At 56.7% G+C, this 57671-nt stretch carries 38 protein-coding genes, 3 tRNA genes, 1 pseudogene and 1 riboswitch (2 of these 43 running past the window's edge); of the genes and pseudogenes, 5 read left to right on the plus strand and 37 right to left on the minus strand.

The window, feature by feature from the left end; genetic code table 11:
- The 9 genes from pnp to Q1A74_RS11745 form a co-directional block, all read right to left on the minus strand.
- Positions 1 to 1077: the 5' portion of a polyribonucleotide nucleotidyltransferase gene (gene pnp, locus Q1A74_RS11705; RefSeq protein WP_299596020.1), read on the minus strand. The gene continues 1041 nt to the left of window position 1, outside the view; the window shows 1077 of its 2118 coding nt (coding positions 1-1077); it begins with the start codon at positions 1075 to 1077; the stop codon falls past the left edge of the window.
- A 230-nt stretch (positions 1078 to 1307) separates the two neighbouring features.
- A complete protein-coding gene (gene rpsO / locus Q1A74_RS11710; protein ID WP_299596022.1) occupies positions 1308 to 1577 on the minus strand; it encodes a 30S ribosomal protein S15 in 270 nt (89 codons plus the stop codon).
- 111 nt (positions 1578 to 1688) lie between these two features.
- Complete coding sequence (gene truB / locus Q1A74_RS11715; RefSeq protein WP_299596024.1) at positions 1689 to 2639, minus strand: tRNA pseudouridine(55) synthase TruB; 951 nt, start codon at positions 2637 to 2639, stop codon at positions 1689 to 1691.
- Positions 2639 to 3058: a 30S ribosome-binding factor RbfA gene (gene rbfA / locus Q1A74_RS11720; RefSeq protein ID WP_299596026.1), complete on the minus strand. Its 420-nt coding sequence runs from the start codon at positions 3056 to 3058 to the stop codon at positions 2639 to 2641. Before rbfA ends, truB begins: the two co-directional genes overlap by 1 nt.
- 103 nt (positions 3059 to 3161) lie before the next feature.
- Positions 3162 to 5987: a translation initiation factor IF-2 gene (gene infB, locus Q1A74_RS11725; RefSeq protein WP_299596028.1), complete on the minus strand. Its 2826-nt coding sequence runs from the start codon at positions 5985 to 5987 to the stop codon at positions 3162 to 3164.
- A 139-nt stretch (positions 5988 to 6126) separates the two neighbouring features.
- Entirely contained in the window at positions 6127 to 7629 is a 1503-nt protein-coding gene (nusA, locus tag Q1A74_RS11730; RefSeq protein ID WP_299596031.1) for a transcription termination factor NusA, read from the minus strand.
- A gap of 94 nt (positions 7630 to 7723) precedes the next feature.
- Positions 7724 to 8197, minus strand: a complete 474-nt coding sequence (gene rimP, locus Q1A74_RS11735; RefSeq protein ID WP_299596033.1) for a ribosome maturation factor RimP — start codon at positions 8195 to 8197, stop codon at positions 7724 to 7726.
- Positions 8198 to 8431: 234 nt separating this feature from the next.
- Positions 8432 to 8508 (minus strand) — tRNA-Met (locus Q1A74_RS11740).
- 44 nt (positions 8509 to 8552) lie between these two features.
- Positions 8553 to 8629 (minus strand) — tRNA-Met (locus tag Q1A74_RS11745).
- Between the two features lie 451 nt (positions 8630 to 9080).
- Between Q1A74_RS11745 and Q1A74_RS11750 the strand changes: the two genes are divergently transcribed.
- Genes Q1A74_RS11750 through Q1A74_RS11760 form a run of 3 tightly spaced genes read left to right on the plus strand, consistent with a single transcriptional unit; the run spans position 9081 to position 13412 of the window.
- Positions 9081 to 11186 (plus strand): TonB-dependent receptor, encoded by a 2106-nt coding sequence (locus tag Q1A74_RS11750; protein WP_299596035.1) that lies wholly within the window; start codon positions 9081 to 9083, stop codon positions 11184 to 11186.
- A gap of 8 nt (positions 11187 to 11194) precedes the next feature.
- Entirely contained in the window at positions 11195 to 12430 is a 1236-nt protein-coding gene (locus Q1A74_RS11755) for a PepSY domain-containing protein (RefSeq protein WP_299596036.1), read from the plus strand.
- A complete protein-coding gene (locus Q1A74_RS11760; RefSeq protein ID WP_299596038.1) occupies positions 12387 to 13412 on the plus strand; it encodes a zinc-binding alcohol dehydrogenase family protein in 1026 nt (341 codons plus the stop codon). Before Q1A74_RS11755 ends, Q1A74_RS11760 begins: the two co-directional genes overlap by 44 nt.
- Here the strand turns inward: Q1A74_RS11760 and Q1A74_RS11765 are convergent.
- From Q1A74_RS11765 to guaD, 20 genes are all read right to left on the minus strand, one after another.
- Positions 13409 to 18643: a flagellar motor protein MotB gene (locus tag Q1A74_RS11765; protein WP_299596040.1), complete on the minus strand. Its 5235-nt coding sequence runs from the start codon at positions 18641 to 18643 to the stop codon at positions 13409 to 13411. The two genes, Q1A74_RS11760 and Q1A74_RS11765, sit on opposite strands and share 4 nt — an antisense overlap.
- Positions 18643 to 29907 carry an isopeptide-forming domain-containing fimbrial protein gene (locus Q1A74_RS11770; protein ID WP_299596042.1) on the minus strand — a complete coding sequence of 3755 codons (11265 nt, stop codon included), beginning with the start codon at positions 29905 to 29907 and terminating at the stop codon, positions 18643 to 18645. The genes Q1A74_RS11765 and Q1A74_RS11770 overlap by 1 nt, the downstream gene beginning before the upstream one ends.
- A gap of 258 nt (positions 29908 to 30165) precedes the next feature.
- Positions 30166 to 31545, minus strand: a complete 1380-nt coding sequence (locus Q1A74_RS11775; RefSeq protein ID WP_299596044.1) for an AgmX/PglI C-terminal domain-containing protein — start codon at positions 31543 to 31545, stop codon at positions 30166 to 30168.
- A gap of 9 nt (positions 31546 to 31554) precedes the next feature.
- Positions 31555 to 32130 (minus strand): biopolymer transporter ExbD, encoded by a 576-nt coding sequence (locus Q1A74_RS11780; RefSeq protein ID WP_299596046.1) that lies wholly within the window; start codon positions 32128 to 32130, stop codon positions 31555 to 31557.
- Positions 32127 to 32750 carry a biopolymer transporter ExbD gene (locus Q1A74_RS11785; RefSeq protein WP_299596048.1) on the minus strand — a complete coding sequence of 208 codons (624 nt, stop codon included), beginning with the start codon at positions 32748 to 32750 and terminating at the stop codon, positions 32127 to 32129. The genes Q1A74_RS11780 and Q1A74_RS11785 overlap by 4 nt, the downstream gene beginning before the upstream one ends.
- The gene (locus Q1A74_RS11790; protein WP_299596050.1) at positions 32750 to 33541 is read right to left on the minus strand and encodes a MotA/TolQ/ExbB proton channel family protein; all 792 of its coding nucleotides are present in this window, start codon (positions 33539 to 33541) and stop codon (positions 32750 to 32752) included. The genes Q1A74_RS11785 and Q1A74_RS11790 overlap by 1 nt, the downstream gene beginning before the upstream one ends.
- Positions 33542 to 33628: 87 nt before the next feature.
- Positions 33629 to 33949 (minus strand): hypothetical protein, encoded by a 321-nt coding sequence (locus Q1A74_RS11795; protein ID WP_299596052.1) that lies wholly within the window; start codon positions 33947 to 33949, stop codon positions 33629 to 33631.
- The gene (locus Q1A74_RS11800) at positions 33949 to 34536 is read right to left on the minus strand and encodes a tetratricopeptide repeat protein (RefSeq protein WP_299596054.1); all 588 of its coding nucleotides are present in this window, start codon (positions 34534 to 34536) and stop codon (positions 33949 to 33951) included. Before Q1A74_RS11800 ends, Q1A74_RS11795 begins: the two co-directional genes overlap by 1 nt.
- Entirely contained in the window at positions 34533 to 37769 is a 3237-nt protein-coding gene (locus Q1A74_RS11805) for a tetratricopeptide repeat protein (RefSeq protein WP_299596056.1), read from the minus strand. The genes Q1A74_RS11800 and Q1A74_RS11805 overlap by 4 nt, the downstream gene beginning before the upstream one ends.
- The gene (locus Q1A74_RS11810; RefSeq protein WP_299596058.1) at positions 37759 to 39846 is read right to left on the minus strand and encodes a tetratricopeptide repeat protein; all 2088 of its coding nucleotides are present in this window, start codon (positions 39844 to 39846) and stop codon (positions 37759 to 37761) included. Before Q1A74_RS11810 ends, Q1A74_RS11805 begins: the two co-directional genes overlap by 11 nt.
- Positions 39847 to 39848: 2 nt before the next feature.
- Positions 39849 to 40367: a hypothetical protein gene (locus Q1A74_RS11815; RefSeq protein ID WP_299596060.1), complete on the minus strand. Its 519-nt coding sequence runs from the start codon at positions 40365 to 40367 to the stop codon at positions 39849 to 39851.
- 357 nt (positions 40368 to 40724) lie between these two features.
- Complete coding sequence (locus tag Q1A74_RS11820; RefSeq protein WP_299596062.1) at positions 40725 to 41207, minus strand: molybdenum cofactor biosynthesis protein MoaE; 483 nt, start codon at positions 41205 to 41207, stop codon at positions 40725 to 40727.
- Between the two features lies 1 nt (position 41208).
- The gene (moaD, locus tag Q1A74_RS11825; protein ID WP_299596064.1) at positions 41209 to 41457 is read right to left on the minus strand and encodes a molybdopterin converting factor subunit 1; all 249 of its coding nucleotides are present in this window, start codon (positions 41455 to 41457) and stop codon (positions 41209 to 41211) included.
- The gene (gene moaC, locus Q1A74_RS11830; RefSeq protein WP_299596066.1) at positions 41454 to 41945 is read right to left on the minus strand and encodes a cyclic pyranopterin monophosphate synthase MoaC; all 492 of its coding nucleotides are present in this window, start codon (positions 41943 to 41945) and stop codon (positions 41454 to 41456) included. The genes moaD and moaC overlap by 4 nt, the downstream gene beginning before the upstream one ends.
- A gap of 33 nt (positions 41946 to 41978) precedes the next feature.
- Positions 41979 to 42494: a molybdenum cofactor biosynthesis protein B gene (moaB, locus tag Q1A74_RS11835; RefSeq protein WP_299596068.1), complete on the minus strand. Its 516-nt coding sequence runs from the start codon at positions 42492 to 42494 to the stop codon at positions 41979 to 41981.
- Between the two features lie 204 nt (positions 42495 to 42698).
- The gene (gene moaA, locus Q1A74_RS11840) at positions 42699 to 43691 is read right to left on the minus strand and encodes a GTP 3',8-cyclase MoaA (protein WP_299596070.1); all 993 of its coding nucleotides are present in this window, start codon (positions 43689 to 43691) and stop codon (positions 42699 to 42701) included.
- Positions 43675 to 43814: riboswitch (molybdenum cofactor riboswitch) on the minus strand. Its footprint overlaps the gene before it by 17 nt.
- 43 nt (positions 43815 to 43857) lie before the next feature.
- Positions 43858 to 45333 carry a pyruvate kinase gene (gene pyk / locus Q1A74_RS11845; protein WP_299596072.1) on the minus strand — a complete coding sequence of 492 codons (1476 nt, stop codon included), beginning with the start codon at positions 45331 to 45333 and terminating at the stop codon, positions 43858 to 43860.
- 81 nt (positions 45334 to 45414) lie between these two features.
- Positions 45415 to 46719: a glycerate kinase gene (locus Q1A74_RS11850; protein WP_299596984.1), complete on the minus strand. Its 1305-nt coding sequence runs from the start codon at positions 46717 to 46719 to the stop codon at positions 45415 to 45417.
- Between the two features lie 126 nt (positions 46720 to 46845).
- Complete coding sequence (locus Q1A74_RS11855) at positions 46846 to 48162, minus strand: NCS2 family permease (protein ID WP_299596074.1); 1317 nt, start codon at positions 48160 to 48162, stop codon at positions 46846 to 46848.
- A gap of 51 nt (positions 48163 to 48213) precedes the next feature.
- Positions 48214 to 49581, minus strand: coding sequence for a guanine deaminase (gene guaD, locus Q1A74_RS11860; RefSeq protein WP_299596076.1), 1368 nt, complete (start codon positions 49579 to 49581; stop codon positions 48214 to 48216).
- Positions 49582 to 49705: 124 nt separating this feature from the next.
- Between guaD and Q1A74_RS11865 the strand changes: the two genes are divergently transcribed.
- Positions 49706 to 50425, plus strand: a complete 720-nt coding sequence (locus tag Q1A74_RS11865) for a YebC/PmpR family DNA-binding transcriptional regulator (RefSeq protein ID WP_299596078.1) — start codon at positions 49706 to 49708, stop codon at positions 50423 to 50425.
- 726 nt (positions 50426 to 51151) lie between these two features.
- Here Q1A74_RS11865 and Q1A74_RS11870 read toward each other — a convergent pair.
- On the minus strand, positions 51152 to 53353 hold the full coding sequence (locus Q1A74_RS11870) for a PKD domain-containing protein (RefSeq protein WP_299596080.1): 2202 nt from the start codon (positions 53351 to 53353) through the stop codon (positions 51152 to 51154).
- 15 nt (positions 53354 to 53368) lie between these two features.
- Between Q1A74_RS11870 and Q1A74_RS11875 the strand changes: the two genes are divergently transcribed.
- Positions 53369 to 53800: a hypothetical protein gene (locus Q1A74_RS11875; protein ID WP_299596082.1), complete on the plus strand. Its 432-nt coding sequence runs from the start codon at positions 53369 to 53371 to the stop codon at positions 53798 to 53800.
- An 80-nt stretch (positions 53801 to 53880) separates the two neighbouring features.
- Here Q1A74_RS11875 and Q1A74_RS18430 read toward each other — a convergent pair.
- The 7 genes and pseudogenes from Q1A74_RS18430 to tpiA all read right to left on the minus strand — a co-directional run.
- Positions 53881 to 54228, minus strand: a pseudogene (locus Q1A74_RS18430) (inovirus-type Gp2 protein); the annotation flags it as partial.
- 237 nt (positions 54229 to 54465) lie between these two features.
- On the minus strand, positions 54466 to 54678 hold the full coding sequence (locus Q1A74_RS11880) for an AlpA family transcriptional regulator (RefSeq protein ID WP_299596084.1): 213 nt from the start codon (positions 54676 to 54678) through the stop codon (positions 54466 to 54468).
- Positions 54679 to 54786: 108 nt separating this feature from the next.
- Positions 54787 to 55515, minus strand: a complete 729-nt coding sequence (locus tag Q1A74_RS11885) for a hypothetical protein (RefSeq protein ID WP_299596086.1) — start codon at positions 55513 to 55515, stop codon at positions 54787 to 54789.
- 42 nt (positions 55516 to 55557) lie between these two features.
- Complete coding sequence (locus Q1A74_RS11890) at positions 55558 to 56817, minus strand: integrase arm-type DNA-binding domain-containing protein (protein ID WP_299596088.1); 1260 nt, start codon at positions 56815 to 56817, stop codon at positions 55558 to 55560.
- Between the two features lie 164 nt (positions 56818 to 56981).
- A tRNA-Leu gene (locus tag Q1A74_RS11895) sits at positions 56982 to 57067 on the minus strand.
- Between the two features lie 35 nt (positions 57068 to 57102).
- On the minus strand, positions 57103 to 57531 hold the full coding sequence (gene secG, locus Q1A74_RS11900) for a preprotein translocase subunit SecG (protein ID WP_299596090.1): 429 nt from the start codon (positions 57529 to 57531) through the stop codon (positions 57103 to 57105).
- Positions 57532 to 57591: 60 nt separating this feature from the next.
- Positions 57592 to 57671 carry the end of a triose-phosphate isomerase gene (tpiA, locus tag Q1A74_RS11905; protein WP_299596092.1) on the minus strand. The gene runs 658 nt beyond the window's last position, so only the last 80 of its 738 coding nucleotides appear in the window; the start codon falls outside the window, past its right edge — the gene reads right to left on this strand; the stop codon is at positions 57592 to 57594.

The raw sequence follows: 57671 nt of genomic DNA on the forward strand, positions 1-57671 counted from the left end.
ATCGCGGGTAGCGCCCAGTGTGGTCACAACCAGTGCCTGGGTTTCACCACGGGTGAACAGCGCGGAACCGTGACCTTTCGGCAGTACGCCAACTTCTACGTTGATCGGGCGTACGGTCTTGGTGTCGCGGCCATCGATACGCGGCTCGCCGCGAACAACAGAACCACGAACCGTGGTTTTCTCGAGCTTGCCGAAGTACTTCTTCACCAGGCCGGCGTCCACTTCTTCGGTGGCCAGCGCTTCTGCGGCTTCGTTGCGCAGTTCCGCCAGGCGGGTGGTGCGCTGCTGCTTGTCAGTGATCTTGTACGCTTCTGCGACTTTCCCACCGAACTGGCTTTCCAGTGCAGATTTCAGCTCTTCGTTGACAGCTTCTGGCTGCCAGTCCCAGGTGGGCTTGCCAGCTTCGGCCTTCAGCTCTGCGCAGACTTTTACAACCGCCTGCATTTCCTGGTGGGCAAAGAGTACCGCACCCAACATAATGTCTTCCGGCAGCTCTGCCGCTTCGGATTCCACCATCAGTACCGCGTCTTTGGTACCAGCTACAACCATGTCCAGCTCGGAACCTTTCAGCTCACTGTAACGGGGGTTCAGCAGGTAGCCGTCGGCTTCGGTATAACCCACGCGCGCCGCACCAATCGGGCCGCTGAAGGGGATACCGGAAACAGACAGGGCGGCGGAGGTGCCGATCATGCCAGCAATATCCGGATCCACGTCTTTTTCCGCAGACAGTACGGTGATCATCACCTGAACTTCGTTCATGAAGCCGTTCGGGAACAGCGGGCGGATCGGACGGTCGATCAGGCGGGAGGTCAGGGTTTCTTTCTCTGACGGACGGCCTTCACGCTTGAAGAAGCCACCGGGGATTTTGCCCGCGGCGTACGCCTTTTCTACGTAGTGTACGGACAGCGGGAAGAAAGCCTGATCGGGCTTGGCTTCCTTGGCGCCTACAACGGTACACAACACGACGGTCTCACCCATGGTGACCAGCGCTGAGCCAGTGGCCTGGCGTGCAACACGGCCGGTCTCGATGGTGACCTGGTCTTTTCCGTACTGGAATGTTTTGGTTACTGGATTCACTAGTTTCTTTCCTGTTTCCTTACGGCTATTGGCCCATTCCAATAGCCCCTACAGTTTTTCGCCCGAAGCAGGCGCCTACAGTCATGAATCACTTCGTAGGAGCCCGCCCTGCAGGCGAATTTGCCGGCCTGTTTCACAGGCCCGGCATTTCCGGCGCACACATAGCGCGCCAGAAAATTCGAATTCCATATAGAAGAAAGCCCGCCAAAGGGGCGGGCATTCTCAGGGTCTTAGCGACGCAGGCCGAGCTTGGCGATCAGCTGAGCGTAGCGGGACAGATCCTTGCGCTTCAGGTAGTCCAGCAGCTTACGACGCTGGTTTACCATGCGGATCAAACCACGACGAGAGTGGTGGTCTTGCTTGTGGGAAGCAAAGTGACCCTGAAGCTTGTTGATGTTGGCGGTCAGCAGGGCTACCTGGACTTCCGGGGAACCGGTGTCGCCCTCAGCTTGGCCGTGCTCTTTCAGGATGGCTGCTTTTTCATTTGCAGACAGTGCCATAACGAATTACCTCGTTCGTAACATGCTTTGAAAATTCGGCTGGCCCGTGCATGTTTACAGGCCAGCTAGTCATGAAAAGCCCACTTCACCTGTAAACAGGATTGTTTCGGCTTATTTTACCAACCGGCGGGGTGCAACCCGCCCGTCATCAGTAATCTCTCCAACGCCTAGAAATTCACCACTTTCCAGGAAGAGGCGCACCATATCACCTTCATCGCCCAAGCGGTAGACCTGCAGATCCATTACCGGCTGGCCCTGACGCAGATAGTAACCTGTGTCGTCCCCGAGGATCATTTTGGGCAATCCAGAGGCGGGAGAATCCGCCGAAAGCAGGTGGTGATCCAGCACTTCTGCCTTGTCCTCACCGCGCTCTTCAGTCAGCGCATCCAGGGTGACCGAATCGTCCTCGTGATAGGGCCCAGCGGCGCTGCGGTGCAGCTTCTCCACGAAGGCCCCCACGCCCAGGGCTTTCCCCAGGTCTTCAGCGAGGCTCCGCACATAAGTGCCCTTGGAGCAATGCACTTCGATTTCTGCTCTAGGCAGCTTATCGGGCGAATCGGCTGCGGGGATAAAGCTGAGCAATTCGTAGGAGAATATCTGGATCTGCCGGGCTTCGCGCTCCACCTCAATCCCCTGGCGCGCCAGCTTATACAGTGGCTGGCCGTTGTGCTTGAGCGCGGAATACATGGAAGGGATCTGACTAATGGTGCCGCGGAAGTCAGACATGGCATCCCGCACTTGCTGCTCGGTGATCGCAGACGCATCACACGTCGCGACTACATTGCCGTCGGCGTCGCCAGTCTCTGTGGTCATGCCCAGGCAAAAAGTGCTGCGGTAGCGTTTGTCGGCATCCAGCAGATACTGCGAGAACTTGGTTGCTTCTCCGAAACAGATCGGCAGCACGCCGGTGGCGAGCGGATCCAGGGCACCAGTGTGGCCGGCGCGGTTGGCGAAGAACAGGCGTTTGGCTCTTTGCAGGGCGTCGTTGGCAGAAATACCGGCGGGCTTGTTCAACAACAGCACACCGTCAATCTGCCGGCCCCATTTTGGTCGGCGGCCCATCAGTCGTTCTGTTCGCCTGATTGGTTTTCGGCGTCGTCTGCGTCTTCGTCAGCCTTTTGCTGATCAGACTTGACCGCCTTTTCGATCAGCGCCGAGAGGTGCTGGCCGCGCACGGAGGTTTCGTCGTAGCGGAAATGCAGGCGTGGAATGGAGCGCATCTGGATCTCTTTGGCGAGCTGGGTACGCAGGAAGCCGGCGGCCTTGTTCAGCGCTTCCATGGAGATATCAATCTTGCTGCGGTCGTCCTCACCCACCAGGGTCACAAAAACTTTAGCGGTGGCTAGATCGCGGCTCACTTCCACGTCGTTGACATTCACCATGCCTACACGCGGGTCGCGCACTTCGTGCTGGATCAGACGGGCCAGCTCGCGACGCATGGCGTCGGCTACCCGGTCAGCACGGTGGAATTCTTTGGCCATTGTTTACCTATTCAGAATGGCGGTTCGCCTGACAACTTTTTTGCTCCTGCAAAAAAGTTGTCAGGCGAACACTGGCCCCGGCATGCACCGGGGCAACGGACAATTACAGCTCGCGAGCGACCTTGACGATATCGAAGACTTCGATCTGATCGCCAGCCTTGACGTCATTGTAGTCTTTCACGCCGATACCACACTCCATGCCGTTGCGAACTTCCTGCACGTCGTCTTTGAAGCGACGCAGGGATTCCAGTTCACCCTGGTAGATCACCACATTGTCGCGCAGTACGCGGATGGGCTTGTTGCGGTAGACGGTGCCCTCGATGACCATACAGCCAGCGATAGCGCCAAACTTCGGCGAACGGAATACGTCGCGCACCTGGGCGATACCGACGATCTCTTCGCGCAACTCCGGATCCAGCATGCCAGACAGGGCCTGCTTCACTTCGTCGAGCAGGTTGTAGATCACGCTGTAGTAACGGATTTCAACGCTTTCGGTTTCCGCCAGCTTACGTGCAGCGACATCGGCACGGGTGTTGAAGCCGATCACGATGGCGCCGGAGGTCAGTGCTAGGTTGATGTCGTTTTCGGCGATACCACCAACACCACTGGAGACCACGTTTACAGATACTTCTTCGTTGCCGATCTCCGCCAGTGCAGCGAGGATGGCTTCGAGAGAACCGCGCACGTCCGCTTTGATCACAACCGGCAGTACTTTCTTCTCGCCCGCTTCCATGTCCGCGAACATGTTTTCCAGCTTGGCGGCCTGCTGACGCTGCATGCGCTCGCGGCGCTCTTTATCGGCGCGCTGTTCGGCTACTTCACGGGCCTTACGCTCGTCGGCAACCACCAGGAACTCATCACCAGCGTTCGGTGTGGTGTCCAGGCCCAGCAGCTCAACCGGAGTAGACGGGCCAGCTTCCTTGACGGATTTGCCCAGCTCGTTGGTCATGGCGCGTACGCGACCGTAGCTCTGGCCTGCCAGCACGATATCGCCGCGCTTCAGCTCGCCATTCTGAACCAGCAGGGTGGCAACCACACCGCGGCCTTTTTCCAGGCGAGACTCGATGACCACACCGCTCGCCGGTACGGATGCCTTGGCTTTCAGCTCGAGCATTTCAGACTGCAGGGAAACCGCTTCCAGCAACTCGTCGATGCCCTGACCGGTATGTGCAGACACTTCGATGAACTGGGTGTCGCCGCCCCAATCTTCCGGGATGACATCTTTTGCAGCCAGTTCGTTCTTCACACGATCCGGGTCCGCGCCTTCTTTGTCGCATTTGTTGATAGCAACAACCAGCGGCACACCGGCGGCCTTGGAGTGAGCAACCGCTTCTTCGGTCTGCGGCATTACGCCGTCGTCCGCAGCCACAACCAGGATTACCACGTCGGTGGCTTTGGCACCGCGGGCACGCATGGCGGTAAACGCGGCGTGTCCAGGAGTATCCAGGAAGGCGATCTCGCCCTGGCTGGTCTGCACGCGGTAGGCACCAATGTGCTGGGTAATACCACCGGCTTCGCCGGAGGCAACTTTAGTCTTGCGGATATAGTCGAGCAGTGAAGTTTTACCGTGGTCGACGTGACCCATTACGGTGACAACCGGCGCGCGGCTGACTTCTTCACCTTCAATATCCTGGGACAGGGCAACGAGCTTTTCTTCCATCTCGTTTTCGGAGCGCAGAACCACGGTGTGGCCCAGCTCTTCGACGATCAGAGTCGCGGTCTCACGATCCAGGCTCTGATTGATGGTGACCATCTCGCCCATCTTCATCAGGCGCTTGATCAGCTCACCGGCTTTGATATTCAACTGCTTGGCGAGATCGCCAACAGTGATGGTCTCGCCCAGTTGCACTTCGTACACTTGCTTTCCTGTCGGCCTTTTGAAGCCGTGTGTGTTCTTTACTTTCAGCGTCGGGCGAGACAGCGAGCGGGTGCTGCGCTTGTCTTCTTCGCTTTCGAAGGCTTCCAGTGCAGCATCGTACAGGGAAGTCTTGCTCGACTTCTTGGGGCCACTCTTGCCACGACGACTGCGGCGCTTGCGCGGCTCGTCGTCATCGCGAACGGCCGTCGCTTCTGCTTCCACTTTGCGACGCAAACCGGGCTTGGCTGCCGCAGCGGTGGTGGCGGTGTCCGCCGCCGGCTTCTGCTTGGCCTTTTCTGCGCGATCCTTCTGCTCTTGCTCAAGACGCGCGCGCTCAGCTTCGACGCGGGCTTTCTTCTCTTCCAGCTCGGCCGCTTCACGCTCGTTTTCTTTTTTACGGCGCTCCATGGCAGCGATGCGCATGGCTTCAATGTCGTCGACGTAAGTGGAGCGGATGGGGGCAGGTTCAGGCTTGGGTTTGGCTTGAGGCTTCGGCTCCGCTTTAGGTGCGGGCTCGGCAGGCGCTTCCACCTTCTCAGGCTCAGCCGGTGCCGGCGCTTCTTCGGCCTTGGCTTCGGCTTCCTGTTTGGCCTTGGCAGCCGCTTCGGCTTCCTGCTTGGCCTTGGCCTCTTCTTCAGCGCGCTTGGCTTCTGCTGCTGCAGCTTCCTGCTCAGCGCGGGCGCGATCGGCAGCGGCCAGCTCGGCAGCCGCCAGCTCTTCTTCGGCCTTCTGCAGGGCAGTAGTATCCAGTTCCGCTTCCTGCTCTTCGGTCTCAGCGCGTTTTACGTAGGTGCGCTTCTTGCGCACTTCCACGTTGACGGTCTTGCGGCCGGTGCCAGATCCGGTCTTGAGCGTCGTGGTGGTTTTGCGCTTGAGGGTAATCTTCTTGGGTGCAGCGGCCTGCTCCCCGTGACTACTTTTCAGGAAGTTAAGCAGGACCTGCTTCTCTTCTGCGGATACAGGCGCATCTGCTGAAGTGTGGGGCAAACCCGCTTCCTGCATCTGCTTGAGCAGACGCTCTTCGGTGGCACCAACCGATTTGGCGAGTTCGCTAACTGTTACTTCGGCCATTCTCTCTCCTAAAAAGTCACTTGTGGTGGAGCAGCATCAATTCATTTGACTGCTCCACCCTTCGCCTGCTGGGCAGGCTATTCGGGGCGCGCACTTCACAACGGTGCGCGGGGCCGGGCGACTGCCCGGCGCTCGGGCATCAAGCCTCTTGATCACTGTCATCGGCGAACCAGGGTTCGCGAGCTTTCATGATCAATGCAGCGGCACGTTCCTGGTCCATGCCTTCGATATCCAGCAGGTCGTCTACCGCCTGCTCAGCCAGATCTTCCATAGAAGCAACGCCACGGCTGGCCAGCTGGAATGCCAGCTGACGATCCATGCCTTCCATGTTCAGCAGATCTTCCTGGGGCTCGGTGGCGTCCAGCTCTTCTTCCGAGGCCAGGGCCTGGGTCAGCAGAGCGTCTTTGGCACGAGCGCGCAACTCTTCGGCGATCTCTTCATCGAAGCCTTCGATACCGAGCATTTCTTCCAGCGGTACATAGGCGACTTCCTCAAGTGAGGTAAAGCCTTCGTCGACCAGTACACCAGCGACATCCTCGTCGATATCCAGGCGCGCCATGAACACTTCCATGATGCTGCCGGATTCTGCCTCCTGCTTGGCCTGCCAGTCCTCAATGCTCATCACATTGATTTGCCACTGAGTCAGTTCGGACGCCAGGCGTACGTTCTGGCCACTGCGGCCGATCGCCATGGCGAGGTTTTCTTCCGCCACTGCCACGTCCATGGAACCGGCATCTTCATCCACCACGATGGACTCGATTTCCGCTGGCGCCATGGCGTTGATGACAAACTGGGCGGGGTTGTCGTCCCACAGCACGATGTCCACACGCTCGCCAGACAACTCATTGGAAACGGCCTGAACCCGTGCACCACGCATGCCAACACAGGCGCCGACCGGGTCGATACGGCCATCGTTGGTATTCACAGCGATCTTGGCACGCAGGCCTGGATCGCGCGCAGCGCCGCGAATTTCGATCACCTGCTCGGAGATCTCGGGCACTTCAATACGGAACAGCTCAATCAGCATTTCCGGGCAGGAGCGGCTCAGCTTCAATTGCGGCCCGCGGGCTTCCGGCTCAATTTCCAGCAGGATGGCGCGAACGCGGTCACCAAGACGGAAAATTTCGCGGCCAACCAACTGGTCCCGAGGCAGACGCGCTTCCGCGTTGTTGCCCAGGTCCACGGCGATGAAGTCGCGGGTTACCTTCTTCACGGTTCCGCTGACCAGATCGCCAACACGGTCGCGATATTCATCAACGATTTTGGCGCGCTCGGCTTCGCGTACCTTTTGCACGATCACCTGCTTGGCGGTCTGTGCGGCGATGCGGCCGAATTCGACGTTTTCCACCTGCTCACGGTATACGTCACCGGCTTTCAGTTCGGTGTCTTTCTCGTGGGCTTCTTCCAAAGTGAACTGGGTACCCAGTTCTGCGAGCGTCTCATCGCCTACTACTTCCCAGCTGCGGAAAGTTTCGTAGTCACCCGAGCGACGGTCGATAATCACCTCAACGGTGGAATCTTCGTCATAGCGCTTCTTGGTGGCCGTTGCGAGGGCCGCCTCGATTGCCTGGAAAATAATTTCCTGGTCAACGCCTTTCTCGTTGGAAACCGCCTCGGCTACCAGCAAGATCTCTTTGTTCATGCAGCTGCCTCTTCAAAAACGCTACGTGCTGACTATTCAATGCTTCGATGTGCGCGATCAGACCTGCGCCACCGGCTACTTCTGCATTGCCCTTTTACTTCTTCCCACCCTCAAACTGAGGGACAATATTCGCTCTCTCGATACTATCGATCGGCAGCAGATATTCGTTTTCGCTGTCGATGCGCAGGACGATCTCGTCCCCTTCCACACCGGCCAGCAGGCCGCGCCACTTGCGCTGACCGTCCAGCGGCATACGCAGCCGCAACTCTACCTGGGCGCCAATAAAGCGCTGGTACTGGTCGAGCTTATATAGCGGCCGATCCATGCCTGGAGAGGATACTTCCAGGGTGTACCTGCTGTTGATCGGATCTTCCACATCCATCACCGCACTCACCTGACGGCTGACTTTTTCACAGTCTTCCACGGCGATGCCGCGCTCGGCATCGATATAGATCCGCAGCAGAGCGTTGCGGCCGTGGGTCTGATAATCGATCCCCCACAACTCGCAATCCAGTGATTCAACCACCGGAGCCAGAAGCTCTTCCAACTGTTCGCGTTTGCTTGCCATATCACCACTTTGGCCCGGTGACCGACCGGGGCAGACGTGCAACGGCGTCCGCTCGTTGCAAAAACGAAAAATGGGCAGCGAAGCTGACCCCACGGTCCGAATGAGAAACCGCGGCGCCGACTTCCGGCCCATTCGGATGGCAAACCAGGCCAGGCCTGTTTGCCGCAGATACGAAAAAGCCCCTAACAGGGGCTTTAACTGCGCAAAAATGTCCTGAAACATTTTCGCAAAATTTGGTAGCGGGGGCAGGATTTGAACCTACGACCTTCGGGTTATGAGCCCGACGAGCTACCAGGCTGCTCCACCCCGCAACAACTCTAGGGTTGGCGACCACCTATTAAGTATAGGTAGAATTTGGTAGCGGGGGCAGGATTCGAACCTACGACCTTCGGGTTATGAGCCCGACGAGCTACCAGGCTGCTCCACCCCGCACCAACGACCCTGGAAACCGCCCCTGGTAAGTGATCGGTTTCCTGCGGTGGGTTGCCCCAACCGCTCAGAGGCTGCGCATTCTATTGACCGCCCCCCGGGGAGTCAAGTCACTTTTGGCATTTGTTCACACAAGCCGGATTCCGCGCGCAAAGCCACGCCTACACGCCCGGAATTTCCTCGAATCATACGCTCAATTAACATCCCTCTGCCCTCGCCGTGAGCACCAAAGTACCACTTGGCCACATTTGGAATTGATAGGTATTCTCATTTTCTTTATTATCGCGACCTCAATATGACATGGCGCGAACAACACCTGCCGCAGACCGCCCAAACCGGCTCACACGAACAGCGCGCCAGCCGCCAGACCCGCCGCCCAGCAGCGGCGACCTTGTTATATAGATGCACATTAAACCTACTTATCTTCAAACCTGTTTCTGACTAGGAGCCCAGCATGCGCTGCCTGAAGACCTCTCTCGCCCTGGCGATCGCCACTGCCAGTACCGCCGCTCTCGCCGTGGAATCCGATCCAAGTATTGAAGAAGAGGTTGTGGTAACCGCCAGCCGTACGGAAAAGCCCCTCAGCTCAATTCCCAATACCGTCACCCTGATCGACCAGCAGGCGCTAACCAATCAATTGGCCGCCACCAGCGACCTGTCGACCATTCTCGGTAACCTGGTGCCCAGCTTCTCCCCCAGCCGACAGAAGATGACCAACTCCGGGGAGAGTCTGCGCGGACGCAAACCACTGTATCTGATAGACGGTGTACCCCAGTCCAACCCGCTGCGTAACGGCGGCCGTGACGGCCACACCATTGATCCGCTGGTACTGGAACGCGTGGAAGTGATCCACGGTGCCAATGCCATCCACGGCATGGGCGCCTCCGGCGGTATCATCAACCTGATCACACGCACCCCCAGCGACGAGTTCCAGCAGAGTGTGCGCATCGAATCCGCGCTGCAAACAGAAGACTTGGGCGATACCCTGGGCTACAACGGCAGCTACAGCCTGTCCGGCAAAGTCGAAGACATCGACGTGCTCGCCAGTGTGACCTACCGCAATAGCGGGGTTAACTACGACGCCAACGGCGATATTGTCGGTTTCGACAATACTCAGGGCGACACCATGGACAGCGACACCACCAACGCCTTTATCAAAACCGGCTACAGCTGGGGCGATCAGCGCGTGCAGCTGACCGTGAACCATTTCTTGGTGGAAGGTAACAACAATTGGCTGAGCGTAGAGGGTGATATCGATGCGGGCATCCCCACCACTGCGGAGAAAGGGGATGTTCCAGGTAAATCGCCATCCAACGAAGTAACTACCATCAACGTGGAGTACACCAACGAGGACATTCTCGGCCAGAAACTGCGCGCGCAGATTTTTTCTCAGGATTTCGCCGGCACCTACGGCGCGACCGACAGCGGCACCTTTCAGGATGAGGACACCTACGGTCCGGGCCTGTTTGACCAGTCCCAGAACAACTCCGAAAAGCGCGGCCTGAAGCTGACCCTGATCAAAGACGACATCGCCGGTGCGCCAGTCAGCCTGGCCTACGGTGTCGACCTGCTGCAAGACGAGACTTGGCAGCAACTGATTCTCACCAGCCGCGCCTGGGTACCGCCCACCCGCTACAAGAACATCGCCCCATACGTTCAAGCGGAATTCAGCGGCATTGAGCGCATGACCATCACCACCGGTGTGCGCCACGAAATCTCGGAGCTCAAAGTCGACGATTTCACCACACTTTACTCCTACAACGGCGGCCAGTTTGTCAAAGGTGGCAACCCGGAGTTCAGCGAAACCCTGGGTAATATCGGTGCGACCTACGAGGTCACCGCCAACCTGCGGGCATACGCCAACTATTCTGAAGGCTTCTCCATGCCGGATGTGGGCCGTGTGCTGCGCGGTATCAACCAGCCGGATCAGGATGTAGAAAGCTTCCTCGATATGCGGCCGATCCTGACACAGAACCAGGAGCTGGGGCTCGACTTCCGCAGCGAATCGTTTGGCGCGCAGATTGCACTCTACTCATCGGACTCCGACTTCGGCCAGCGCCTGGCACTGGGTGCCGACGGTATTTACAGTGTCCAGCGCGAAAAGACCGATGTCGACGGAGCGGAATTGAGCGGCCAGTGGTTTGCCAGTGACACTGACACCCTGGAGGTGCGCTACGCCCATACCAAAGGCCGTTACGACGTCGATGGCGATGGCAAAGTAGACACCGACCTGGACGGCGCCAATATTGCACCGAATCGCGTCAACCTGAGCTGGGCACGCGACTGGAGCGATGATCTGAGCACCCGTATTCAGGCAAACTGGCTGCAAGACCGCAACTTTAAAAATGCCGCCGATGAAATCACCCGTGAATTTGATGGCTACACCATCATCGATGCCAGCGCGCAATATCGTGCACTGGGCGGCGAGTTTGCACTGGGACTGCAGAACCTGACCAACGAAGACTACTTCACCTATCACTCCCAGACTGCGGGAAATAACCTCCGCAACTTCAAGGGTATTGGGCGCAGTGTGAACCTGTCTTACTCCAAAGTGTTTTAATTGCCCCCATGCGTAAAACGTTATTCATCCTGCACAAGTACGCCGGCCTGACTCTGGGCCTGCTGCTTGCATTGATCGGACTCACCGGCAGCCTGCTGGTGTTCGATCATGCGCTGGATGAACAACTCACACCACAGACCATCACCTTCAAGCCGAGCGCACAGCCGGCAAGCTTCGCGGAAATTCTCGCAGCGGCACAGGCCGCGGTGCCTGGCAATCCCGCGCCCACCCGCTTGATGACCCAGCGCCAGCCCGGCAGTCCCCATGTGGTGCGCTTCCCTACACCGGAGGGCGCACCGGGACCAATCGAGGTCAGCGTTTCCCCCACGGATGCAGAAGTACTGGCGATACGCGGCTGGGGCACCCCCGAATACACCATGACCTGGTTGTACCGCCTGCACTACACCCTGCTCGCCGGTAAAAATGGCAAAACCGTCGTGGGGTTTATGGGGCTCCTGTTGATGGTGTTCTGTATCACCGGCGCGGTACTCTGGTGGCCAAAGAAAAGCAAATCCCAAAAGAAACAGTGGAAGCGGGCATTCACTATTTCCCGCTCGGGAAACCGCTTCCGCTTCTACTTTGATATCCACAAGGTATTCGGTATTTACTGTTTGCCGCTACTACTGATGATCAGCTTTTCCGGTGTGACGCTGGTGTTTCCAACCCAGGTGGAGGCGGTGGTGGGCAGCCTGTTTCAGGTGGAGCCGCGCTCCGCTCTGCCAGGATCACGCACTGGGTCCGGCACGCCCATCACACCGGATCAGGCCGTTGCCATTGGCGAAACGGTTTTCCCCGGTGGCGCACTCAAACGCATTTACCTCCCCCGCAATAACGAAGATAGCTACGGCCTGACCTTTCGCGCAGAGGGCGAAGCCTGGACCAATTACGGCGCCAGCTTTGTGCGTATGGACCAATACTCCGGAGAAATTCTGCTGAGCCAGAATGTCACCGAAATCCCCCTCGGCAACAAGATAATGCGCTGGCAGTTTCCCCTGCATAACGGCGACGCGCTGGGCATTATGGGCCGCTGGCTGGTGTTGATTGCAGGCCTGGCGCCGGCGCTGTTGTTCGGCACCGGCCTGTACCTCTGGTGGCAAAAACGCCGACTGAAGTCCCGCACCCGACGACAGCAACAGGGGTTCTCGCGTACACTCGGTAGCATTGGATTGCCTACTCACTCTAAGGAAATGGAGTACACCCGTGAAAGCCGTCGGACTGCATCAATACCTGCCCATCGACAATGAACAATCCCTGGTCGACCTGAACATCGACAAGCCCCAGCCTGGCCCTCGCGATTTACTGGTATCGGTGAACGCCATTGCGGTAAACCCGGTCGACACCAAAGTACGCGCCCCCAAGGCGGAACCCGTAACGGAAACCACACCGAAAATTCTCGGCTGGGATGCCGCCGGTGAAGTGGTCGCGGTGGGGAGTGAGGTGGAGAAGTTCGCGGCAGGGGACCGTGTATTTTATGCGGGGGATATCACGCGCCCGGGCTGCAATAGCGAATTCCAGCTGGTGGATGAACGCATTGTCGGAAAGATGCCGTGCACCCAGGATTTCCAGGCTTCTGCGGCACTCCCATTGACCAGTATTACTGCCTGGGAAGCGCTGTTCGACCGCTTGGGGATTTCACCCGAGGGCGAGGATGCCGGGAAAGCCATTCTGATTATCGGCGGCGCAGGCGGTGTTGGTTCTATCGCCATCCAACTGGCAAAAACTCTGGCGAAGCTCAACGTCATTGCCACGGCTTCACGCACCAAATCCAGTATATGGGTTAAGGAGATGGGCGCGAGTCACGTGGTAAACCACCGCAATCCGGTGGATCAGGAACTGAAAGAAATCGGGTTTGAGGCTGTCGATTATATTCTGTGCCTCAACAACACTGACCAGCACTTCCCCGCCATGGCCGAAGCCATCAAACCCCAGGGGAAAATTTGCACCATTGTCGAAAACACAGCCCCCCTGGAAATCGGCCTGCTGAAAGCCAAGAGTGCCACCTTCGTCTGGGAGTTCATGTTTACGCGAGCGATGTTCCAGACCGAGGATATGGATCAGCAGGGCGCGCTACTAAGCCGCATCGCCGATCTGATCGACAGGGAGGAGCTGGTACCGACGGTGGGAGAAACCATCGAGCCAATCAATGCCGCCAATCTCCGCCTCGCCCATCGGCAGTTAGAGAGTGGCAGCACCATCGGCAAGATCGTGCTGGCCGGGTGGGGCTAGAACTTACCCACCATATTGATAAACACCCCCTGACTGTCGTAATCCAGATCCGTCAGATCGTCGGAGAAGTCGGTGAAGTTATAGCCGATACCCGCTTTGAAATTGCGGCCCATTTGGCGGTAGAGCGCCAGCAGTGCGCCGCTTTTGCGGTCGCCGGCGTCCGGGAGGTCGAGGAGACGGCCTTCGATGAGGAGGTCCCATTTGTTCACGAAGTGCCAGTCAGCACGCAGCACGTAGAGGCTGGCGGCACTGTCGAAAAATTCGGGGTTATCCCGCTCCATGCTCAACTGGCCCAGGCGATACGCGTACTTGGCACCGAGAGTCCAGCGCTGGGTGAGGTCGTAGTTGGTATCTACGGAGAATATATGGCTCTTCTGCACAAACTCCAGCGCGCTGCTGGAACTGTTTGACGTTACCAGTACCTGATCGGTGGTGGGCACGTTGTAGAAGTAGGTGTACTTCAACAGTGTGTTCCAACGATCATTGGTGACCGGGCGATAGGCATAACCCATCACACCTTCGGTGAACTTGCCATCGTAGAACTCGCCCTGTGAACTCTCGCTGTCGGAATAATTCAACTTCCCGACCAGGCGCCAGTCCGGGCTGATCTGGTAGCTCAGGGTATTTTTCAGCAGCCAGGTTTTACGCTCGTTTTCCAGAACGCTCTGCGGATCTTCTTCCGTGCCCGTACCGGATAGAGTCTGCATATTATCCACGCGGTACTCCACCGCGCTGGAGAGCCGCAGGGCGTTGTCATTAAAGCCCATGCTGGCACCCATGGCGCGGCGCTCGGTTTCAGCTCCGGTGCGGGGATCTTCCAGGGTACCCGCCTCTAGACTGGTGCCATAATTCCATTTGTCCGTGGGCGCCAGGTCCACGCCGAGAGCGTGAGTCAGGCCGGTGGACACATCGCCGTGCGTGTAGCGCTCTTCACCATATATGCTGGTGGTATCACTGAAGCGACTGCGGAATCCGCTGTTGAGGTTACCTTTGCGCGCGCGCACGCCGGTATCGGTGCGCTCATTGTCGAGGGTGTAATTCAGGTAAAGGTTTGTGCGATCGGTTACCAGGAAGTCCGTCCCCAGACGCGCTGCGGTGCCCGTATCGCCGCCGGACAGCTCGCTGTCCAGGGTCAGGCGCTCACTGACCCGGTAAGCGCCACCAAAGCCGACGCGATTGTTCTCGTCGCGGTTGCCGGAAAGCTCGGCGGTGCGCTGTACAAAACCAAAGGCGCTCCAGTCGGTACCAGAATCGTAACTGGCCTGCACCGCAACATCGGTACGCTCCCCCTGCTTTTGGGTAAGCGGTACCACAGGCGACAGATCCTCGCGGGAATCCGAACGTGCAGCGGCCGCGAGGCGCCAACGCTCACTCAGGCGATAACCCAGCTCCACATCGGTGGCGTCCGTCTGCAGGCCCTGCTGCTGTTCCCGGGTGTCGGTTTTGAGCCCTATATCGAACCGCTCACCGATGGGCACGTTGACCGCCGCACCGTGTTGCTCGGTCTCCCGGGTCGCAAGCTGACCGGGCCCGGAGAAACCGGCGTCCCGCTGCTGTGCATACATCGAAACGGAGCCGCGCATCCCCTCGAAGAAGTCTCCCATCTGCACCGCGGCTTCGAATTTACTGGCACCGGCTTTGGCATCCGGGTCGAATGGCGTCTGCTCGAAGCTGCCCTGTTCAAAGCCACCCTGGTTGAAGCTGTAGCCACCATCCAGAGAAGACAGGCTGTCTAGGGTATTACCCTGGCTCTCCGCCACTTCTACCTTCACCCAGGTACCGGCGGTTTTGCGCAGCGTCAGATCAACACCGTTCAGGGAAGATTCGTTATCCTCTTCATCCTGCTGGCTGGCACTCACGCCGATCTTCACATGGTCGCCGGCCCAGTAATGCGCGCGACCGCCCACGGCCAGGGTGTCGAGATCATCAAAGCCCGGCGTGTATTCGTAGCGGGCCACCAGGTACTGCGGGTTGCCGTTGTAAGAGCCGTCCTGCACGATCAGATTGTCGTTGGCGATCGCGGACAGCGGGCGGTTCAGCAGAACACGCCCCTGAATGTAATCCACATCGTAATCGATCACCGGAGTCAGGTTTTTCACACCCAGTACGATCCCGGAATTTTTATCCCGCACTTCGACCCGCAGGCGCTCGGAACCGGTGAGGATATCCTGATGACGCATGTAGTACAGGGAGCCACCGGTTCCGCGGAATTCATCGCGTCCGGCAATGGTCCCCGGCTCCGCGCTAAACGCATCCACTTCAAACCGTTTGTCGCCAAAGTCGGTAACGTCATCGGTCTCGAAGTGGAAATTGGCCCCGTAGAGCGCGCGATCGATATGCGCCAGTTCGTTATCGGTATAGGAGGCGTTAAAGTTCCCCCACAGGCCATAATCGTCGTAGTTTTCCAGCTTGATATAAAACTTGCCGGACGTAGGCGCATCTTCCACCACGGTGGAATCGTCACCGAAGGTGGGGTAGTACAGATCGCTGTCCAGACGACGGAAAAGCGCGTCCGGATTTTTTTCCATAAAGTTGGTGAAGAGATCCTCGACCGGCCCCTCTTCCGTATCAGCACTGGCCGACAGGTTCCAGCCATCGCCGAAACTGCCGCTGGTATAAAATGCCAGGCGGCCATCGTAGCTGGCGGAATTGTCGTAGTGGGTTTCGTCGCCGGTGACCAGCGCTGCGGGGCCGTTGGTGTCATCCCGGGCGATAGTAAGATCGGCGATACCCACGGTGAACCAGTCGTCGCGCGTGAACTCGAGATCCCGCAGGAATAGTTCGCCATTGCCGCTGTCATCCAGTACCGCCACTTCCACGGTGTGCAGGCCCTTGGCAAAAATTTCTTCGGCAACAAAATCACCGCTGTTGCTTACCGGAATTTCGCGTCCGGCCAGCCACACACTGTGGTTCGCGGGAATATCGGCACCGTTAACCAGCACAGCATTGCCGTTGACCGGAATATTCTGCTCGGCGAGACGGTTTTCCCCGTACCCCACCAGCAGCTCTTTTTCAGTCGTGGCTTCCTGTAACTGCGGTTCGAAGTTGTCCACGAGCCACAGGGTTTGCGGCCGGGTTTCATCGAAGCGCTGCTTCCAGTCGTAGACCCGCAATACATACTGCAGCTTTTTCAGCGGCGCCTGGTACTCTTCAAATTCCGCATCCCAGCTGCCCTCTCCGTTCTGGTCCAGCGTGACCACGGCGATGGGCTTGTCGCGCAGCGACTGCTCCTCTTCGAAAATGCGCACTTCGGCGCGGGTAATGAAGGACGGATAGTTGGTATAGCGTTTGAACTGCACCCGGCTGTCAGCGATTTCTGTTTCCGGATCGTCTGCATAGCGGATGGTGCTCGGGAATGCAGAGACGTTCAGACGCGGCTGCATGGCCTGATTGTCAAAACGGAACTGGATGTTGGCGCTTTCCAGCGCCACGTCCGTACAACGCTGCAGGTCGGCGGAGTTTTTGTGCGGATCGTATTCCGGCGCACCGTCTACGGTGATGCGCATCAAGTTTAACGCGTAGGGGTTGTGGGCCTCGGCTTCCTGTTGAATACGCTCGATTTCCAGGCGATCTTTTTCGGCGAGCACCGCCAGCTCGTCGTAAAGGACCTGCACCTCTACCCGCGCGCCATCCATGTGGATAAAGCCAGTCTGCACCACGTCTTTGGATTCGACGAAGCCGCGCCCTTCAAATTCCACCTGTTCGTCTTCGAGCCCCAGGTGCTGCTGAACTGCGCGCATGGTTTTTTCCGCGCGCGCAGATGACAGGCCGACGTCATCGCCGTAGACCATGGCCTCGCGGCGTTCCATACGTTCGTTGTCGCTATAGCCGATAAAGCTCAGGCGCACATTCTGCTTGCTTGCGACTTCATCCATCATGCGCTGCATCTGTGCCAGTTGCGCACTGGAGATTTGTGGATCGCCGCTGTTGAGAAAAATTGGCGCTACGTCACCGGTCGGCGATTCGTGGGCGATGGTGATGGTTTCGGCAGCTGCGGATTCCGGGCAGGCCTGCAACCCATCGGCAGCGGTTTCCAACAGGTCGTCGTACCAGAACTCCACTTCCACCCGATGGTTCAGCGAGCGCCCCTTGGCGGTGTCATTGGCGGCGATGGGCTGACTGGACCCTTTGCCGCTACTGGTAACCATGTAGCCTGGCAGGTTCAACTGATCTGCCACCGCCAGTGCGACCCGCCGCGCTTCCGCGCGAGACAGTGCCATCTGGTCGTCGTAAAGCTCGGCAGGCCCTTCGGGCAAGGGCTTGCCGTCGGTATGGCCGACAAAGTGAATAGTGAGGTTGGGCTTTTCCAGTAGCGTGTTGCGCACTTCTTGGACTCGGCGCACAAACGCGGCCGGCAGGTCCACCTGCCCCGGCTGCAGGCGCAGGGGGGATACCAGGTTTTTCAGGCGCGCGCGCTTGTCCGAGCCCGCGGTATAGCGCAGTTTACATACGGTTTCCTGACGGCAAACCTGCACGCGGTTGAGCTGTGCGGCTTCGGCGCGGCGCTGGGCCTCGCGAGCCTGCTGGTCCAGCTCGAAATAGCGCAGTTTTACTTCCACGCGGCGATTCAGCTCGCGACCTTTCTCGGTGATATTTTCGGTCAATGGTTCGCTATCGCCGCGGCCTTCAAACAGCACCGCTTCTTCCGGCAGATCCAGCGCAGTCTGAAAATATTCCGCTACCTGTTTAGCACGCGCGCGGGTGAATTCGAGCTTGGCTTCGTGATCTTCATGAGCCACATTGCTGCCATTAAGATCGCTATCAAAATGACGTTCAAAGTCACTGTCAAAACCACCCTGCTCCGAATGTTCCTCCTCGATCAGCGGATCACTATCAGTGTGCGCGGTGAAAATGAGTTGCAGCTCGTGAGCGTCTTCCAGCGCCGCGAGTTTTTCCTTTAGCTGCTCGACCAGTTCAGGATCAATTTCGTCATCCACTTCCCGGTACACCAGTGGTGGCAACACATTGGTCTCCAACACAGGCTCTTCGGGGTCGATAAACGCTTCCGCATCCTGCACCCACAGCTGGCCGGCGGCGGGAATCAGGGTGGTCTCGGTGTTACTGCCGAGAGGCTTGTTGGTGTAGTCCCCAGCGCTCTCCACTTGTGGTGTGAGGCCGGGGATTTTCTGCCACCAGGAAACATCGCTCGGGTTTTCATCCTGAGCCAGAGCCGAAGTGCTCACCAGCGCGGCAATAACGATTGCCAATTTTTTCTGTGAAGGACGGAACATCACCGGACCCCTCCCTGATCATCACTTCCGATCATGCGATTCACACTGCGTTTGAGCCCGTCCAGCACACTGCCGCGCTCGGGCGGCGCGCCACGGCGCCAGAAAATTTCAGTTTCGATATTGAGCGGGTAGCAGCAGTCGAGCGCCGCCCAGTCTTCTGCTATGCGCGCCTTGATGGCTTCGAGGCGCGCGTCCACCAGTGCGGAATCTTCGTTTTCCGCAAGGTAAGACAGGCGTAGTACCGAAGGATCTTCCTGCAGGCGCTCAAGCAACAGCTCGGTGCGCGAACGCCACTGCGGGCGAAGCTCGGTGGACCCCGGCTCGAATACGGCCTCGGCCAGATCCAGGCGTACCACGCGGTGCAGGCTGGTGCCGAAGTTGAACTCCAGCATCTTGCCTCGGGTCGCGCGCTGCACCCGCGGGTTTTCTGTGGTCAGACGATAGCCGCTGGGCAGACTCCGGTCGTCCAGTTTCAGTACGAAGTTGGAGCCGCGATCCGGGTTCGGCACGGCAGCACAGGTAATGTGGAAACGGCCGTGGGCATCGGTGGTTGCGCGGAGGCCCTGCGCGGTTACCACACGAGCACCGGCCACACCGCCTTCGCCGTTATCCTGGTAACCATTCAGGTTTTTATCGTCGTACACCTTGCCTACCACATCGGTACAGTCGAAGGTCGGGTCCGGAACCACGCGCACCGTGGCCGATGCTTCACCGGACGCCTGCTGGCCGGAAAGTTCGTTGAACATACGCGCACGGTTCACGTACTTGCCTTCGCCCACACCGGAGCCAACTACCAGTAAGAGCTTCATGGTACGGGTCGCTTCACCTTCGGCGCGCAAGTGCGGCCACTGCAGTTGCAGGCCATTCACTTCCGGCTCCACCGGCATACCATCCAGGTTCGCGGAACCGGCCACATACTTGAAGCCCGCCGGGAAGTAATCCACCAACTGCAGGTCCGTCAGCGGCACCGGCATGGTATTGGTGAAGGTGATGGTGTACGGCACCAGCTGGCTGCGCGTTACATTGGTCATCGCCGAGGTTTTGGTCAGCGCCAGCGCGCCTTCCAACAGCGGATCCAGCGCAATGTGGTTGTTGTACAGCTGGCTGCTGCCCGGTTGGTTGGTGTCATCCAGGTTCAGACGCAGGTAGTAATCCGTTTCACTGGAGCGCGCATCCATATCGATGGGCGGCGGCAGCTCGGTAAGCTGGACTTCACAATGGTCCGGAGTACCCGGAATTGTGTCTCCAGCGCTACCCAGGCAGGCGCTGACATCGAAGCTTCCGGTCTCGCTGCCGGTCTGCGGCGGAATAACCCGGGATGGACCGGACGTGTACTGGTCACTGGGCACGTCCACGTCGATCAGGTAATCCGCATTGACCGCGCAGGCGGCACTGCTGAAATTCAGATCGAACTTGTAGTAGCCGCCCGGCAGGGTCACCTGATTCTGCTGTGCAGGGTCGTCGAAGCAACTATCCGGTAGCGGCTGGCCGCTGGAACCCTGCAACATGCTGACCCGGGCACCGGCGACAGGTGCACGTAGTATTGAATCGTAGATAACACCATTGGGTGTGATCGGCAGATTCAGGTTCTGCGGATTGGCACCGGAGCCGATATAGATATTGCTTATGCGCTGCGGCCCATTGGTGTAGTCAGAACTCGCAATACCCAGCGATGCTGTGGACTCCACGGCGTTAGGCGCCCGGTAACGCAGCTCGTAACTGGCTGCCGACACGTCCTCGCCATCCATATTCGGCACGAGACCGGCAAACTGGAAGTAGCCATTCTCGTCACTCTGTATGGTTTCCAGCAGTCCGTTATTGAAGTACAGGTCTACGGTCCAGTTGATGAGCAGACGCTCTTCGCTGTCCGCCGTTTCACTGAAGTTCACATCGTGCCAGAGGAAACCGGACAGATTGGCGATACCCGGAGTACCGCCGATATCGATGGCTACCGTGGCCTCGTTGTACACCGGAGGATCGTTCCACTTCACCTGTGCGGTATTCACCACCGAGTAACCCAGAGGCAGCTTTTCCCCCACCCCTTCACCTAAAGAGGCCTGGAAGCGCAGAGTGATGGTTTCACTCGGCTGCAGGTCACCGTAATTGGTGCTGTAGTCGACGGTGATCAGCGGGCCATCCACCATCACGCCATCGGGCTGGCCGTTCAGGCGCGCGGAGTCTTCCACGTAAGTGAGCACACCCTCACCGGCCACCAGCAGGTCATCGTAGATGGTGACCAGGCTTGCTGGTACGGCACTGATGTTGGTCACGCGCACGATATATTCCAGCACCTCGCCAGATTCCGCCGCGCCGCCACCGACGACCGCAACTTCTTTGGTAATGGACAACTGCTGCGCGTCACCCACCACAACCTCGGTCGGCTGCGCACCGTTGCTGCTGTTGCCATCCGCATCGGTCAGGGTCAGCGGCAATTCCAGACTGTACACATTGCCCTGGTTACTGATGATAGTGCCGCGCTCGGTTTCCGCGTTCACCATCACGTCGAACACGATGGTGGCGGTCTGCGCGGTGGTAATGATTCCCTCACCTTCGACCGGCATTGGTGGCGTGAGGTCTTCACTGCTGATGGGGATACCGGTGACAAGCGGTGATTCTTCACCGTCGTCCGCCACAGCAATGCCGTTCAACAGCGTGCTGCCGGCAACATAGGTGGTGTACTCCGGCACCAGATCCACAAAGCGGGCTTCGGTGGCATCCTTACCACCCATATTGCTGACCGTGATGGTGTAGCGCAGCACATCTTCCGGATCGACGATACCGGCGGTCATATTGTCGACCACCAGCTCCACGGTTTTCTGTGTACGGATCAGCGGCACGTTACCCACGATATCGATGGTCGGGTCGTCGGCCACTTCGGTGGCGGGATCATCGGAAGGCTGTTCGTCCAGCGGAATATTCTCGCCACCAGCGTCTACACCGGCACCGACGCCATTTGCAAAGCCCTGGTTGGAAATCACCGTGCCGTCGTTAACGTCGTTGATGGTCACATCAAAGGTAATCAGCGCCGTCTGGCTGCCGGACGCATCCGGATCTGCCAGCAGCTGCCCGGCTTCCGCGCCTGGAGACTGGATAACAAGCGTCTGCGCCAGCGGCGTGCTGCCATCCACATCGTCCAGTGCCGCACCATTCAGGGTGGTGGAGCCGGCAACATACATGGTGTTGGCAGGCACCTGATCGCGCAGGCTGGCCTCCAGCATGTTTTCGTTACCGATGTTTTCTACGCGGAGGGTATAGCGCAGGGTATCGCCTGGCATCAGGCTGTCCGGTTCACCGGTCAGGTCTTCGGAGATTTTTTCCACTTTGAAGACCGGCGCAGATTCGATAATCACACGGGTGGGGTCTTCATCACCGGCCACTTCCGGGTCCTGCATGCCATTGATATTCGGATCGTCACTGACAAACGCGGATTGACCCGGCAATTGCAATTGCGCCTGGTTCAGCACCGCGGTGCCATTATCGATCACCGCCGCCAGCTGCACCTCAAATACAATCTCGATACTGTCGCCGGCTTCACCAGCCGCCGCCAGATTCAGTCCGCGGATATCCAGAAGTCCGGCACTGTTGGTACCGCCAGAAGCATCGGTGGCGCTACTGTCTGCCCCAGTTGGAATACTGATGATATTCAGCGTACCCGACTCGAATATGACCGCCGGATTCAGACGCCCCAGATCATCGGTTACCGAAAAGTCGTCGACACTTACATCTTCTTCGTTGGTCAGCGTAATCGTGTAGCGAAGAAGATCCGTAGGTGCGGCGTTAACCGCGGGGTTCTCTACACGGGTGATGTTTTCTACAGATTTGTAGAAGGCAACCCGGGGAACCTGTGCGGTGATGGTGAACGCATCTTCGAAGTCGACCACATCCGGCGAGCCATCGGTGAGCGTGCGGTCGTATACCCGGCGCTGGTCTTCTTCTACTGGCAAGCCAAACCACTGGGTCGCACCGGCAATATTGGTCAGTGTCGCACTGTGGCTGGTATCAGTATCCAGATAGGCATCGTAGGCAAACTGCAGGTGGTGGTCCGCTGGCAGTACACTCGCAGATGCATCTGCTCCGTTGACAGTTACGATCAATGTACAGCTATCGACATCGTAGCTGGTAGTAAAGTCACTGCCTTCGCTCAGTGCCGCAATCGCATTGCCGCCGGCATCGAGAATTTCCGCGGTAAAGTTTTCCGGTGGCGTGGTGCACATGCCACCGGCTTCACCACCATCGGTTTCCTGCGGCAGTACATCGGTCAGAGTCAGCTCAAACGCATCGCCCATACCGGCATTGTGCACGTCCAGTACAAAACGCCCGGGCAAACCAGCCTGCACGTTGGCAGGGCCGGTTTTGTCCATGATCAGTTCCGGCTCGACAATGGTGAAGCTCACATCATTGCCACCGCCAGGGAGGTTGCTAGCGCCCTCTTCGTAAGTGAAGTCCGCAGCGTTCACAATTTCCGTGCCCGCTACCGCTGTCGCCACGTCTGCCACACGGACATAGATGTCGATTTCCGCCACGGTGCTCACCGCGATCGAGGGGATATCAAACGTAAACGTGCCCGCAGCCTGATCCACCACCGGATCGAACGCCTCTCCGTTCAGGGTGGCGCTCTCGAAGGTCATGATATCGCCAAGGCTATCGAGCGTATCAATCACCTGTACATTGCGCAGCGCGACCGCGTCATTGGCCACACCGGGCACGGTGATGCGGTAGTGCACCAGCTCGCCAACAGTTGCGGTGCCATCGTCCGGCGTTACCAGCGCTTTGGTCAGCGGCTCGACGACTGCAGCCGCGGTGCTCATGGCAAACGGCACCGGTAGGTCTAGCGGGCCGTAATTCTGGCCGCTGGCATCAGGCAGTGACCAGTATTGGTCCACCGCGAAGGTGTTGACCCAGGACTGATCACCGCCCACGTCCTGATGGAAACCGATGTCGTAATCGATATCCACACACAGGCCAGCGGGTACCGGTGTATTCAGCACAAACACCATATTGCCGCCGCGAGCCGACGGAGCGGTATAGGTGTAGTCGCCATCCAGCAGCGGCGCGCCGTCGATACTGACCTGCACATTGGCAATGGAGGTTTCATCCATTTCCATCGCCAGGGTATCGGTGATCTGCATATTGTAGGCAGGCGCCTCGCCGTTGTTACATGCATGCAGGCGGAACTGCATGATGTCATTCAACAGATCGATATTGTTGTACGGGTTTGGCTTGCCGCTGCGCTCGGTTTTTTCCAGGCTATCCATTACCGGCTGCAGCAGGGAAATCACCGCGTTGTCTTCCACCGTATCGCTGCCGTAGGAAAGCTGTGCGGTGTTGGTAAGTTGCTGGGTGGGCAGGTGCTCGATACCGTTGTCTTCCGCCACTTTTACCCGGTATTCGATCACCAGCGGCGCACTGGCGGTGAACTCCCGGGTGACGTCGCCGAAGGTCCAGTCGATGACCCCTTCCGCCCCCTGAGCCGGTACAGCGCTCGCGGGAATTTCTGCGTAGTCAAAGCCGTTGGCCGGCGCATAAGGTGCGCTGGTGTCGCCATTGATGCTCACCACACCATCGAACACCAAGCCCGCAGGTAGAGTGTCCTGTACCGCAACGGCCGGCGTGGTGCCCGCTTGCAGGCTCAGCTGCAGCCGGTAGGTAACAAAATCACCCACGCGCAGCGTACCGATATTCGTTTCTGTATCGGTATCTTCCGCCACGGTCTTTTCGATGGCGGTGTTGTCGTCGGTAATGATAGGAGCCTGTACCGGGCCAACGCAGTAGTCATCCGGCGCGGTGATGGTCGGACAACCATTACCGTGGCGTTCAAACTCGGGCTCACCGGCGATGTCTTCGTTCAGTGAGGTCCAGTCTGCGGTAATGCTGTTGTTAATGGGGTTACCGAATACCGAGCGCACCTGCGTGCGGTATACCAGCACCAGCTCGCTGCCCAGTGGCAGGTCAAGACTGTTATCGCCGTTGTTCTTACCCCAAACCAGCGGGCCGAGCGGCGCACCATCCGGCACCGGGTTGAAGCCCGCAACATCGGCCCCATCAATCTGCGCGGTAACGGTAAAACTGTCATCCAGTTGCAGTTCAGTCGGCAGGGTGTCTACCAGGTTCAGATCAAACGCATCCGCGGTGGATGCACCCTCATGGCGAACACGCACAGTGTATTCGAGCACATCGCCACCCAGTGCGGGCTGGCCGTCATTGGTCAGGTTGGCGACATCTTTTTCCAGCAATAGCAGCGGTTCCACCACTGTAGTGGCCGGGGCCGAAGCGGTGAGCGCTTCTGGCGCACCACTCTCTGGGTTCAGGTAGTTCAGCGTTGCATTGTTGACCAGGCTGCTGCCAGCGTCGGTGCCAGTATCGTTATTGATGCGGGCAAAATACTGAATGCGGATGGTCGGAGTCAGGTCACTGGTTACTACATCGTCTTCGTGCGCCGTATCTACGGTGCCGATTTCCCAGGTTGCGGTACCGGGATCTGTGGAGCCATCAACAGGGAAACTGGTAAACGCAGCCTCAGTGGGTGTTTCACCATTGATGGTGTCGATACCGATAAATTCGTAAGTAATGTCGTAATCACTATTGTGGGTGAGTACGTACTCGGCACCGTTCCCGTTCAACAGATCGGAAACGGAAACCTCGGTGCTGATCCCTTCCGGCAACTGGATTTCCAACTGGAAATGCTTGTGCGCACCGATGGTCGGAATCACCGTGTCGTCGAGATCGGTTTTGGTAAAGGTGAGCGGCAGCACTTCGGTCTGCGCGTCGGCGGTAATTTCGTAATCGTTGACCGCATCCCCAGCGTTTGGCAACACGCCGATACGCATGCCGTCGACGGCGCCATCGGTGCCGATTATGCCGGTGCTATTCAGGGCGATATCGTTGCCGGGCAGGGACTGCCACCGGCCTTCAACAGTATTGGGCAGAACTTCGTGGGGTGCGACATCCTGGTTGACGCGCACCTGGAAGGTAAAGGAACGGGATTCACCGGGAGCAATTGCGTAGTCGCTGTTGCTTCTTTCCCAGCCGAATATCGGCGCGTTTGTATTGACACCGTCGTTGTCACTATCGGGTGGATCATTACCGCCAATGTTGCCGATATAGGTGTAACGACTATCGACCAAGTCGTCGAGAACCTGAAGGTTGTAGGCAGCTGCCGTACCGGTGTTTTCTGCGGTTACTGTTACCGTGAGCTCGTCATCAGCATCCGCATTGGAAACATCGAACGTTTTCTGCAGTTCAATCTGTGGCTCAAGCACGGTAAAGCTGTGACTTTCAAAGGCGATACGTTGCTGCGTTCCCGTTTCATCGATATACGCCACTTCCGCAGTGGTGGCGCTGCCACCGTTGGTGATGACATTCCCATTATTGGTTTGTGCCGTATTTTCCAGGCGCGCGAAGAAATCTACCGGCAGGTCAAAGCGGCGGCCGCCGGCAGTAGTCAGATCCTGTAAACCAAAATTCCAGGTAATACTGTCATCCGTACAGGTAATGCCACCGTCGCCAACACTGAACTGGCCACCGGGCTCGAAGCTGGCACCCGCGGCGGCGGCAATCGCATCCAGATCCACCTCCGGTGCATCGGTACAACGCAATCCTTCCGGCAAGTCATCGGTAATGGTCAACTCCCGCAAACGTGACGGCGGTATCTGTGCGGTCAAGCGATACCGGACCTCTTCACCCACCACCAGCGCGCTGCTGTCGGCACTCGTTGGCGTTACCAGTCCCGCCTCGATCGTCGCGGTGGTTACCGCCTGCTTCGGCTGGGTTTCTACCGGAATAATCTGCATATTTGCAGTGGTGCTTTCGGTCTCGTAATGGCGGGCACGACCGCTATTGTTTGGCGCCCCCAGATCATCACCCAATCCGTCCAGGTTGGCATCACTTTCCAGTTGCGGTGCATTCTGGTTGCCGAACTCGTTCGCCAGTGAATCGTAGCGGGCAAAGGTGGTGTTCAGGAATGGCTGCATCGGCGCCACTGACTGGTGCGGTGCTACACGATACAGGAAAGAGACACTTTCACCGGCATCAAGGCGTTTGAGCGCATCAGACAGGTCGTGACGGAAGCTGATTACCGCCGGGGTTCCGCCATCATTACAGTGGGTGGCAATATCGTAATCGTTCTGGAATGGCGCCGTGCCCAGGAAGCCTTCCTGAGCGCCATCTGCCTCATCCGTGCCATCGCCGTCGTTGTCCAGGCCGTCGCTGCCGAAGTCCTCAACACACATCTGACCGCGCGCGTCCAGATTATCGATCACAACAAGATCGTAGCCGGGAGCGCGGGGAACGCCGCTGTCGTTATTGCGGTTGTTAACTGTGATTTTGTAAATGAAGGTATCGAATCGGGTACCTTCTGCGTTGTCGGCAAAGTCAGAATCGCTGGCACAGCCGCCGCTGGTGGTCTCGTTACACACCAGCTTTTCGATTTCAAATTCGGGCTCTACAACACGCAGATCGACTCGCCAATCCGACTCGGGTGGATACCCCGGGATGTCCGCTGGAACGCCCGCAGCATTATCCACACGAATATCCTGGGTGACGCCGTTGGATTCAAATACTGCGGTAAACGCAGAGCGGCCCCGGTCAATACTGTCTGCCGCATGCTGATTCGGCAAGGAAACACTGTCTACCGGGTCGTTCAACACCCGCGTGGTCAAATCACTCAGAAACCAGAAATCACGCTGCTGAATCGGGTCGACCAGCACCCAGAGAGGGTCAACTTCACTCAGGCTCTGATTAAGACCACCCTGCTCCTGCACCGCTCCCGCTATTTCACGACAGCGCGACAGAGGGTCCGGCAACTCGACTGCACCGCAGCTCAGGCGATTATCAGATATATACCCCTGCCCATCCGGCAAGTCATCTCCCACGGAAATATTGTTGACTTCAATCAGCGAAAAGCCTGGTGTCTCAAACCCGAACCAGCCACCAGCATGAATCTCCACCTTACAATCTTCACCAATGATGACATCGGTATTCGGGAAACCGTCACCCGGCGCATTCAGCTCTGTACATTGGCCACTCAATTTTTTAACGAGGTTGAACCCGAGCACTTTTGCTCTGACGCCATCGAGCGTGTAGTTGTTAGCAAGTTGCTGCGAGGGAGTAGTCCCCTCCGGCCCATTCAAATTGGCAGGCTGAGGGAAGTCCAGCGCGTCGCCGTTATCAAGCGTGATTTCACCCACCGCATCGACCCGGAAGGTCAAGTCGTCATCACTGGCGTTGTGGTTTTTTCTCACTTGAAAAGTGACTCGCTCGGTAGCTCCAGGCGCGATTGCGCCATTGAAATGGGAGCTATCACAACGGAAAACCGTCGCGGTCGAGGGGAGGAAATCAGGACTGTTCCACAGAGGATGAGCGAGTGGGAAGCTGACGGCAGAACAACCGCGATCATTGCTGTCGACGGTCATTGCCTGACCAAAAGTAACATATACGGCGTAGTCATTGGCATCGTGACCGCCGTTATTAGTGATATCAACGGTCAGCGGCGATGTGCCCGCGTCACGCACGATATACATCGGGAATACAGTAGACAGATCCAGGTCTTCTGGGTCAGGTGTCACATTCGTATTAACTTGCTGGCTTCGCTCCGCGCCCGGATTACAGAAATCATAAAAGCGCAGACTGAGGACATTCGGCTCCGCAAGCTGGAAGTTACTATCCGGGTCAGAACCATCCGCCGGGCTCTCATCCCTCACATCGAGATTGGCGACCTTGTCATAAAAGTCGGGCTCGATAGTGACGATACGAAAGCGGATCTGAATTTCATCGCCTTGGCGCAACATATGCTGCTGATCGCCGTATTCCGGGTGCTGGGTAGTACTTTCCAGGCGAAAATGAGGCGCATTGTTGAGCAGCGGATCGCTGTTTTCATTATCCCAGATAAGGCGATCTACCATACCGGGATAGGTGTTGCTGTAGTTTGCGGAATGGGGATCAATACCACGTCGAGTCCGGATAATCTGCGGCGTGTAAGTAGCATCGACTACATATTCCGCCGGCAGATCGTTGGTGAAGTCGATATCTTTTACCGAACCACCAGTCTGATTATTGATCGTTACGGTTACAAAACCACTCGCACCGAGAGGTTGTGCCAAGTTGGTGCCGGTGATGTCTGTATCAATATTGAGCTCGCCACTGGAAAGTACTCGCAACTCTTCATTATCCGCACCAGGCGAGGCTCCGTCTGCCGGTGACGAGATGCCTCCCGGGCCGTTGGGTACCACGGCACAACCCCATTGCAGGTCACTCGCTGTATTTGTGGCATTGGAGCAGGAACTGGTGACCTTCCCCACCAGGAATATATCGCGCTGACCATTGGCGGGAACATCGATAACCCCGGGCCCACTGGAAAAATTATTACTCAGCTCAAAATCGTCAACAGTGTTCGATGCGGGGACACATTGTGACCCCGGAGGAGCTACACCGTTGTTATCCGCCACATCAACGGCCGCCCCATTACTCGGGCAGGCGTAGCGGATATCCATATTACTTCCACCCATCAGGTCATCGAAACGCACGTCCTGCATGGCCACACTGGCCGCGTTATCGATACGAATACGCCAGATTACGTCGTCGTTGATATTTCCGTAGACATTATTCGAGTAATTCGTCTGGCCCGCGTCGTGGTTGCGGCCACGCTTGTCGATACCAGGCAGGGGCTCGCGGATATCCAGTACTTCCGTCACCTGGACAGGCCCTACTTCATAAGGAGCGCCACCATACTCATTGCCGAACCGGTCTTCGGCACCATTACAGTTACCGTAGTCGTAGGTCACTGATGCACGCAACTGGCGACTAATATCGACCAGCTCTTCCTGCTGGAAATTGATCGCTTTGAGGCTGAACCGTAGCGTCCGACTCTGGTTCCGATCCATATCCCCACTCAGGTTCCAGCTAAGCACCTGGCCACCAGCAGAAATTGAGGGCGCACCACCCGGCGACTGCATTGCATCGAACTCAAGCACACCCGCAACGGCCTGCAGATCAATACTCACAGAAATGTCACTAAAACTCCGGTCTCCGCCGTCTCGATCGCGGAAGTCCGGCGCATCGGTATCATTGCCAATGTTGATCTCAACCTCACCACCGGCACAAAGCTCGCAATAGCTGCCATTGGTCAGGAAATCGATATCCAGATCGGGAGCGGGGCAGCTGCCCTGAGCCAACGCGCTTCCAACCGGCAACAGAACACCAGCACAGGCAAGCGCAACTGCCGCCAGTACATTTTTGATGGTTTTTCGCCCTGTTACTTCAGACTTCATCGCTTTCCGCTGCCAGTGAAATTGGTATTTCGAGAACTGCCGCACAGGCGGCGCCGCCGGAGGAGAGGCCGGTCGCGGAACTTTATTGGAAGGGGGGAGTCGGCACCGTGAAGCAAGTCATAATTGCGGCGCCATGGAGGGAACTTTTTCTACGTTTGCCAAACAGTTCTCAAGTAAAGCTCAGGTATTTTCTTAAGAATTGACACGAACAAACCGCCACGCTGAAAAAAATCAGGGTGGCGGTTTGTTCGGGCCGACTTACGCTGCGGGCAGGAAGTCGATCGGGTACAGAATGGTGATCGTCGGTACGCCGGCCTTTTCGCCGAAATTGAACCGTTTCACGCGGGCAACAATCTTGCTGTCCAGGGTGGGCGAGTCCATATCACTGTTCTCAACCTGCGCCAGGGATACCGAGCCATCGGGTAGGATGGTGATTTTGAGAACCATCTTGCCCTGCAGCGCGGGGTTGTTGCGCAGCTCGCGGTTGTAGATCCGGTAGAGCGCCGACTTGTAGCGGTCGAATACAATCTGGATCTCTTCGTCGGTACGGGAGGGCCCGATTCCGTCGCTGAGCGGCCGCTCTTCTCCTGCGAAATCACCCTCGGTACCGATACCGCTGGATACCCGCGAGAAGCTGACACCATCGAGCGCCGACCCTACACCTCCGGCATCGCGGCTAAGCGCAGCGGTGTTGATACCATCTGAGCCCGTTTTCGCCGCGGAGGTAATGAGCGAGCGCTGACTGCGGTTTTCCTTTTTACCCTCGGTACTGAGCTGAGTCTGCTGGCCCAGGCGCTTATCCAGGTCATCCTGAATCAGGTCCTGGAAATTGTCTTTAAAGGCTAACAATCCAGAGCGCTCAACCTTCTTGCGCACCTGCTTCTTCTCCACATTGGAAGGTTTGGGCTCTTCCTTGGCCACTTCCTGCTTGGCCTTCTCAGGCTCTTTCTTTTTCTCTTCCGGTTTCTGCACTACCTGTTCAGGCGGTGGCTTGGGTTTGGTTTTCTTTTCCAGCACCAGCTTGGCCAAGCGCTCGGGCACTTCCACCACCTCGTCTTCATCCGGCTCCGGCAACTGCCATACATGGATGCCGAACCCCAAGAAGAAAGCTACCAGCAGACAGGCCAGCAAGCTGATGCGAAAGCGTCGCTCGTCATCGCCATTGTTGTTCCAAGGCATGATGGCCTTGCGGAAGGCGCTGTCTTCTAGCTCGCGGGTAACTTCGTACTCGTAATGAACATCTTCTTCCGCCTGGCGAATCTCGCGGAACTCCGCATCCAGCTCGAAGAGATCATCCCGGCAGTCTTCCATCCGGTCCTGAATTTTGCGCTTGCGCTCCAGCAGCAGGTCCAGGTTGGCGTGATAGATGCCAACGGTTTTCTGTAGGCGATGGATCAGCGCCTTGGAAGCATCCTGCTTGTAGTGCTCTGCCCAGAACAGGTCGCCCGCACCGGCCTCTTCCAACTGCCCAAGGCGGTCAGAGATCTCATCGAGCAGCTGATGCTTGGCGCCATCTTCGCGCAACGAATCCAGCTTGCCATCAACCTGGCCGTACTCGTCTTCGAGTGCTGCCAGCTGCTGGCGAACAGCTTCCTGCTTCGCTGTCAGTGCCTGTTTTTGTTGATGAAAATTATTCACAAACGCTCACTAACTCTGAGATGCTTTTTGAATCACCGCCAGGGAAATTCGTGTGTATCCAGCGTTGGTGCAGCTGGACATGACTTTTTTCAGTACCGCAAAGGGCACCGTGCGGTCAGCGAGAATATTCACTTCCGGCGGCTCTGCCAGCAGTTCGGCCATGGCTTCGCGCACGTCTTCACCGGCGGCGGCACGCTCTGCGAGAGCGGCCTTGGCTTCTTCAAGTTCCGCTTCCGCCATGGTTACGGCTTTACCTACCTCTTCCACCATGGCCTGCTGGATAGCCGCAATCACCAGATCTTCACTCTGGAAAAGCTCTTCGGTCGTCATGATCGGCTTGGCTTCGATCAGTACTTCGTCGTGGGTGACCATGAGGGTAACGGTCTCCCGCGGCTTGGACTCCACCACCGAATCCGGCAGGGTGATGACCTTGGGCGCCTCGATAGCCTCATTGCTGGCGCTGTTCGTCAGCAGGAAGAACACCAGAATGGTGAACACGTCCATCAGCGAGGTGAGGTTCATACCCGACGTCTTGCGCTTGCGGCTCCGCGCCATGCGCTTCATACGTCTACTTTCACGTTTCATGGCGCATCCCCCAGTGAAATATCGGGAAAGAGTTCCATTATTTCAGGCTTGGCTTCTGGGTCCGGCTGCGCACCCTCTTCCACTTTGGGCATGACCTGCGCGCTGCGCACAGCGTCCATGATTCCCACAAGGTGTTCATAGGCCACATCCTGTTCCATCAGCAGAATAGAGTCGGTTTTATCCGGGTAGGACTCTTTGATACGCAGCAAAAACTCTCTCAGTTTGGCCAGGTCGTACACTTCTTCTGTAGGCAGAATGATTGGAAGACCGTTCTCGTCGACGGGCACCTCTTGTGCCGCATCACCCTCACTGCTGCTTTCCGCTGCTACCGGAGCAGCGGTGTCCGCCCCACCCTCCTGATTGAGGTTGGGGAAGCGTGCGAGCACTTTATCGCCGTCACTGACTTCCAACACCTGTTTGCGAACGACCACTTCCAGGGTCACTCCCGGGTCTTCCGCTCCACCCCCGGCTCCGGTGGGCATATTGAGCTCCAGGATGGTGACCCGGGAAAACACTGCGGAAACCAGCAGAAACGGTACCAACACCACCATCAGATTGAGGAAGGCGGTGATGTCCAGCTCCGGGGCTTCTTTTGTTCTACCGTGACGCCTGCTTCTCATTACGCGGATTCCGGCTTGGACGTTTCTTCAGTGGTAGCGCTCGCTTTTTGCTGAGCCTGTTGGGTCTGCTGCACATCATGACTCACAGGCTTGGCGGTTTTGGCGTCAGCGGCCTTTTCGTCTTTAACGCCTTCTTTGGCGGCGTCACTACGGCGACGAGTGCCGGAGGACATGATATTCAGCGCCTTGACGGACACCATTTCGAGACTGTCGACAATCTGCCCGGTCAGGGAGTTAAGCAGTGCGTGCACGATCAACAACGCAATACCGACCATCAGGCCGAAGGCGGTGGTGTTCATGGCGACGGAGATACTGGCCGACAGAAGGTCGGCTTTTTCTGCCGGATTGGCATTGGCTACCGCGGTGAAGGCTTCGATCAGGCCCATGATGGTACCGAGCAGGCCGAGCAGTGTGGCAATGTTGGAGCCGAGCGCGACGTACGGGGTACGCTTTTCGAGCTGCGGGATGCTCTCCATGATACTTTCTTCCATGGCGATTTCGATATCTTCGCGGCGGCGTACAGCGCCCTGACGTTCGAGCCCCATCGCGAGGAGTCGACCTACGCCGGTGTTGTCGTCTTTGACGAGGTTGCGCGCACGGTCAAAGTCGCCAGTATTCAATACTGGTTGAACTTTTTCCCAGGTGGCGCGGTTGGTGCTGCGTTCGTAGACGAGCCGAACATAGCGTTCGATCGCAACCGCGGTGCCGAGCGCAAATACCACCAGAATGGGGTACATGAAAATACCACCAGTCTGAAAAAACGCGATTACGCTATTAAAGAAATCCATCATTTGCCCTCTTGGTTTTCTTTCTCGGTTCCGCGGCTTTCCGCTTTACCTTGCTGTGACCTGTATGGTCGTTTATTGATTAATGTGTGCTTAGTCTTCCGACAGACTGAGTTGATAGAACTCAAGCTCTCGTTCGAATACTTCTTTATCCAGCGGCTGCAGGCTCGGGTCCAACAGACTGGAGCTTAGGCCGCTCTCAACACCTACTTCCGAGCTTTTCCACGGCACAATGTACAGCGACTTGGGCGCTTCCTTGTTGCCGATGATCGAGATGCCCGACAGCGCTTTTACTTCGTTATCGACCTTCTCTTCAGAACCTTTATCTGCATCCTCGGCAAAGGCCAAAGGCTGCACCAGCATGAGTGACAAGGTGGCGACAAATATCGTTTTTGCGATCAATTTTCCGGTCATCAGTTTGCCCGCCGCTTGAGGTCTGCGACCCAGATGGAGACTTTCGGATCTTCAGGTTGATATTTCAGGTACTGCTGGAATTGTGCGAGTGCACAATTCACATCCTGAAGGTACAGATCACACAAAATGCCGAGATTCTTGATCAGTGGCAGGTGTTCCGGGTGAAGTGCGAGTGCGTCGTTGTAGGTTTTGCGGGCTTCGTCAAAACGGCCCTGATGGCGGTAAAGGACCGCGAGTTCGTTGCTGGCTACCGGATCCAGGGGGGCGGCACGGAGCGCTTCGAGGAAGGATTCTTCCGCGTGCTTTTCATCACCGGATTTAAAGTAGGCGATGCCCAGGTTGACGTAAGGGGCAGACAGGCGCTGCTCGCGCTCGACCACGCTCTGCAACAGTTCAACAGCTTCCGGGTAGCGCTCGCCCTGCAGGTATTCTACAGCCTGCATAAAATCGCGGTTAACGCTGCCCGACACTTTGACATTCATGGGGTCAACCGGGCGGTTGGAAGTTTTTGGGCCACTGGCACAGGCGCTGAGCAGTACAACGACGACGCAGGCCATACCGGCGAGAAGGCGCTTGCTGGTAATCATCCTTTATCCTCCCCGGTTTCGGTTTCTGCAATCACTGTCGGCGCATCCGGCTGTGGCTCCACGGCCATTTCTTCGGGCGCGGTCTCGGCCACTTCGGGTACCGGCACGATGGTGGTGACGATATTGAGGGCATCTTCCGGGCGGTGGTAGCGGGCGGGCACCAGGCCGGCGAGCTGACCGATACTCTTGCCGACCCAGCGGTTGTAGATACCCGCGGCCATCAGGTCGATGTTTTTCTCATGTACCGAGATGGCGCGCTCTTCGAATGGATAAATCTGCTCTTCCAGGGCCAGCTCATATTCTTCCAGCTCCAGGGCATTCAGGTTGGTGGGCCGCTCGGAATCTTTGAGAGCACGACTGAAATGCAGGTAGATCTCGCCCAGATAAAAGGTGGCCGCGGCAGTCACGTCAGCCACCTGATAGTCGATCAGGTCGCTGAACGCGTTGACGGCAGCCTTCATACGCGCGCGCTTGTTGTTGAGGTTGCGCTCCAGCGGGGCGACCAGGGCAATGGCCTGGAAGGCTTCGAACTTGGGCTCCGCCAACTGCAGCGCTGCGCTGCCCGCCAGGTAGCGGGTACGGTCGTTGCGTTCGTTACCGCCGCCGGCTTCGATGCGCACTATCTCTTCCAGCGTATTGATGTAGGCCTTGCGGTTGCCGCTATTGTTGTAAATATCGGCAATGCGCTGACGGGTTTCCAGCGCGGGCTCCATCGGGTTCGGGAAGAGCTGTACGTAGCGGTTCAGCACTGCAAGCGCTTTGTTATAACTCTTGGCAGCGCTGTACAGGTCAGCGGCCTGGGTGAGGGCTTCGCGACGCACGTCTTCATCTTCAGACTCGCGCTCGATACGTTCGAACTCAGCACCGGCCAGCAGCAGCTGCCCGCTTTCCTGATAGACCACGGCCAGTTTTTTGGTAACTTCTTTCTGCAGCTCGTGCTCTACGTGGTTTGCGCGGAAGGCCTTGAGCACGTCCGCTGCGCGAGACCAGTTTTCCAGCTGAATCAGTGATGCAGCCGCGTCGTATTCGGCGGTGGCAAGAATCGTTGCTCCCGGTGCCGCGTTGCGAATACGCAGGAAGTGCTCGGCCGCGGCCAGGTGATCTTCTGCCCGACGCGCCACATCACCCTGCTGGTAGATGGCGCCGGCCAGGTTGTCGATCAGGTTTACGCGGTCCTTGGCGTCTGCTGCCGTCATGTCGAGCGCCTGACGATAACCCGCTTCGGCGTCCACATAGGCTTCCGTATCGAATGAGGCGTGCGCCACCAGCAACCAGGCGGACCGACGGATTTCGTGTTCAGCGGCCGGGAATTTCTCCAGCAGCATGCGGCCATTCTGGATGGTTTCTGCAAAGCTTTTCAGCTTGTACAGATCATCCACAGCACCGAGCAGTATCTGGGGCGCCTTGCCGTGCGCGGGGAAGGTTTCCGCAAAAGTCAGAGAAGAGCGGATAATTTCTTTCTGAATCGCGACCTTCTCGGCAGTGCTGCCCTTCGCAAGATCGTTTTTCAGGTGCTCGCGGTAGGCAAATACAGCTGCGTAGCCAGCTTCGCTGGCATTTTCGTTCACGGCATGCCCGCTGTACTGGTACGCGGTGCGCTCGTATTCCTGCGCAGCATTAAGGAAATCTTTGTTTTCCAGCATCAGGCCGGCGAGCTGATAGTTGATCTCCGGCGCTTTCGGCTGATCGGCGAAGGATTTGAGGTAGCGGCGGTACCAGTGAATCGCTTCCGCGTAGTTCTCACGCCGCTTTTTCGCAAACTCCTTATCCTTCGGCTTCACGTTCTGGTAAGCCGCGTGGTAGTGACTCGCCAAGTCGGTCAAGTTGGTTTGCAGGAATTCCACCACGGTGGCGTATTCCTGTATTTCGAACACGGTCCAGTACTTGGCATCCAGCGCGTAGGTGTTGGCGAAATCTTTCTTGGCTTCCAGCACCAGACGGGGGAAGCCACCCTTCTGGTAGATTTCGATCACGCGGATGGAGAAGTCTGGAGACACCCGGTGCAACGGGTTGCGCTCAACAAAGGTGTTGTAGGCTGTTGCGGCATCCTGATAGCGACGCTTGTCGAGATAGTACTCGCCCAGATGGCTGTAGACATAAGACTCGTAGCCACGGGCACCCTTGCGGGTAAAGTAATCGACAATGGATTCCGCACCGCCGAGATAGGAAAAACTCAGGCTGATCACACGGAAGGTATCTTCGATGTGCTTGCGATCGGTTTCGTTGCTCTGCTGCTCGAAGTCGTAGCCCTGCTGTACTTTGTAGTCGAGCATCTGCACGAAATCGTCCAGTGCCATCTCATACATATCCTGCTTGAACAGCGCCCAACCGCGCTTGTACAGCGCCAGCTCGAAGAAGCTGGAAGCTTCTCCCATACCGATGACCCGACCGTATGACTCTTCGGCATCCAGGAATTTTTTTCGGGTAAAGTAGTACTCGCCAAGACGGAAATAGGCTTCATCCAGGTGACGGGAAGCCGGGTATTTCGCCACCAGCTGAAGCAGGATATTCACCGCCTCTTCCACTTCGCCGGTCTCTTCATAGGCCCGCGAGAGCTGGTACATCACCTGATCGTTGCGCTCGTACTGCGGGTACTGCACCAGCAGCTTCTTGTACAGGGCGATGGCCTCGCGAGCATTGGCGGCGAGCAGTGCGTCCGGATCATCGCCAGGTAGAGCGCCGCCTACATCAGCCCCATCAATGGCAACAGAGGCCGTGGCACGGGCTTCGAAATCCGCTTCGCTTTCGTCGCTGTCGCCCACCACGTTTGCGAGCGCGGCAGCGGCTGCCGGTGCTGCAACGGCGGTGGTTTCCGGCGCGTCCAGTTGAGACTGTGCACTTGACGTGTTGCGGGCACCGGCGGCCTTCACCGCCGATGCGACTTCGTCTTCCGACAGAATACGGGTTTCCGTTGAAGACGAATAAGCGCCCTCTTCTGCTCTGTGAGCCTGCTTGATTTTAAGGTCCGCAATACGACGGATGGCTTCCGGGGTCAGCGCGGTTTCCGGGGTTTCCTGGAGGTATTTCTGATAGCTGGCAAGGGCCTTTTCCAGACTCCCGTCGATACGGGTTTCCTGAATTTTGATATCGACTTTCTGCAGGCTGCCAATAGTCTTACCACTGTTACTGGCGCAGGCGCTCAGCAGCAGCGCTGCGGAAGCGGCCGAAACCAGGGCAACGCGATTGAAATTCTGGCTGAGAAGGTTTTTGCACAGCTTGCGGTTATGCATCATTGCCGCCCTCCCCGCTGTCGGATTCCGGAGCTTCCAGTTCTGGCGGGTTGTCAGTGGGCAGCGCTTCACCGTCGGGGTTTACCGCGGGCTCTGAAGATTGGGGCTGAGCGTTTTGCAACTGTTCCACCTGGCGCTGATAAGCCTCCACCTTGCGCTCGTCCTCGCGCTGCTCCTGCAGCTCGTTGGCGCGGTCGTAACTATCGGCAAGGGCAAAACGGGCTTTTATCTGATAGCTCTCCAGCTGGGCGCGACGTTGATCCAGTTCGTGAACTGCGAGCTGCTCAAGCATACGCCCCTGCTGCGCCATCAACTGGTCGATGCGATCCTGGGCGCGATTGAGGCCACCGCGCAGGCTGGTGATCTGGTCGGTATAACCCTCGTAGCTATGGGTTGCCGCCTGACGAGTGCGCACATAGCGCTGATACGTTTCCTGCAGGGTGGCGATCACACCGTCCAGCTCCTGCAGATTTTTATAGGCAGTGGTAAGGCGGTCATCGAACTCGCGCGACAGCCGGAATTTCAGCACACCCTCGAGGCGGGCAATACGATCTTCGGTTTCTTCGCTCGTGAGGTTCGGGTTATAGGCGAGAATCTCGCGCACCTGCTCGAGGATCAGCCGCGCTTCGGTTTCGTCGCTTTTTGCCAGCAATTCCGGGCGGCGATTGACCAGCAGATTGTCGATACGGGCGGCAAGGCGCTGGCGCTGCTCGAGGCGCATTTTTATGCGAGCGTCGACCTGGCGGAAAGCCACATCCAGCCCCGGCAGGATCGGCTCGTAATAGCTGCGACGCAGGGCAATGATTTCTTCAAAGGCATCCAGGCTCTGCAACCAGTCCTGGTTACGCTCGAACAGATTGTTGAGATCCTGGTAATTACGCAGGAACTCCTGATAGTCATTGGAGGCCATCAGGCCCAGCAGGTAGTGGGTTTCCGGAGCGCCCGGCAGTTTGCGCAACTCCACCACCCAGTTTTTCACCTGGCTGGCTTCTTTCCGGCGCAGCGCTTCCAGTAATTTACCTTCGCGGATACTGGTAATGGAGTGACTGAGCACGTCGACCTGCTCACCGAACAGATCCAGCGCCTGGCCATAGTTCACCGCCGCGGTGCTGTGCACATCCAGCTTGCCGTAGGCGTAGGGCACCGCCAGCATGGCCTCGTGCACTGCCGCATCGGTAGAGCGGCGCTCCTTCAGCATCTGCCAGGGCACCAGCGCGCGGTCGTAGCGGCCCGCATTGGCTTCTACCCAGCCAGCCCCCAACAGGGCCTGATCGGAAAAGGGGCCGGAGAGCTGTACGCGGTCAAAATAACTGCGCGCGCGGTCGTACTCTTCCGCCTTCATCAGCTGGTTACCCAGCAACAGGTTGGTTTTGTCCTGCAACGCCTGTTTGGCATTGCCGCTGCCGGCCTTGCGGCCGAGGCCATCCAACACCAGCACACCTTTTTCAGTTTCGCCGGCTTTTAGCAACGCGATACCCAGGTTGTACTCAACAAAGCCCTGCAGGGACTTTTCGCCCCTCAGATCTTCCAGCAGCGCCACTGCTTCTTCGAAACGGCCAAGCTGCATATACACCCGTGCGCGCAAAAACTGCTCTTGCGGGCGCACCCGCTCGGGCACGCGTCCCTGGATCAATTCAAGCGCATGCAGGGCATTGGCAAACTGTTGTTTCTGGTAATGAATTTTTGCCAGGCGGTAAGCGGCTTCGTTCTTGATCGGCTGGGCAACGTTGCCCTGCAGCACCTGCTCCATGGCCCGCCCCGCTTCCCGGTGCATGCGGTAGGAAAGCTCAAGATCGCCAACGGCGAATTCCGCCTGGCCAAAATGTACGCTGAATGGGTCCAGCTCCGGGTCGTCCAGCAGGCGATGCTGCTTCAGCTCGGTATCGAGTGCCGCAATCGCGTCAACGTGATTGTCTTGGTAGGCATTGAACAGCGCCTCGCCAAAGAACAGGTCGTTGAGGTCACCGGCATGGAGTGCACCAGGATCCACAGGCACATTGGCCTGCACAGAAACACTGTGCAGCGAAGTCAGAGCCGATAGCGTAACGCCGGCAATTGCGCAGGCCAGACGGGGGAGCATGCTTACCAGTCCTTGAAATTGATGGCGGACTGATTGCCGGCGACCTGGATCTCAACAAACTTGGGGCCCACCGCTTTCTCTACGCTATGGGTAGCCGTTGCACGGTATTCTTTGCCGGACTTGGACTTGCCGAAATAGGTGACTTCCAGCGGATGTGCACCGGTCTGTACGTTAGCGGTGTGGATACGCTGTACACCGCCTTGCTGCAAAGCTTCGATTTCGCGGTAGGTGTACAAATGATGAGCGACAACCTGGTTGTTCAGCTTTACCTCAACGGATTCGAGGCTGAACTCCTGACTGTTGGGCAGGGAAACAAACAGGGCCACCTGGGTATTGGAGGGGAACAGCAGCTTTTCTTCCAGCCGGTTCAGTTCGGAAGTCAGGCTGATAACGTCCTTCTTGACGTCCTGTATCTGCTCATCGAGACCGCGGATCTCCTCGCGGCTGACATTCTGGGCATTCACCAGAACGGAAAGCGACAACATCAATGTTGCCACCAGTGTGATCAGTACTCTGCTCATATCCCTAAAACCCCACCCCTGATTTGGAGGTCGCCCATGGATTGCACACAGGAGCGACTAGCCGGGGGATTGTATGGCAAGAACGGCAGGGGGATATGTGAGGCGCTTCAAAACTCGCGCAGAGAGTTGGATAAGATTTTTTTCTTAAAATTCAAAGGACAAGAGAAAAAACCTCGATAATGTGACAGGTTTCACGACTGGCTCGAGGGGCAACTTTGTGCACCACTTCTCAAGTTGTCGGCGAGAACGCGGAACCAGGTTCAACTTTTGCCAAAATTGCGAGAAATTACCGACAAACTTCACCTGTGAGATTGGCGAGCACTTACTACCAGATTTTCTCTCGCGTGCCGGGGCTGGTCACCATTTGTCGAGTGCACTTTCGTCCGCATCGCGCGCTTGAACCCAGCGGCCACTACTTTCTTTCCCAGCAAATTCTTTTTTCCAGAAGGGCGCGCGGCTTTTGAGAAAATCCATCATAAAGGTACAGGCATCCAGGGACGCCTGCCGGTGGGCTGAAGTGGCCCCCACAAACACGATCTCTTCCCCTGCACTCAGAGGACCATAGCGGTGGATAAGCCGCACTCTTCCCAGCGGCCAGCGCTCGGCAGCCTGACGGGCAATATCCGTAAGCGCTGCTTCCGCCATGCCCGGGTAGTGCTCCAGCTCCAGTACAGCAACTGGGCGGTGCTCATCACCGTGCTCCTCCGGTGAAAAGTCCCGCACATTGCCCACAAACATTGCGGTGGCGCCATCGGAATAATTTTCACTGCGCAGACAGTTGTATTCAGCCCCGGGGTCAAAACCTTCCGCCTGCACGGAGATGGAAATATCTACAGCCATATCAGCCTCCAGTCACCGGGGGAAAGAAGGCCACTTCATCACCATCTTTTACACCGGCCTGCATATTGGCAAGCTGTTGATTGACGGCGACTTGCAACGATTCATGGGAAAGGGCGCTGCTCCAGGTCTCCCCTTTTGCCTGCAGACTGCCGCGTAACTCAGTCACCGTGGCAATCTGCCCGGCCTCCACTTCAATGCCGTCGCACTCGAGTTGCTCTCGCAGGCCGGCAAAGAACAATACTTTGATCACGATTTGCTCTCTCCCCCTTCCGGTGTCCAGTGGCCCCGCTTACCGCCGGTTTTTTCCTGCAGCTTTGTAGGGCCAATGACCATGGCGGGGTCTACGGCTTTGCACATGTCGTAGATGGTGAGCGCGGCGACGCTGGCCGCGGTGAGCGCTTCCATTTCTACGCCGGTGCGGCCGGCGAGGCGGCAGTAACTGGCAATGTTGACGGTGCGTGCGCTTTCATCCAGTTCAAAATCTACCTGCACTTTGGTGAGCGCTAGGGGGTGGCACAGAGGGATCAGGTCGGACGTTTTTTTGGCGGCCTGGATACCGGCGATGCGGGCGGTGGCGAGCACATCGCCCTTTTTGTTGTTGCCGGCTTTCAGTTGCGCAAAGGCTTCCGCAGACATGGCGACGGCAGATTGGGCGCGGGCAGAGCGGTCGGTGATGTCTTTGTCGGTGACATCGACCATGCTGGCTTCGCCTTGCTTATTCAAATGTGTGAGCGTCATAGTTCTAGGTTATTTAGCTAGTTGGTTATGCCGTTATTTAGTGAGATATCCGACGAAGTTGCAGGGCATGTGGCTTGCGGTGAGTTGCTCGCGCAGCAGTTTGGTCCAGCCGGTTTTGCAGGCGCCAGTGGAGCCTGGGAGGCAGGCGACCAAGGTGCGATTAGCGATGCCGGCGAGGGCGCGGGACTGGATGGTGGAGGAGCCGATTTCCTCATAGCTGATGGAACGAAACATTTCGCCGAAGCCGTCGATGTGTTTGTCGAGCAGTGGAGCGAGGGCTTCGGGGGTGGAGTCGCGGCCTGCGAAGCCGGTGCCGCCGGTGGAGATGATGACCTGAATCTCGGGGTCGGCGATCCATTGGCTGACTTTGGCGCGCAGGAGATATTTGTCGTCGATGACGATGGCTTTGTCGGCGAGGTTGTGGCCGTCTTCTTTCAGCGCTTCGACGAGGTAGTTACCGGAGGTGTCGTTTTCTTCGGTTCTTGTGTCTGACACCGTAAGAATGGCGATGTTGAGTTTTTGATTGGGGTCTTTTGGGGCGTGGCTCATTGTTTTGTGCTCCGTAGCCTTTTCTTGGTGCTCTGTTCTTCGTCGGGTGGCGGCCGGTCACCGGGTTGGGGTTTTCAGGACCGCTGTGAACCCATCCCTGGGCGCTGCGGCGCAAACATCCTGTTTGCGACGCTCCTGAAAACCCCAACCCGGCGCCCGACCTTCTAGTTAAATTCTTCTACTTCGTTAGCCGATCAAGCCTTTCTATCCACCAATAATGGACAGATTCTGGGTTCCGCCCGTATTCCCCTTCTGCAGATAGTGGCTGACTTCTTTATTGCCGATCAGCGCCCTCACCTTTTCTGCAAGCGCATTGGCATCGCCAGCGCGGATGGTTTCGCGCAGGTCTAGGCCAGCGTCGCTGAATAGGCACAGGTGCAGTTTGCCCTGGGCGGAGACGCGCAGGCGGTTGCAGCTGTTGCAGAAGTCTTTGCTGTAGGGGGTGATCAGGCCGATGCGGCCGGCGTAGTCGGGGTGGACGTATTCGCGGGCGGGGCCGGCGTCGATGGCCCTGGGGAGGAGTTGCCAGCCGGACTCGATCAGCTGTTGCTCGATGTCGCTGCCGCGCAGGTGGTTGCTGGCGAAGTAGTCGCGGTTATCGCCGGTCTGCATAAGTTCGATAAAACGCAGGGTGACGGGGGTGGTTTTCAGCCAGTTCAGGAATTGGCTCAGGCGGGACTGCGCACCATCGCCGAGCAGGACGGCGTTGACCTTGGTTTGAATGCCCAACTCCAGTGCGCGGTCGATGCCGGTACGGATTCTGGGCAAGCAGTCGTGGCCGGTGATGCGGGCGAATTCGGCATTGTCGAGGCTGTCGATGCTGATGTTGAGCTGGTCGAGGCCGTTGTGGTGCCAGCTGTCGATGACGCTTGGGAGTTTGTAGCCATTACTGGTGACGGCGACGCGTTGGATGCCGGGGGTAGTTTTGGCGGCCTGAATCAGTGCAGGCAGATCTTTGCGCAGGGATGGCTCGCCGCCACTTAAACGCACTTTTCTGGTGCCTAATCTGGCGAAGGCGCCCATGACGGTGGTGGCCTCGGCGACACTCAAGTCGGGGGTTTTGGAGGCATTCGGGGCAGCCTGGTAACCGTCGGGCAGGCAGTAGTCGCAACGGAAGTTGCAGACATCTGTAACTGACAGGCGCAGGTAGTAGAAGCGACGGCCGTGACCGTCTTCCAATATTTCGTTCTGTTTCATCACCTTTCCAAATGCGGGAGGCCGCTCGGTTTCCCTTGCGACCCTGGCGGGCTAGCGATCCAGCTCGCGGCCAACACCCCGTATCAGTGACTTAGGAGGGCAGGCTCGGTGTGTGTGTTTGTTACATCATATGCAATTTAGCGGCCAAGCGCTGGCAAAACCTTACCTACACGACCTCCAGAATCTTAAGTGTATTCGTCCCGCCGTGTGACTGCATCAGATCACCGCGGATCAGGATGACCTGGTCGCCCGCCTTGACGATGGCGCGGGCCTTGAGGGTATCCAGCGCGCGCTGGTTCAGCTCCCGGTCCCCTTCTTTTTCTCCGGGCACAAACAGTACCGAAATCACCCCGCGGTACAGGGCCATGCGCCGCTGTGCGACGGGGTCGTGGGCAAGGCCGACGATAGGCAGACCGGAGCGGATACGGGAAGCGATCAGCGCGGTGTAGCCGGTCTGGGTCATGCAGGCAATGGCGGTGACACCCTCCAGGTGGTTGGCAGCGTACATGGCCGAGAGGGAGATGGTCTCATCGATGCGGGTGAACTCCTGGTGCATGCGGTGACCGGACTCCTGCGCGGAACGCTCGCGTTCGGCACCAATGCACAGGCGCTTCATTGCCTCCACCGCTTCTACCGGGTAATCCCCGGCGGCGGTTTCCGCGGACAGCATCACCGCGTCGGTGCCGTCGAGCACGGCGTTGGCCACATCAAATACTTCTGCGCGGGTCGGCAGCGGCGCGGTGATCATGGTTTCCAGCATCTGCGTAGCGGTGATCACCGCGCGATTGAGCTGGCGAGCGCGCTTGATCATGCGTTTTTGCACGCCGATCAGCGCGGCATCGCCAATCTCCACCCCCAGGTCGCCGCGGGCCACCATCACGGCCTCAGAGGCGCGGATGATGTTATCCAGGGTTTCGTCTTCGGCCACCGCCTCGGCGCGCTCCACCTTGGCCACCAGCCCTATGTGCTTGCCCGCATCACCAAGCAGCTCACGGGCTTCAAGCATATCTTCGGCGCTGCGCGGGAAAGACACGGCCAGATAATCCACACCAATGTCGATGGCGGTCTTCAGGTCGGCCCTGTCTTTGTCGGTCAGCGCCGCAGCAGACAGACCGCCGCCCTGCTTGTTGATGCCCTTGTTATTGGAGAGGCGTCCGCCCACCGCAACCGTAGTCAGTACGTGGCGCTCGGTGACTTGTTCCACGTTCAGGATCACGCGCCCGTCATCCAGTAGCAGAACATCGCCGGCAGACACGTCTTTTACCAGGTCTTTATAATCGCAGCCCACGCGCCTTTCATCGCCATCGTTGGTGTCCAGCGCCATGTCCAGCAGAAAGCGATCGCCTTCGCGCAGGGTGACCTGGTTGTCGCGGAAACGGGCGATACGGATTTTGGGGCCCTGCAAATCCCCCAGCGCCGCCACCGTGCGCCCCTGCCGGTCGGCAATTTCGCGTACCTGTTGCAGGCGTCGACGATGGTCGTCGGCAGTACCGTGGGAGAAGTTCAGCCGCACCACATCCACACCGGCACCGATCAGCTTTTCCAGCACGCCCGGTTTGTCACTGGCGGGGCCAAGGGTGGCGACAATCTTGGTGCGGCGCAAAGGGTTGGCGGTACGCTGACTGGCGGGAATCTGGGTCATGGAGGTCTCTCTGGCAATGTCTGACCGGGGGCCGATCTATAGACACATCTTAGCCAGCAATTGCCCCCTGACCCGGTTACATCACTCTTTATCCGCCCCCGGCAGTACCAGAATTGCGCGGAAATCATTGACATTGGTTCTGGTGGGCCCGGTGACGATCAGGTTATCGAGCTCGGCAAAGAAGCTGTAGGCGTCATTGTTGGCAAGATAATCCTCCGGGCTCAGGCCCTGGGATTGCACCTTGCTCCAGTCCCCGGGTGCGAAATACGCACCGGCATTGTCTTCAGAGCCATCGATACCGTCGGTGTCGATCGCCAGGCCGTATATACCGTCGGCGCCCTCGAGGGCATTGAACAACCCGAGCAGGTATTCCACATTGCGCCCGCCGCGGCCCTTGCCGGTAACTGTCACACTGGTTTCACCACCGGAAAGTATCAGCAGCGGCCGACGGGTTTCTCCCCGGCAACGCAACGCCAGTTCGCCGTGGGCGGCACCCAGTTCTCGCGCCTCACCTTCCAGGTTGTCGCCCAGCACGCGCACGTCCATACCCGCAGCCAGTGCCGCCTCCCGAGCGGCTTCCAGGGCGTCCGCGGCTTTGGCGAGCACCGGCGCCGTGTCGCCGGAAAACGCAAAGTCATCGGGCTTGGGGCTGGCACCAGCAGCAGTCAAATGTGCGCGCACCTCGGGTTCCAGCTCAACCTCGTAACGTTCGAGAATATCCAGCGCATCCGCCGGCGTAGTGGTATCCGGCAATGTGGGGCCGGAGGCGATCAGGGTGGGATCGTCGCCAGGCACATCGGAAATCAGGTAGGTAACCACGCGTGCAGGATGGGCTGCGGCGGCCAAACGCCCACCTTTGATCGCCGACAGGTGCCGACGCACCGTGTTGATTTCGCGGATGGGTGCACCACTGTGCAGCAGGGCGCGGTTGATGGATTGCTTCTGCGCGAGCGTCAGGCCCGGCGCCGGCAGGCTCATCAGGGCGGAGCCACCGCCGGAAATGAGTGCGATCACCAGGTCATCTTCGGTCAGTCCAGCGACGGATTCCAACATCCGCGTGGCCGCTTCCTGGCCCAGCGTGTCCGGCATGGGGTGCGCGGCTTCCAGCACCTCGATATTCATGCAGTAGGCACCGTGATCGTAACGGGTGACCACCAGCCCGGAAAGATCGACACCGGGATACTGTTGTCGCCACGCCAGCTCCAGCGCCGCCGCCATCGCCGCACTCGCCTTACCCGCACCCACTACCAGGGTCTTGCGCCCCGGCGTCGGCAGCTTGCGCGGCATCAGGTTATCTGGGTGTACGGACTCCAATGCCAGTTCGGCGAGGCTTTGCAGCCACTGAGTGAGGTCCGCAGAGTTCATATCGGCATTAACTGGTGGCATCTTTTTCAAGTGATTTGCTCCCTGACTCGGCATATTTCCGCGTTCAATTCACGTCCAGTCGATCTCGTGGAAGTCTTTTGCAAGATCGGTTCCTACCGTGAATTTTTCTGCCCGGGTGAGCCTGCCCTAAAGAAACGCAAACTTGGCCAGAAAAACGGCACTCAGGATATACAGGCCCAATGAAACTTGCCGGTGTTGCCCGGTGCACAGTTTGAGCGCGGTATAAGTCAGAAAACCCAGTGCAATCCCGTTGGCGATTGAGAAGGTCAGCGGCATCATGATCATGGTCACCACCGCCGGAATCGCATCGGTCAGGTCATCCCACTGGATTCGGGCCATGCCGCCCATCATCAGCATGGCCACATAAATCAGAGCGCCCGCCGTCGCGTAGGCCGGGATCATGCCCGCCAGCGGCGCAAAAAATACACACAAGAGAAATAGCGCACCCACCGTCACTGCGGTGAGCCCCGTTCTCCCTCCGGCCTCCACCCCGGCGGCACTCTCCACAAAGCTGGTCACCGGTGGACTCCCCACAAACGCACCCAGCACGCTAGAGGTACTGTCCGCCTTGAGCGCCCGCGGCAGTTTTTCGATGGAGCCATCCGGCTCGATCAGCCCCGCGCGATGGGCCACCCCCATCAAGGTCCCCGCTGTATCGAATATATTGATGAACAGAAACGCGAGTATCACGCTCACCATGCTCAGGTCCAGCGCACCCAGAATATCCATCGCCATCCAGGTGGGCGCCAGGCTCGGCGGCGCGGATACCAGGCCGCCGTATTTCACCACGCCCAGCACCAGGCCGATGACCGTAACCACAAGAATGCTCACCAGAAAGGCCCCGAACACCCGCCAGTAGCTCAGTGTGGCGATCAACAGAAAGCACAGCATGGCCAACAGGGCGGGCGGCTCACGGAAAGAGCCAAGGGTGAGCAGCGTGGCATCACTGGCCACCACAATCCCCGCAGACTTGAGCCCGATCAGGCCAAGAAACAGCCCCACCCCGGCGCCCATGGAGTAGCGCAGGCACAGCGGAATGGTCTCCATGATCCAGGCGCGCACCCGCGACAGGCTCATCAGTACAAACAGCACACCGGCGATAAACACCGCACCCAATGCCACCTGCCAGGGGTACCCCATCTCGCCCACCACGGTATAGGCAAAAAAGGCCGTTAAACCGATGCCCGGCGCCAGCCCCACCGGCCAGTTGGCATAGAACCCCATTAGAAAACACGCCACCGCACTGCCGAGACAGGTAGCCACAAAAACCGCGCCGTGATCCATACCGGTATTGGCCAGCATATTTGGCGTCACGAACACCACATAGGCCATGGTCACAAACGTGGTGAGACCAGCGGAGAGCTCCTGTTGCACCGTGGTGCCGTGGTCCCGCAGGGCAAAGATCCGCTCAAAAAGATTACGCTGGTGCAATGGCGGCTCCACAGGCCAAAATGAATGTCATCGGGCACGCCCGAAAATACTTGGGACGATACATCAGTCTGGCCCAGCTGCCGGATTGCGGTAGCGACAAATACCCGCAATGTAGGTGGCGGCAACTACCTGCTCATCCCCCAGGATCATCAGCGCAAACAAGGTTTCCGAAATACTCCTCGCCTGGGCCAGACGTCGCGCAATCAGCGGTGTGGCGCGCAAATCCAGCACACAGAAATCTGCGAACTTACCCGGCGCTAAATTGCCGATCTGATCCTCGAGATGCAGCGCCTTTGCACCACCCAGAGTGGCCAGATAAAAGGCGTGCACCGGGTCCAGCGATTGCCCCTGCAACTGAAGGACTTTATAGGCATCGGCCAGGGTACGCAGCTGTGAAAAACTGGTTCCCGCCCCAACATCCGTACCCACGCCCACGGTCACCCCGAGAGATTCCAGACACTGGAGGTCCAGCAGGCCACTGCCGAGAAACAGATTGGAGGAAGGACAAAACGCCACCGCGGCACCCACTTCCGCCAGCCGATTGCACTCCGCATTTTCCAGATGAATCCCATGGGCAAATACCGAGCGCGCGCCGACCAGACCGTGCGCATCGTACACATCCAGATAGCTGCGCCGCTCCGGAAACAGCTCCCCCACCCAAGCCAGCTCCTCGCGGCTTTCACTCAGGTGCGTCTGCAAGTAGACGCTGCCGTATTCCCGCAGCAACCGCCCGGCCAAGTCCAGCTGTTGCGGCGAACTGGTAGGCGCAAACCGGGGTGTCACCGCATAGCGCAATCGCCCTCGCCCATGCCACTGCTCGATCAATGCGCGGCTTTCGTCGTAAGCCCGCTGGGGCGTATCCAGTAGTTCCGCCGGTGCATGGCGGTCCATCAACACCTTGCCGGCGACCAGGCACATACCCAGCAACTCAGCGGCCACAAACAGACGGTCGACCGATTGGGGATGCACACTGCCAAACACCATCGCCGCGGTGGTCCCGTTGCGTAGCAACTGATCGAGAAAGAAGTCCACCTGCTCCGCCGCGTGGTGCGGATCGGCAAAGCGGCGCTCTGCCGGGAAGGTGTAGGTACTCAGCCATTCCAGCAGCTGCTCGCCGTGGGAAGCGATCACGTCAGACTGGGGTAGATGGATATGGGTATCGACAAAACCGGGAACCAGTAAAGCATCCGGGAAGTGGGTAACCGGAGTGCCCGCGAAACGCTTCAAAAGCGGCCCAGCCTCCCCCAGCGCCAGCACCCGCCCCCCCTCTACCACCAGCAAACCATCAGCATGATATGCGTGCCCGTCGTGGTCCCCGGACGTCGCGGCGCCCTGCGTACAGTGGAATATCGACGCCCGATAGGCGTGGCGTTCAGACATGGTGACGGATAATGGCCCATTCAACACAAACTCCCCCACACTATAGGGCATAGCGCAAACCCGGCATGTGGCGCCATGCGGCTTCTATTCCCCCGGCACCACCAGTAAAATCCCTCTGATATAAGATTCCTGATCCGATGCCTTTCGATCCCCAGCCATACCGGAGTACCACCCCATGGGCCGAGCCTACCAGAACCGCAAAGAATCAATGGCCAAGACCTCGAACATGAAGGCCAGGGTCTACAGCCGCTATGGCCGCGAGATTTATGTAACCGCCAAATCCGGCGGCGTCGACCCCAACGGCAACCTGGCCCTGCGCAGCCTCATCGACCGCGCCAAGAAAGACCAGGTCCCCGCCCACGTCATTGAAAAAGCCATCGACAAAGCCAAAGGCGGTGCCGGTGAAGACTTCGCCCGCGCCCGCTACGAAGGCTTCGGCCCCGGCGGCTGCATGGCCATCATCGAATGCCTCACCGACAACCCCAACCGCACCTTCGGCGACGTGCGCCAGGCCTTCACCAAAACCAAAACCAAAATCGGCACCGAAGGCTCCGTCAGCCACAGCTTCGACCACCTCGCCATCCTCGCCTTCAAACACGACGACGAAGAAGCGGTACTGGAAGCGCTGATGGAAGCGGACGTGGATGTCACCGACATCGAAAACGAAGACGGCAAACTCACTGTCTTCGCCCCCCATACCGAATACAACAAAGCCAAGCAGGGACTAATCGAAGCCTTTGGTGAGATAGATTTTGACGTCGACGAGATTCAGTTTGTGCCGCAGACCTACACCGAGGTTACCGGGGATGATGTGGCATTGTTTGAGAAGTTTATGAATATGCTTGAGGATTTGGAGGATGTTCAGGCGGTTTATCACAACGTAGAAAACCCATAAGGATTTCAATTTGCTGCAAAAGGGGCTGACCTTTAGCCCCTATTCCCTTCTATAGGGTCAAACCGTAAAAACAAAAAAGCCCCGCATCGCGGGGCTTTTTTGTTTGCTTTAGTATTCTAAAGACTTTGATGTGGTGCCAGGGCGGGACTTGAAAAACGCCATGAACCCCGCCGAACACAACACAAAGAAAATGAAATCAAAAAATGTAGCACCAAAAGTAGCACCACATTGCACACCTAGGTTGAGTTTTCGGACAAATATTAAGCAACCCCAACCACACTCACCGCTGACCAGCTCGTACTAGAGACCTCTCGCAACTCTAATCGCCTGAGTTCGATGCAAGTGAGGAGCCAGCAAGCCCATTTTTATTTGAAGCCTCACTTTTTTATCAGCATCAGTTTCACGCCTCCAATCTCGGAACGCCCTACCGAACATAGTTTCGACTTGGCGCTGAGAATAGCCTTCACCCAAAAATTCACCAAAAGTTTTCACCTATTAACTCCACCGCGCAGGATACACAGCTACACCTCTATACATGCAGCAAGTGACCCGCCTTTACATACCACCTAGAACACTATTTATCCATTCTATTCTTTGGCAGGTAACTGGAAGGAAGGTCACCTTAGGGCTTTGTACTGGCGAAGCTGGAAAGAAGGGTGCCGAAGGTCAATTATTTCGCCCCAGCACCCTTTACGGCTATTCGAATCAAGCCAAGGAAGGTTTTAATCAGTTACTTGTGAATGAGAACTTTGCGCTGAAAGTTTCGCCCGTCTCCTCAACTTCGAAGCTAAAATCAAGTGAAACGGTCGCGCCCCCGGTTAAAGGAGAAATCAACTCAAAAATAACTTCAGAACCGTCAACCAAAAGGTACCCTTCTGAAAGATTTGTAAAATAAGGAGAAACTACGTCAGTGGAGTCAGTTGCGGAAACTTTCGAAATGGTAAAGTCCGCTCCTTCAGCAACCAGCTTAAACTTCCCTAAACTTACAAAAGACTTGCCGGCCACGGCCGCATTGGTAGATCCAATTAATGAGTATGGGAACGACACTTCGGAATAATTTACTGAGAACAATCCTGAGTCTTTATACAAGCGAACTCTAGGCGGAACCGCCTGAATTGTCACAGTATCTTCAGCACTACTTTCGACGCCGTCATCAACGGTAAGCTGTACGACGTAACTACCCTCAACATCGGCTACAAAACTGGGAGCTTCAGATTGAGGGTAATCAATAGTCGCAGTGCTACCAGTTGGGGTCGAAGTAAAAGACCAGCTATAGGTCAGCACATCGCCATCAGCATCGGAGCTTCCCGTTCCATCAAGAGAAACAGTACTACCCACAATCACATCGCGATTGTCACCCGCATTAGCCACCGGTTGTGAATTCACAGTTGCTGCCGTGACTGTAACAGTATCAGCAAGGCTATCCTCTTCACCGTCATGGACTATCAGCTGGGCTACATATGAACCATCAGTATCGGCAATAAATGAAGGAGTTGAAGCTGTTGAGCCAGTGAGCTCTGCACTACTTCCTGATGGTTTAGATATTAACGACCACTGATAGATTAAAGCATCACCATCAGCATCGGAGCTCTCGCTACCATCAAGATTAACTACCGACCCAGTTGATACATTCTGATCGTCTCCAGCATTCGCTACAGGTCTCACGTTATCACTGGTAGAAACTACAACCACTGTATCAGGCTGGCTTTCCGTGAACCCATCACTAACGACTAATTGAATTTCATATGAACCAACTAAATCAGCCGTAAAGGTCGGGGAGGCATAAGTGGAATCATTAAATTCCGCCGCGCTTTCTTCAGGAAGAGATTTGAAACTCCACAGATAAGACAAGTTGTGCCCGTCGGCATCGGAGCTGGAACTTCCGTCTAAAGTTACACGTGTGCCGACCACCACATCCAGGTTCTCACCAGCATCCGCAACTGGTGGCGAATTTCCCGTGGCGGCAGTTACGACAAAGCTATCCGGGGCACTACTTTCAACCCCATCATTAACCACGAAATGCACCTTATAGACGCCGTCTATGTCTGGTGTGAAAGTGGTTGTCGGATTTGATGAATCGATATTGTCGAACAACGCTGAACTTCCTTCAGGAGCTGCCCACAGTCTCCAACTGTAGGTCAAACTATCCCCGTCAACGTCAGAACTTCCACTCCCATCTAACGTAACAAGCGTTCCTGTCGTTACGAACTGATCACCACCTCCGTCCGCTACCGGAGGCGTATTCTCTGCAACGACCTTTACCAGATGGGTAGCTGCTTCACTGCTGTCGATCCCATCGTTTACAACCAACTCAACGACATAGTCTCCTTCGACATTGGCAACAAATGTAGGACTAACCGCGCTTGAATTACTAAATTGAGCACTACTGCCATCTGGGACATCGACGAACCGCCATTCAAACGATAAGGAGTCATCATCTGCATCTGCGCTCATTTCTCCATATAGCTGAACCGTGCTATTAACCAGATATTTGTTCTTATCAGCGCTAATTTCGGCACGCGGAGGGGTGTTTGTTTTAACTATCACTGTATCCGGAGTGCTGCTTGCAGATCCGTCATTAACTACCAGCTGTATTTCATATGTCCCAACTTGATCAGCTATAAAGCTCGGAGACTCCACTGTCGAATCATTGAATTCAGCTGAACTGCCAGAGGGTAGAGAAAGGAACGACCACTGATAAGTTAAGGCGTCCCCATCAGAATCGGTGCTAGAAGAGCCATCTAAAGTAACCGTGCTGCCGAGTGCGACAACACTATCCGAACCAGCATTTGCAACGGGAGTTCGATTTGAGGCAGTAGGAGTAGAGTTGTCCGTCCCACCGTCTGAACCGCCACCTCCCCCACAACCTGACAAACCGCCCAATACCAAGGTAATTGAGAATAGAAGACCCCTAACGATACTAGTCATTTTAATCCTTTTTATGTGCGCTATTTCACAAAAGGAATTAAACGACACGCCGACATTTGCGTCAATGAGCGCTCTGCCCGAAAACGACGCAAACTGATCGACATTCAATCAAATCGGCTGGAAAATTACATTTTTTCGCTGCTTTCCAACATGCAAGCCCACACAAGCCCCGCTAAGGGGCCTACAAGTGCTTTTCAAGCCAACGGAATGGTTGAGCTTGCTGGCTCGTCAAACACGCTCAAAAACCAACCTGAACGCATCTACGCACAGCGACCGATAACTGGCAACAACAATTCACAGCTTTGCACCTTTGGCTTAAGGCGGCTTGCTGAAAAATCATTAGTCGCCATGGGGCGCCTCGCCTTTGTTTTTACTTTTGCCAAATATGAGTTTCGCTCAAACGCCCGCCCCAAAGAATCTGGGTCGCCCCTTCTTACAAGTCTATAACAGCTAGTCGGGACGTATAGATGCCCACACCCCCAGTTCTCCCAGTAATATTTGGCCTTTTCTATTATATTATGAGGATGTTGATTGCGGTTAGCATCGATAATTAGCGTCATATGATAGTGCTGCTTACAACTGGAATCATGCTCTCTCACCCAGATATAACCAACTCGTTTATGCCCTGCTGCACGGAGGTGCTTCCTTAACCTGTTCACAAAATCTGTGACGGGTTTATTATCACATGTATATTCATTTAACCTTAGATCAATTCTAAAAACCAATATTTTGCAATGATATGAAAGCATCGCATTCATTTGATCGGCAAGTCGCTCTAAAATTTCTAGATAATGCCCCCGAAACCTGGGCGCACAGTAAAGTTTAAATGCATTCTCACCTATATTGACTCGGGTAGCTTTAATTATTTTTTTCATCTTACCCCAACATAACCATGTGATTAAATTCGATTAGGGAGTCCTTCGAGGCATCACACGTAAAGGTAGGTGAACCAGCCTTAATAAAGGTAAGATATAAATATAATATATTATTAATTACCGAGCTTTTACATATCGCAGCGACTCGCTGAACCCCCTTTAAATTAAAGGGGGCAAAGAAATGTAGCTTATCTTTTCCAGGGTAAAATTTCGGAAGGCTGGGCTTTGCTACCTCGATCATATGGCATCACCCTTTGCCAAATTTTCAACGAGCTCATATACATCCTCCGCGCGCCAAGCGGTTGTTCTTGGCCCTAATTTAACACTCTGCGGGAATCGTCCAGATTTGACTCCCGCCCACCATGTACTTTTGCTAATCGGTAATAGCTTCAGCACCTCAGGTAGGCGAATGAAGCCTAATGGGGCGGGGTTGTATTGATTGTCAGCCATGTTGTTCTCCTATTCATTCTCAACATGGCTGCGTATTTAATAGATCAAACTACGTGCTTTGGGGAATATTCCCTGAGTTCAATGGAATATTCTCCCAGATACTTTACGCTACACGAGCTCCTTGGCATCAGTGAGATATTTCGCCAACGTTTTCTGGCCTACACAACCTTCGATTCCCTTGGCTTCTAGTGCCATAAGTACCGCTTGCGCATCCTTTGTCGGTGCCCCAGTAAGCCCATCAAGAATGCAGTCAGACAGAGCTGCAATCGTTTTTAGGTAAGAATTAATGGTCTTTTTAGCTATTTTTGGTGATGTAGAAGACTCTTCATTTTCGACTTTCGGGGAAGTTTCAGTCGGTTTTTCGTCATCATCACCATTCTGGATATTTTTTGAGCACTCAATTAGAGGAGTAAGCCGAGCCGCAGCTCTCATATCATGCGGCATCAAATAGTCTCCTATGCTCTTTCGGCTGAATATGCACCTTGATACATCAAGCGCCTCATCACCGGCGGCGATATGGACTGGCTTTATCAGCTCCAACTTCGTAGCCTGCTGCCCCTGAACGTCACCTGAAAAATGGATAGCGGCCTCATCACATAAAGAGACGTATTGGTTTAGAGCCTTATCCAGAGCAACTTCCAGCTTATCCGCTAGCTGGTAATGCAGTTCTGCGCTATTTTCCGCATTTTTACCTAATAAAGAGGCAACATTTTGATTTTCTGCTTGCTCACACTCTGAGGCAACACGACGTCTCACCTCATCAAGGGATTGAAAGTGGCTAAGATCATTTGCGATCAATACAGCCTCTTCTAAAGTGATAGATTCTTTAAATTTCAAAATTTGTACTCCGTAGATGGCCTTTAAGGACAGCGAGACCTCCTATACCAGCTCCACAACTTCAAGACTCTTTGGCACTCTCTCAGGCTCGCTCGCCCCTATCGACCGAAGGCCATCCAGGTAGTCTGCCCACCATTGCATCATTTCTGTACGCTCTTCAAGGTGCCTTGCATGATGAATATAAGCTGCCCTCACTCCATTTCTTTCTTGATGTGACAACTGACGCTCAATAGCATCTGGATTAAAGCCTGACTCGTTAAGAATTGAGGAAGCGGTCGCACGGAAGCCATGCGGGTTAGCCTTGCTCCTATCCGGTCGATTACCATCGAAACCAAGCTTGAAGATAGCTTTGCGCATCGTATTGTCAGACATTGACTTCGAGCGCTCCTTTTCGGAAGGAAAAAGCAGTGCATACTGGCCACTAATGGAGCGAATCTGCTCTATGACAGCAAGCGCCTGCTTGGAAAGTGGGACAATATGCTCAGTGCCCATCTTCATCCTATCCCCGGGTATACGCCACCTAGCATCATCTAACTCAAGCTCTTCCCAACGGGCTCCGCGTAGTTCACCGGGACGCACAAAAGTAAGAAGCAACAATTTCAATGCTAGTTTGGTCAGCAATCGACCAGTTTTATCATACGTTTCCAGCGCATCAAGAAATATTGGTAACTCTTCACGAGGCAAAGAGGCTCTATGCCGACTTTTTGTAGCCTTTAACACCCCAGAAAGCTCACTAGCAGGATTATGGGTTAAGCGCCCTGTTTGAACCGCGTACGCACATACTCGACGAATATCCTGTAAAACTCGTTTTGCGACATCCATCGCTCCGCGACTCTCTACCTGACGGATTACGGTAATGACATCACCAGGTAAAATGTCGGCAATAGGTCTCTCGCCCAGCAATTGGAAGCTGTTTGTCTTTAACCTACTCCATATTCTCGCCGCATGATTCTCACTCAACCCGCCCGAGTGATGCTCCCACCACTCCCTAGCTAAGGCCGAAAATGACTGCTCCGCGCTGAGCCTTGCTTGCTGTTTTTCCTGCTTTCTCTCCAGACTTGGGTCGACCCCCTTAGAAAGCAGCCGCTTTGCGTCGAGAACCTTTTCGCGGGCTTCTTTTAAGCTGACCGTCGGGTACACCCCCAGCGCTAGCGTTTTCTGCTTACCCATGAAGCGATATTTCAAGCGCCAATACTTAGAGCCATTCGGTTTGATCAGAAGACGCAAACCCTTCTCATCGGACAAAAAAACGTCCTTAGCTTCGGGCTTCGCTTGTCGAACTTTAGTATCAGTAAGAGCCATCGTGGTGCTACAAATCAAAATTGAACCAAGGTAGCACCAAAAATAGCACTAGGTAGCACCGGTTGACAATGAACATGACTGGACGAAAATGGAGCTAGAAGGCAAAAAAAAGCCCCGCATTGCGGGGCCTTTAGGACTTTGCCGGATTTGTCCGGACTTTAAGATGGTGCCCAGGGCGGGACTTGAACCCGCACGAGCATAGCTCACTACCCCCTCAAGATAGCGTGTCTACCAATTCCACCACCTGGGCAAAAACTTTGCAGTTTTTGATTTAAGCCTTTCGGCTTACTGAGGCTGTTCCTCAGTTTGCTCTTCGCTACCGGCTTCTGGCAGTTCGGCCTGAGGGGCTTCTTCTGCTGCTGGCAGCTCACCTGCGGCCGGAGCTTGCTCCTGAACTTCAGGGATATCGCTGTCGGTCGCTGCTGGCTCGCGGGATTCTACGGCTGCCGGTACTTGCGGCATGCCGTCGATCGCCGGGGCTTCGTCACGGCTGGCGAGGATGGCCAGGCCGAAGCTGGTGACGAAGAATACCGTCGCCATGATTGCAGTCAAGCGGGAAAAGAAATTTCCGCTACCCTGGCTGCCGAATACGGTATTGGAGGCACCGGCGCCGAAAGAAGCGCCCGCTTCCGCACCCTTGCCCTGCTGCATCAGGATCAGGCCGATGATGCTCAGCGCGGTAAGGATGTGAACGATTAAAACCAGTTTTTCCATTGTCCAGAAAACCTGCTAGGGGCTTATGCCCTGCTCAAAAAATTTAACCTGTTGCGTGGCTCAGTTGGCCGCGCAGCAGATTTTGGTAAATTCGTCTGCCTTTAATGAGGCGCCGCCTACCAGTGCGCCGTCGATATCCG

Source organism: uncultured Microbulbifer sp. (genome assembly GCF_947504145.1).
Lineage (GTDB): Bacteria > Pseudomonadota > Gammaproteobacteria > Pseudomonadales > Cellvibrionaceae > Microbulbifer.

Coding starts and splice junctions, on each gene's coding strand:
- Q1A74_RS11785 (WP_299596048.1), bottom strand. CDS start 32,750: ATGAGAAGCAGGCGTCACGGTAGAACAAAAGAAGCCCCGGAGCTGGAC.
- Q1A74_RS11805 (WP_299596056.1), bottom strand. CDS start 37,769: ATGATGCATAACCGCAAGCTGTGCAAAAACCTTCTCAGCCAGAATTTC.
- moaA (WP_299596070.1), bottom strand. CDS start 43,691: ATGAAACAGAACGAAATATTGGAAGACGGTCACGGCCGTCGCTTCTAC.
- Q1A74_RS11870 (WP_299596080.1), bottom strand. CDS start 53,353: ATGACTAGTATCGTTAGGGGTCTTCTATTCTCAATTACCTTGGTATTG.
- Q1A74_RS11780 (WP_299596046.1), bottom strand. CDS start 32,130: ATGAAACGTGAAAGTAGACGTATGAAGCGCATGGCGCGGAGCCGCAAG.
- nusA (WP_299596031.1), bottom strand. CDS start 7,629: ATGAACAAAGAGATCTTGCTGGTAGCCGAGGCGGTTTCCAACGAGAAA.
- Q1A74_RS11770 (WP_299596042.1), bottom strand. CDS start 29,907: ATGAAGTCTGAAGTAACAGGGCGAAAAACCATCAAAAATGTACTGGCG.
- infB (WP_299596028.1), bottom strand. CDS start 5,987: ATGGCCGAAGTAACAGTTAGCGAACTCGCCAAATCGGTTGGTGCCACC.
- Q1A74_RS11865 (WP_299596078.1), top strand. CDS start 49,706: ATGGGCCGAGCCTACCAGAACCGCAAAGAATCAATGGCCAAGACCTCG.
- moaB (WP_299596068.1), bottom strand. CDS start 42,494: ATGAGCCACGCCCCAAAAGACCCCAATCAAAAACTCAACATCGCCATT.
- moaC (WP_299596066.1), bottom strand. CDS start 41,945: ATGACGCTCACACATTTGAATAAGCAAGGCGAAGCCAGCATGGTCGAT.
- Q1A74_RS11815 (WP_299596060.1), bottom strand. CDS start 40,367: ATGAGCAGAGTACTGATCACACTGGTGGCAACATTGATGTTGTCGCTT.
- Q1A74_RS11755 (WP_299596036.1), top strand. CDS start 11,195: ATGCGTAAAACGTTATTCATCCTGCACAAGTACGCCGGCCTGACTCTG.
- rbfA (WP_299596026.1), bottom strand. CDS start 3,058: ATGGCCAAAGAATTCCACCGTGCTGACCGGGTAGCCGACGCCATGCGT.
- truB (WP_299596024.1), bottom strand. CDS start 2,639: ATGGGCCGCCGACCAAAATGGGGCCGGCAGATTGACGGTGTGCTGTTG.
- secG (WP_299596090.1), bottom strand. CDS start 57,531: ATGGAAAAACTGGTTTTAATCGTTCACATCCTTACCGCGCTGAGCATC.
- Q1A74_RS11790 (WP_299596050.1), bottom strand. CDS start 33,541: ATGATGGATTTCTTTAATAGCGTAATCGCGTTTTTTCAGACTGGTGGT.
- Q1A74_RS11880 (WP_299596084.1), bottom strand. CDS start 54,678: ATGGCTGACAATCAATACAACCCCGCCCCATTAGGCTTCATTCGCCTA.
- Q1A74_RS11765 (WP_299596040.1), bottom strand. CDS start 18,643: ATGTTCCGTCCTTCACAGAAAAAATTGGCAATCGTTATTGCCGCGCTG.
- Q1A74_RS11800 (WP_299596054.1), bottom strand. CDS start 34,536: ATGATTACCAGCAAGCGCCTTCTCGCCGGTATGGCCTGCGTCGTCGTT.
- rpsO (WP_299596022.1), bottom strand. CDS start 1,577: ATGGCACTGTCTGCAAATGAAAAAGCAGCCATCCTGAAAGAGCACGGC.
- rimP (WP_299596033.1), bottom strand. CDS start 8,197: ATGGCAAGCAAACGCGAACAGTTGGAAGAGCTTCTGGCTCCGGTGGTT.
- Q1A74_RS11795 (WP_299596052.1), bottom strand. CDS start 33,949: ATGACCGGAAAATTGATCGCAAAAACGATATTTGTCGCCACCTTGTCA.
- Q1A74_RS11850 (WP_299596984.1), bottom strand. CDS start 46,719: ATGCCACCAGTTAATGCCGATATGAACTCTGCGGACCTCACTCAGTGG.
- guaD (WP_299596076.1), bottom strand. CDS start 49,581: ATGCCCTATAGTGTGGGGGAGTTTGTGTTGAATGGGCCATTATCCGTC.
- Q1A74_RS11810 (WP_299596058.1), bottom strand. CDS start 39,846: ATGCTCCCCCGTCTGGCCTGCGCAATTGCCGGCGTTACGCTATCGGCT.
- pyk (WP_299596072.1), bottom strand. CDS start 45,333: ATGACCCAGATTCCCGCCAGTCAGCGTACCGCCAACCCTTTGCGCCGC.
- Q1A74_RS11750 (WP_299596035.1), top strand. CDS start 9,081: ATGCGCTGCCTGAAGACCTCTCTCGCCCTGGCGATCGCCACTGCCAGT.
- Q1A74_RS11890 (WP_299596088.1), bottom strand. CDS start 56,817: ATGGCTCTTACTGATACTAAAGTTCGACAAGCGAAGCCCGAAGCTAAG.
- Q1A74_RS11820 (WP_299596062.1), bottom strand. CDS start 41,207: ATGGCTGTAGATATTTCCATCTCCGTGCAGGCGGAAGGTTTTGACCCC.